This window comes from Amycolatopsis sp. NPDC058986 (assembly GCF_042741125.1).
Taxonomy (GTDB): domain Bacteria; phylum Actinomycetota; class Actinomycetes; order Mycobacteriales; family Pseudonocardiaceae; genus Amycolatopsis.
Window position 1 is genome coordinate 1 of record NZ_JBHYJW010000048.1, and the last position, 56,438, is coordinate 56,438.

Genomic DNA, 56,438 nt, shown 5'->3' on the forward strand with positions numbered 1-56,438 from the left:
TACGAGTACTCCGCGTCATCCCACTGGAAGAAGAACGGCATCGGATACCCGACCGCCTTCACCACCTCATACGGGATCAGACACGACCACCAGCCGTTGTAACCCGCGTCCAGCCGCCGATCCTGCCGGTTCGGCTTCAACGTCTCCTCATCGATCCCCAAAAGATCCGCCGTCTCCAGCGAATGCTCCACCGGCTTACCCGGCTCCAAACTGTTGAGATTCGCGTACTCCGCACCCACATGCAGCTGATTCGGGTGCAGCAGATTCAGCATCTGCCCACCCACGATGATCGGATTCGCCTGCCGGTTCGAAAACGCCGTCATCCGGATCACCAGATCCGGCTCCAGCAACACGTCGTCATCCATGAACAACACATTCGCGTGCTCAGTCACCGTATGCCCGGCCACCTCATACAAGCCCCGCGTGAACCCCCCGGCACCACCCAGGTTCGGCTGCTTGATGTAATGCAGCTTCTCCCCCAGATCCTTCGCGACCTGCGCGAACCCGTCCCGCGACTCCACCAGATCACTGCCCTGATCAGCCACATAGATCGCATCCAGCGTGTCCAGCGACGACACATCCGCCGCCAGCGCCCGCAGGTTCTTCAGACAGTCATCCGCACGGTTCATCGTGCAGATCGTCACCGCGGTCGGCCGGATCTTCTCCGGCGCCTCCACCGTCCAGCGGACCCGCTCCACCCGCAGCGTCTGCCCGCCCTCGGTCTCTATATCCAGCCACAACGCGCCACCGTCGTAGAACTTGTCCAGCTTCGCCGTCAACGTCACCAGCTGCTGCTCGGCGCCCGCGACCTGCTCAGCGGTGATCACCCGCGGCTCACCCTCGACATCCGAGGCACCCATCGACAGCTGACCGTCCCCGGACACAACCGCCTCGACCGACACCTCGGTCACCGTCGTCCACCGCTGCCAGTAACTGGCCGGGAACCGCCCGAAATACGTGTTCCCCGACACTCGCGACGACGGCTCCACCGTCACCCCACCACGATCCCGCACCGCCGAGCCCCACTCCAGCTCCGCATACAAATCCTTGCTCACAATCGGAGCCGGACCCGCATACAACCCACGCTGCGCGGTCAACCTGCCCTGCGGTGCGCGCTCGGTCAGTCGCGGCTCGCCCGCGCTCTCGGTGATGAGGGAAGCGTTGCCACGCATGGTTTTCTGGGCCCTTCGTACGCTGCTCGGTGCGGCTGGTTCGGGAACGTCGACAGGTCGGCCCCCGGCCCGTCCGGCCGGGGGCGAGGTTCTCGTGGCGGCTGCGGCGAAATCGGTCAAGGCCGTCAAACCTCACGAACCAGGGTGAAATGGCCGACGCCCTTGGTCGCCGAGTACACCTGCCAGCTGTCCGGCCCGGAGGCCGGGCCCGACTCGTAACGCAGCCGGTAGTCGACCTTCCGCGGTGTGTGCGAGCGGTCGAACCAGTGGTAGTTCACCCGCAACGCCGTCCGCATGACCGGGCCCGCCGCGGCGATCTGGTCGTTCACCAGCCCGACGACCTGCCCGCGGTCGGAGAACACGTCGAGGATGGCGCAGTCGCAGTAGTAGGCGAGGGTGCCGATCTCCCCGGGACTCGCGACGGTCGCGCCGTTCAGCCGCTTCCCCAGTTCCTGGCCGACCCTCGCGTAGTCCTGGGCGCTCGCCCAGTTCCCGAAGATGACCGGCGACCGCCACGGCACCCCCTGTGCGCCGTCGACCCCGGCCAGCGCCAGCGTCAGCACGCCGACCAGGCCGAGCGCGGCCAGCGGTGGTCCACGCCGCAGCGTCGGACGTTCCCTGGCCCGGCCCTGCCACACCCCGAACGCCGCCACGGCGAACGCGCCCGTCGCGACCACCGGGGTCACGTAATACCAGTGGTAGGGACCGACATCCAGCAGCGAGTACACCACGTAGCTGACGACGCCGCCGGCGCCGAGCGCGGCGACCGGGCCCAGTGGCGGCACCTCCGGCCAGCGCACGGCGAACCGGGCCGCGGCCCACGCGGCGAGCGCGAGCACGCCGAGCACGGCGGGCGCGAAGGCCAGCAGCACCACGATCGGCCGGCCGAGCGCGTACATGACCGGCCCGTTCACATAGCTCCACGGGGCGAACAACGAGGCCTGCGACTGTTTGATGACCAGCGTGTCCGGGACGAACGAACCGAAGGCGAACCAGCTGAACAGGAACCACGGCGCCGCGACGGCGACCGCGGCCACCAAAGCGAGCCAGGCACGCCGCCGGATCGATGCCGCGCTCGCCGCGATGAGCACGACGAACACCACTAGGTCGAGCCGGGTGAGCACAGCGAGACCCGCGGCGGCGCCGTAGAGGATCGGCCTGCCCTCGACGGCGAAGACCGTGAGCAGCATCAGCACGGCCGGGATGAGCAGCACTTCCAGCCCGAAGGCGGACAACAGGAACGGGTTGACCAGCACCAGCACGACGCCGAGCAGCCCGGCCGCGGGCGGGATCCGCAGCGCGCGGACGAGACGCAGCCACGACCAGCCGAGCGCAGCACCGGCGGCGACGGTCAGCGCACCGAGCGCGAGCACCGGATGCGGCGCGCCGGAAACCCTTGTCACCAGCGTCAGCGCGCCGAGCAGCAGCACGTTGAGCGGCGAGGTGGCGGAATTGGCCGGTTCGCCGGGAACCAGCCCCCATGTGCCGTGCATGGCGAGATTCTTGGCGTAGGACAAGGTGATGTACGCGTCGTCGGTCAAACTTCTGCGTACCAGAAGGAAAGTCACGACGCCCAGCAACGCGGCGACCACCGGGAGCCACCGGCCCACGGCTGTCGCGGCATGAGCACCGGCAAGATCTTCCTCGCTGACGTGCGTTTTCCGCTGTGTGGCGCCACCGGCGATCGCCCCGGCCGCCTGCCCTACCGACATGACTAGGGGACCATAGTGGCCATTCGTTACGAGCGCGCTACGGGCCTGTTATTTCACGGTCCACAGTGGTCCGCCTTACCTCGACGTTCCATCATGCGGAATCCGCCGTCAAGCCGAGAGAGCGCTTTCGCCCCATCGAGCGACGCCGGGATCACCAGGGAACCGGGGTACCGCCACGCCCGACTACCGACGCGAAACCCGTTCCCGTATCAAGGAGTGCTACCGTGCGGCATATCGCGACGTTCTGTGGCAAGTGTGACTGCGGCTGCCCCGAGCTGTTCCTCGCCGAGGACGCGCCACCGGAGCGCGCGGTGGTGCTCACCGACGACTTCGGCCAGAAGGTCGAGATGAGCCGCGAGCAGCTCGACGTGTTCGTCGCCGACATCAAGTCCGGCGTGCTCGACGGCGTCCTCACGCCCGCCGCCGCGCAGTGACCGTGAAGCTCCACTGTGGACACTCATGTCCACAGTGGAGCTTCAGGCGGCCAGCGCGTGCGCGAGGTCGGCGATCAGGTCGCCCGCCCCTTCCAGGCCGATCGACAGGCGGATCAGGCCCGGCGTCACCCCGCTCTCGCGCTGCTGCCGTTCGTCCAGCTGCGCGTGCGTGGTGGAGGCCGGATGGATCACCAGGCTGCGCACGTCGCCGATGTTGGCGAGATGACTGAACAACGACAGCCGGTCGACGAACCGGCGTCCGGCCTCGACACCACCGCTCAGCTCGAACGCCACCACCGCACCGGCACCGAGCGGGAGATAGCGCTTCGCCGCGTCGTACCAGGTGTTCCCGGGCAGCCCGGCGTAGTGGACCTGCTCGACCGCGGGGTGCTCCGCCAGCCATCGGGCCACCTCGGCGGCGTTGCGGACATGCCGTTCCATCCGCAGCGAGAGCGTCTCGATCCCTTGCAGCAGCAGGAAACTGTTGAACGGGGACACCGCGGGCCCCAGGTCACGGACGAGCTTGGTGCGCAACCGCAGGCTGTAGGCGAGTTCGCCGAACTCCGAGGCGAAGACCAGGCCGTGGTAGCTCGGGTCCGGCCGGGTGAGCTGCGGCCAGCGGTCCGGTTCGGCGGCGAAATCGAACTTCCCGCCGTCGACGACGATCCCGCCGATGCCGGTTCCGTGTCCGGAAAGGAACTTCGTGGTCGAATGCACCACGATGTCCGCGCCGTGTTCGAGCGGCCGGGCCAGATACGGCGTCGGCACGGTGTTGTCGACCACCAGCGGCACACCCGCCGCGTGCGCGACCTCGGCGACCGCGGCGACGTCGAGCACGTTGCCCAGCGGATTGCCGACGCTCTCGGCGTAGAGCGCTTTGGTGTCCGGCCGGATCGCGGTACGCCAGGCGGCCAGGTCGTCCGGGTCGCGCACGAAGCCGACCTCGATGCCGAGCTCGGCGAACGTGTACGCGAGCAGGTTGTACGTCCCGCCGTAGAGTGCCGAGGCGGCGACCACGTGGTCACCGGCTCGCGCGAGGTTCAGCAACGCCAGCGTCGACGCGGCCTGGCCGCTGGCGACCGCGACCGCCGCGACACCGCCCTCCAGATCGGCCAGCCGCTCCTCGACGACCGCGGTGGTCGGATTGGACAGCCGGGTGTAGGCGTGCGATTCGAGATCACGCAAGGCGAAGGCGTCCGCGGCGTGCTGCGAATCCGCGAAAGTGAACGACGTGCTCTGATACACCGGCGTCGCACGGGCCCCGGTCGTCGGATCGGGCCGGGCACCGGCGTGGATCTGCCGCGTCTCGAACGACCAGTCGTCGCTCATGCGATCGACTCGCTCCGCGAGACAGTGTCTGATTCCTTTTGGCGCATGATAACCATGATTCGCTCGCAAGCGTCGCTCATGCGCGGTCGGCCAAGACATTGCCCCACCAGCGTTCGGCGACCTTCGGATGTGAACGCAGCCAGCCGACCAGCGCGTTCTCCCCGTACGCCGCGAGGAGCGGATTGTCCTTGTCGTCACTGATCCCGCGAGCGCCGGCGGCCAGCTCCGGCGGCAACCGCAACGGTTCGACGACCGCGTCCAGCCGGGGGCCGAGGAAGAACGGCACCGAGAACCGCTCGACACCGGAGGGCGGGCTCACCACCCGATGGCGGGTGGCCGTCAGGTAGCCCCGCGTCGCGATCTCCAGCATTTCGCCGATGTTGACCACGAAGCTGCCCGGGATCGGGGTCGCGTCGATCCAGCTGCCGTCGGCCGCTTGGACCTGCAGGCCGCCGACCTCGTCCTGCTGGAGCAGCGCCAGGTAGCCGTAGTCCTTGTGCGCGCCGACGCCCTGGTCGGCGTCTTCCGAGGGACGGCCGGGGTAGCGGATGATCTTCACGTGGGTCGCGGCTTCCTCGTCGAACCACGCGTCGAAGTAGTTCTCCTCCTGGCCCAGCGCGGCGGCGAGCGCGCGCAGGACCTCACGGCTGACCCGCAGCGCCTCGGCCTGCCAGGCCAGCGTCGTCTCCCGGAGTTCGGGCAACGCTTCCGGCCACTGGTTCGGCCCGATCAGCCCGCGCCACGCCGGTTCGCCCGGCCCCGGCTCGACCGGCGCCCGCTCCGGCCCGATGTCGAGCTGTTCGCGCCAGTCCGGGGAGCCGCCGGTGTACTCGTGCCCGGTGCGCGTGTAACCGCGGAACTGCGGCGAATGGACGTTCTCGATCTCCAGCCGCGCTTCGACCGGCAACGCGAAGAACCGCTTGGCCACGTCGAAAATGCCGGTCGTCAGCGTCTCAGGCACACCGTGCCCGACGACGTAGAAGAACCCGACCTCGCGGGCGGCACGCCTCAGCTCGTCGAGGAAGGCGGCGCGATCCGCGGCGGGATCGCGGAACTTCGAGATGTCGATCAACGGCAGCGCGGTCACGTTGCCGAGCGTAGGCCCCGCCCCGGTGCCTGGACCGGTGATCTCATATCGCGGGCGGTGCCTTACGCCGAAGGTGGTACCCGGACCGCCAGGACCTCGGCCTTGCGGCGCACCGCGAACCCGAGCGACTCGTACAGCCGGATCGCGGTGGTGTTGGCCGCGGTCGTGTGCAACATCGGGGTTTCGCCCCTGCCGCGGATCCCGGCGGCGACGGCGAGGACGAGCCGCGTCGCCAGGCCCTTGCCGCGGTACGCCGGATCGGTGCAGACCGCACTGATCTCGGTCCAGCCCGGTGGGTGCAGCCGCTCACCAGCCATCGCGACCAGCGCCCCGCGATGCCGGATGCCGAGGTACGTCCCGAGTTCGACGGTGCGCGGGAGGAACGGGCCGGGCTGGGTGCGCCCGACCAGGTCCAGCATCTCCGGGACGTCGGCGGGACCGAGCCGGATCGCCTCGGGATCCTCCGCGGGCGTCAGGCCGGCGTCGACGAGCTGCACCCCGTGGATGTGGTCGACCACCTCCCAGCCGTCGGGCGGGATCAGTTCCCCGTCGGGGAAGGCGATGGCGGCGACCTGGCCGGGCCCGGCCAGCCCGGCGAGGTCGTGCCAGATCCGCTCGCCGGGTTCGCCGGGTACCGCGTAGAACGGCACGACGTCGGCCGGGTACCGCAGCGCCTGGCCGTGCCGCTGCGCGAAGCGGGCGTGCGGGCCGGTCAACGACGCCCAGGTCGGATTGTCCAGTGGCGAAGCCGGAGTCATGCTCCGAACATACGCCGGCGAACGTCGGGCACCGCGAGGTTTGCCCTACAAGGACACGAACTCTGTCCCGGTGGTGAACTCCGCCAGCGCGTCCGGTAGCGGCTCGACGCCGATGCCCGGCGCGGCCGGGACCGGCAGATACCCGTCCTGGAGCACGAACGGCGTCGTGATGTCCGTGCGGAAGTACCGATCCGACGCCGACGTGTCGCCCGGCAGGGTACAGCCCGGCAGCGCGGCGACCGCGAGGTTCGCGGCCCGGCCCAGCCCGGTCTCCAGCATCCCGCCGCACCACACCGCGACGCCGTGGGCCGCGCAGACGTCGTGGACGCGCTTCGCCTCCAGGTACCCGCCGACACGGCCGGGCTTGATGTTGACGATCCGGCAGGCGCCCATGCTGATCGCGGCGGCGGCCGCCCGTGCCGAGGTGATCGACTCGTCGAGGCAGAGCGGGGTCTCCAGGTGCCGCGCGAGTTCGGCGTGGCCCAGCACGTCCTCCTCGTCCAGCGGCTGTTCGACGAGCAGCAGCCCGAACGCGTCCAGCTTCGCGAGCTGCCGGGTGTCGGCGAGGGTGTACGCGGTGTTCGCGTCGACCTGCAACAGCACGTCGTCGCCGAAGCGCTCCCGCACCGCCCGCACCGGCTCGACGTCCCAGCCGGGCTGGATCTTCAGCTTGATCCGCTGGTAGCCGGTGTCCAGATAGCCGTCGACCGCCTCCAGAAGTTCGGGGATCGAGTCCATGATCCCGACCGAAACGCCACACGGCACCCGCTCGCGATCCGCGCCGAGGTCCGCGGCGAGCGACACGCCCCGTGCGCGCAGTTCGGCGTCCAGCACGGCCATTTCCAGCGCCGCCTTCGCCATCCGGTGCCCGCGGAACGGCTCGAGCACGGGCGCGACCCCTGCCGCCGTGACGTCCCGGCCCGCCAGCGCGGGCAGGAAGAACCGGCGCAGCACGTCGGCGCAGCCGTCGAGATACTCGGAGGAGTAACGCGGTTCGGCCATCGCGACGCATTCGCCCCAGCCCTCACCCTCGTCGGTGACCACCCGCAGCAGCAGCACCTCCTTGGTGGTCTCCGTCGCGAACGACGTCCGGAACGGCGCCACCAACGGCATCCGGACCCGCCGGAACTCGATCCCGGTGAGTTTCACGCGTCCTCCTGTGTTTCGAGTGTTTCCGCGATAAGCGCGGCGACGAGCGCGGTCCGTTCGGGCAGTGCCGAGACCACGACGTGTTCGTCGTCGGCGTGCGCGCCGCCGCCGACCGCGCCCAGCCCGTCCAGCGTCGGGGTGCCCGCCCCGGCGGTCAGGTTCCCGTCCGAGCCACCGCCGACCGCGACCCCGGTGATCGGCCCGATGCCCAGTTCCCCGCCGAGCCGTACCGCGCGGGCGAACAGCTCCTCCGACGCCGACAGCGGCAGTGGCGGCCGACGCGGCCCGGGGACGATTTCGACCTCCGCACCCGGCAACACCGGTCGCAGCGCGCGGATCGCGGTGTCCACACGGGACTGTTCGGCCGGTTCGCGCACCCGCACGTCCACCATGCAGGCGCCTTCGGCCGGGACGGTGTTGCCGGTGGTGCCCGCGCCGAGCACGGTCGGGGTGACCGTGGTGCCCGCGGCCGGGTCGGCGAGCGCGGCCACGGCGAGGATCTGATGGGCCAGTTCGACGGTCGCGTTGATCCCGCGCTCGGGTTCGAGCCCGGCGTGGGCGGCTCGCCCCCGGACACGGATTTCGTACTGGGACACGCCTTTCCGCGCCGTCTTCAAGGCGCCACCGTCAGCCGCGGCCTCCAGCACCAGCGCGGCGGCGCAGCCGGTGGCCTCGTCCCGGATCAGCTTCTCCGAGGACGGCGAGCCGAGTTCTTCGTCGCCGGTCACCAGCACCGTCACCCCGGACGGGTCAGGCAGCGAAGCGACGGCGTGGAAGCCCATCACCACGCCCGCCTTCATGTCGAAACACCCGGGGCCGCGCAGGATCCCGCCCTCGACGCCGAAGGGATGGGTCCGCAGCGAGCCCAGCGGCCACACGGTGTCGTGATGGCCCAGCACAAGCACCCTGGGCGGTCCGTCGCCGAGCCGCCAGCGCAGGTGCGTTCTCCCTTCGACGACGATGCGTTCGGCCGGGACGCCGAGCAGCCTGTCGCCCAGCTCGGCCACCAGCTCCGCGCTGTGCGCCACGGCGCCGAGGTCGGCGGACGGGGACTCGCGGCACACCAGCCGCTCGAGGTCGGCCAGCATCGCGGGCAGCGCGTGCCGGAACACCTCCGGCGCGACTCGGTCAGTCATCCTTCTCCTCACCGGGTTTTCGTGGCTCAGCGGGGCCCGTTCGTACGGTGTCACACGGTGAGGCCGAACCCTTCGTGGAGCGGCACAAGAATCGCCGGCCACATTCGTGGCGGCGCACGACCCATTCCCCCGGTTCCGCCTCGTAGCGTGCTCAGCACATCGCCGGAGGGAGCAAGGTGTCCACAGTAGACTTCGAGGCCGTGGCATGACCGTGGCGCACCGGGACGCGAAGCAGGTCGCGGCCGACACGGCGGCCGCGGCGGGCATCCGGATCCGGGAACTCGGCGAGCCGGCCGAACTGCGGGAGCTGAACGAGCTGTTCCGGGGCATCTGGCGGCCCGATCCCCGCAACCCGCCCATCACCGAGGAACTGCTGCGGGTGCTCGCGCACACCGGCAACTACGTCGGCGGCGCGTTCCTCGACGGCGGGCTCGTCGGCGCCGCCATCGGCCTGTTCGCCGAACCCGCCGGGTACGCACTGCATTCGCACATCACCGGCGTCGGGGCCCTGGCACGGGGACGTTCGGTCGGCTTCGCGCTCAAACTGCACCAGCGGGCGTGGGCGCTGGAGCGCGGGCTGGCGCGGATCACCTGGACGTTCGACCCGCTGGTCCGCCGCAACGCCCACTTCAACCTCGTCAAGCTCGGCGCCCGCCCGGCGGAGTACCTGCCCGACTTCTACGGCCCGATGGACGACCACATCAACGGCGGCGGCGCCACCGACCGGCTGCTGATGTCGTGGGAGCTGGCCGCCCCGGACGTCGAAGCCGCGGCGACCGGGCACCCGTGCTTCGCGCAGCCGGTCCCCCACGCCGAATGCGCGCTGGCGAACGAGGACGGCAGGCCGGAGCCGAGGGAGACCGGCGCGTCCGTCGTGCTGGTGGACACCCCGGCCGACATCGAAGGGTTGCGCCTCGCAGACCCGGCGTGCGCCGCGCTGTGGCGGGAACGGATGCGCGCGGCGCTGAGCGGCCGGATGGCCGGGGGCGCCGCGATCACCGGCTTCACCAAGGACGGGAAGTACGTACTGGAGACGGAGGACTGACGCCGCTCAGGCACCGCGAACGAAGGGGGGCGCCACACCGAAATCCGGAGGTTCACCGATGAATCCAGCGCCCGTCACCGAGGACTGGACGCGGAGCAGAATCCGCCGCACCGCCAGCCTGACCATGATCATCCTGCTGCTCGCCTGGTCGATCGACTACATCGACCGGTTCGCGATCGGCATGGCCCTGCCCTCGATCGGCGCCGAGTTCGGGCTGAGCAAGACCCTGCAGGGGCTGCTGGTCACCACGTTCGCCGTGGTGTACCTGGCCTGTCAGGTCCCGGCCGGGTTCCTCGCCGACCGCTTCGGGTCCCGCAAGCCGATGCTCGTCACGCTCGTGCTGTGGTCCGGGTTCACCGCGCTGACCGGCCTCGCCGGCACGTTCGGCGTCCTGCTCGCGATGCGGGCGCTGTTCGGGATCTCGCAGGGCTGCTTCCCCGCCGCGTCGTTCAAGGCGGTCGCCGAGCGGACCACCCCGGACCGGCGGGCGACGGTCACCGGCGTCATGCTGGCCGCCAGCGGCGTCGGGCCGGGCATCGCGCCACTCATCGTCGCCCCGCTGATCGCCGCGGTGGGCTGGCGGCACACGTTCCTCTGGCTGGCGCTGGGCGGGGTCCTCATCGGCGTGCTGCTGTGGAGCCTGCTGCCGAAGCCGTTGCCCGCCCGGCTCAACGCCACTGTCGACAACGCGCCGCCGGTCTCCGCGTCGCGGCGGGAAGTGCTGCGGTCGCCGCAACTGTGGAAGTTCGCGGTGCTGTTCTGCTCGATGAACATGCTCGCCTACGGCCTGATCACCTGGGTGCCGAGCTACCTGCTGGAGGCCCGGCACGTGTCGATGGCCCAGACCGGGGTGCTCTCGGCGATCCCGATGCTGGTCACCGTGGTCACCACGATCCTCGGCGGCTGGCTGTTCGACCGGTTCTTCGCCCACCGCACGCGGTGGTTCCTCGCCTCGATCACGCTGGGGACCGCGGTGCTGCTGGGCTTGATGACGGCCGCGGGCACCACGGTGGAGTTCACCGTGTACGAGACCCTCGCGATCGGGCTGTCCGGGCTGAGCACGATGTGCGTTTTCGGCCTGCCGCTGCGGGTGCTGCCGCCCGCGCTCACTGGGACCGGGATGAGCGTGCTGAATTTCGGCGGCCAGGTCGCGGGCGCGAGCGCGCCGCTGCTGATGGGCTGGCTGGCCGACACGTTCTCCTACACCGCGGCGTTCGGCCTGCTGATCTTCACCACGGCGCTCGCAGCGATCTTCGCCTTCTGGGTCCCGCAGCGGCCCGAGCAGTTCCGGCTCGGCCGTGCCGGGCGGCAGGGTGAAGGACTCGGCCAGGGCGCCGCCGTCCCCGCCCCGTGAACGGTCCGCAGGCCTGCCCGGTCCCCATCGGCCGGGCAGGCCCGCGGAGGTCAGCCGGTGATGTTCTTCAGGCGGTGGGCCTTGAACTGACTGCCCGCGTCGAGCCCGTAGGTGAGCTCGCGGTGGTCGGTGCCGTAGCCGCCGCGCTGCTCGTACGCCCAGTACTTGGTGTGCTGCGCGTTGGACCACTTCTCGAAGATCACCACGTGCCGGGTGTTGTGGTCACCGATGGCGTCGATGAACAAGTCGCCCATCTTCATGTCGTTCTTGTTGATCGGGACCGACACCTTGCTCCCGGCCAGTGCGACGGTGTTGGGTCCCGGCTTGGCCAGCCCGGCGGCCATGGACACGTAGCCGGAGCAGTCGGTGCGGTAGCCGTCGTGCGTCTTGTTCTGGTCATAGCGGACGCGCTCGGCGGTGTGCGGGTGCCAGGTGGTGGCCCGCTTGATCATCTCGCCGCGGCTGACGGTGAGCGCGGCGGGGACCGCCGGGGCGGCCTCGGCGGCGACCGCGGCCGACTCTCCCCCGTCGACACCGCCGGGAGCCGCCTGTGCCACGGCCGGGGCGCAGAGAACCAGCCCCGTCGCGGCCATGGCGACCGCGCATCTCGTCCATACGGCCATATCGATCCTCCTCTTGTCTGCGGCGACTCTCGCGCGACGGACCCAGTTCAGCGCACCGCGGGCCGCCGCACCAGGGGATGTCAGCCCGTCGCGCGGACGATCACCTGACCGGGTCGCGCGAATCGGTGTCGCGCAGTATCTTCCGATTGAACATGAAACTGCTTCGGCATTTATCGACGGCCGAGGAGGCTCGCATGAAGCGCGTCCGGACTCCCCTCGTGGCCACCCTCGCGGTGGCCGGGCTGCTCGCCACGCCCGCCACCTCCTCCGCGACCCCGGCGACGGCACAGGCGGGTCTCCCGCCGTACGCGACCTGGATCGCCGACGTCACCGTGATCACCGACCAGGCCGCGAGCTACCTGACCCAGCGGCTCCCCGGCGCCGGCCGTCCCGCGATCGTCCTGGACATCGACAACACGTCGCTGGAATCGACCTACCACCCGTCACTGGCCGACGTTCCCGCGCTGGCCCCGACGCTGCGGGTCACCCGGCTCGCCGGAGAGCGCGGCGCCACGGTGTTCTTCGTGACCGGCAGGCCGAAGCTGGGTGACGCGGTGACCCGGCACAATCTGGACGAGGCGGGCTACCGGTACGCGGGTCTCTACCAAACGGACCTCCCGGACCTGCTCGATCTGCAGAAGTTCAAGACCACCGCCCGCGCCGACATCGAGGCCAAGGGCTACACGATCGTCGCGAACATCGGCAACAGCGCCTCCGACCTCGCCGGCGGCCACGCCGAACGCACCTTCAAACTGCCCGACTACGACGGCAAACTCCCGTGATCCCGGCGAGTCCGTGAATGCCACGTCGAGGGACTCTGAATCCCTCAATGTGGCATTCACGGACTACAGCGGAGGTTCCGGGGTCAGCGCACGCTGAGCGCGGCGTCCGCGCGGAGGTTCGCCAGCGACTCGCGGGCCTGGGCGCGGAACTCCTCGACGCGGGCGAGCTTGATGTCCTCGTAGCCACGGACGACGTCGGACAGTTCGGCGATCGCGGTGACGGCGTCGACGGTGCCCGGCTTCAGGTGCGCGAGCGCGTCCCGCACCAGACGCTGGTACTCGCCGATGAGAGCGCGCTCGACGCGGCGGACCCTGGCATAACCGAAGGCGTCGAACCGCGTGCCGCGCAAGCCTTTCGCGGCCCGCAACGCCTTGAACGTCAGCTCGGCGGAACGCCGCAGCCGCAGTTTGCGCTTCATGCCCATCGCCCGCAGCACCGGCGGGTGCAGCAGTACCGACACCGAGGCGTCCGGCCCGAACTCGTCGTCGCGCCTCGCCTTTTCGACGGTGTCGAGGTGCAGGCGCGCGACCTCGTACTCGTCCTTGTACGCCATGAACTTGTGCAGTCCCTTGGCATACGCGACCGCGACCCGCTCCGCCTCGGCGCCCGCCCGCTCGGTGGCGAGGTCGGCGACGCGCCGGACCTCCTCGGCGTAGCGGCGGGCGTAGTCCTCGTTCTGGAACCCGACGAGGTCCGCGACGCGAGTGGCGAGAACTCGGCCCAGTTCCCCGCTCGGGGCGTGCGCGGCGGCGATCGCGACGGCGACCTCGTCGACCGCCACGGTCGCCCGTTCCGGCGACGACGTCGCGGCCAGCACCGCGTCCCGGTCGAGGACGGCCGCGCGGCCCCAGCGGAACGCGGCCAGCGTCTTCTCGACACCCGCCCCGTTGAGCCGGATCGCCTGCTCGATCGCCTCGGCCGACACCGGGACGCAGCCGTGCTGGAACGCGGCACCGACGAGCAGCATGTTGGCGGGCATGTGATCCCCGAACAACGCCTCCGACAGCGCGAGCGCGTCGAGGTAGAAGTTGTCCGCGCCCCGGGTGACGGATTCGACGCGTTCCAGCGCGTCGTCCGGCGTCCCCGGCACCACCACCCTGTTGGTCACCATCGCGGCCGTCGGGACGACGCTGGTGTTGACCACCGCGACGGTGTGCTCGCGGTGGGCGGCGGCCAGGTTCACGTCGGCGGCGGCACCGAGCAGGTCGAAGCCGAGCAGGACGTCCACAGTGGACTTCGTCGCGCGCAGGGCGCCGTCGATGGGCTGCTTCGAGATCCGGACGTCGCTGATCACCGGGCCGCCCTTCTGCGCGAGACCGGTCTGCTCCAGCCCGGCGGCGTAGAGGCCGTCGAGGTGGGCGGCCATCTGCAGGATCTGCGACACGGTGACGACGCCGGTGCCGCCGATCCCCGGCATGCGCAGCAACGTGCCGTCCCCGGTGAACCTGATCGGCGGCGGGGTCAGCTCGACCGGCAGGGACGGCACCGCGCGCTTGCGCTTCGTACCCGGCTCGACGAGCAGGAACGACGGGCAGTCGCCCTTGAGGCAGCTGAAATCGGAGTTGCACGACGCCTGGTGGATCCGGGTCTTGCGGCCGAACTCGGTTTCGACGGGACGCACCGAAAGGCAGGTCGACACGTCACCGCAGTCGCCGCAGCCTTCGCAGACCCGTTCGTTGATCACGACCTTCTCGGCCGGGGTCGGCAGCTGCCCGCGCTTGCGCAGGCGCCGTTCCTCCGCCGCGCAGCGGTCGTCGTGGATCAGCACCGTGACACCGTCCACAGTGGAGAGTTCACGTTCGACGTCGGCGAAGTCGTCGCGATGCCGGACCGACGCGATCTCGTCGAGCGCGACCCCGCGGTACGTCTCGGGCTCCGCGGTGGTGATGACGATGCGGCGGACGCCTTCCAGCGCGAGCCACCGGGTCAGCGACGGGATACCGAGCCGCCCTTCGGCCTGCTGCCCGCCGGTCATCGCGACGGCGTCGTTGTAGAGCAGCTTGTAGGTCATCGTGACGCCGGCCGCGGCGGCGGCGCGGATCGCCAGCGAACCGGAGTGGTGGAACGTCCCGTCCCCGAGGTTCTGCACGAAGTGCCGGTCGTCGGTGAACGACGCGAGCCCGATCCACTGCGCGCCCTCGCCGCCCATCTGGGTCAGCCCGATCTGGTGCCCGCGCCCGGCGCTGTCGAGCGCGACCATCGCGTGGCAGCCGATGCCGACGCCGACGAGCGTGTCGTCGCCGGTGCGGGTGGAGGTGTTGTGCGGGCAGCCCGAGCAGAAGTACGGCGTCCGGGCGTCCACAGTGGGCAGAGTGATCCGCGAGACCCTGGCCGGGGCAAGCGCTTTCAGATGCGTGGTGGCGGCGCGGGGCAACCGGTCGGCGCCGAGGCGGGCGGCCAGCGCGCGGGCGACCTCGTCCGCGCCGAGCGTGCCGCGCGCGGACAACAGCGGCCTGCCGGTCTCGTCGTGGCGGCCGACCACGTTCGGCGCGCCGGGCCGCCGGTACAACGCGGCCTTGAGCGCGTCCTCCAGGAACGGCGTCTTGTCTTCCACCACAAGGACTTCGTCGAGGTCGCCGGTCATCGCGGCCAGCTCGTCCGCGTCGATCGGGAAGGGCATGGACAGGCGGATGAGCCGCAGGCCGAGCGTGTCCATCGCGGCCTCGTCGATGCCGAGGTCCGCCAGCGCGCGCAGAACGATGGAGTAAGCCATGCCCGAGGCCAGCACGCCGAAGGTGGCCCGCTCGGCGGTGAAGGTGACCCGGTTCAGCCCGGCCTCCCTGGCGTAGGCGCGGGCCAGGTTGAGCCGCCGGGTGAGCACGTCGTGTTCGGCGTCGACCGCGGCCGGCCCGACCAGCGCGCCGGGCGCGGGCCGCGGCGTCTTCGGCGGTTCGGGGATCTCGTGGCCCAGCCCGGCGACGTCGACGGTGGCCGACGCGTCGGCGATGTCGGCGACGATCTTCAGTCCGGTCCACAGCCCGCTGGCCCGCGACATCGCGACCGCGTGCAGGCCGAGGTCGACGATCTCCTGGATCGAGCCGGGCGCGAGCAGCGGCATCGACAGGCTCTGGCACAGCTGCTCGCTCGCGCTGGGTAGCGTCGAGGACTTGCAGTCCGGGTCGTCACCGATGAGCGCGACCGCGCCGCCGAGCGTGGCGGTGCCCGCGACGACGCCGTGCCGGATCGCGTCGGCGGCCCGGTCGAGGCCGGGGTTCTTGCCGTACCAGAACCCGGTGACGCCGTCGTGGCGGCGGCCGGGCGTCTCGCCGAGCAGCTGGGTGCCCGCCACCGCCGTCGCGGCGAGTTCCTCGTTGAGGCCCGGCTGGAAGACGATGCCCGCGGGTTCGGTGAACCGCGCGGCCCTGGCCAGCTCCATGTCCAGCCCGCCGAGTGGCGAACCGGGGTAGCCGCTGACGAACACCCGGGTGTCCAGGCCGCGGGACTCGTCGAGCTTCCGCTGCTGGAGCATCAACCGGACCAGCGCCTGGATGCCGGAGATCAGCACCCTGCCGCGTTCGGCCGTGTAGCGGTCGTCCAGGGAGACGGCGGCAAGGTCGACGCTCACGGGGAGCCTCCATCCAGGGTCGTTCGTGGTGGGCTACGCCACAGCACAGCCGAAGCGCGACCCCTCGCGCAAGCAAGTCCCGCGAAGCGTAGCGCAACACGCAAAGAACTCTTCATGAACGCTGATTCGGCGGCTATTGTTTGCGTGCCGGAGTGAGGAGGCGCGGAGTGGCCGATGTGGACGAGACGGACCTGCGGGTCCTGCAGTTGCTGCGGGAGGACGGCCGCCGGACGTACTCCGAGATGGCCCAGGAGGTCGGGCTGTCGGTCGCCGCGGTCAAGCGGCGCGTAGACCGTCTCCGCGACATCGGGGTGATCACCGGGTTCACCGTCGAAATCGATCACGCCAAGCTCGGCTGGGGCATCGAGGCGTTCACCGAGATCCGGTATGTCGGCACCACCGGGATCGAGGAGATCATGCGCAACGCCGCCGAACTGCCCGAGGTGCAGACGGTGTTCACCATCGCGGGCGACCCCGACGCGCTGATCCACCTGCGTGCCCGCAACATCGACCACCTGCAGCAGGTCATTGACCACCTGCGCCGGTCCGGCGCGGTGACCGGCACGAAAACGCTGATGATCCTCGGCTCGCGCAGCCGCAAGAACTGACCGCCTCAGTTCGGGACCGCGAGGGTGGTGCCTTCGAGACGGCCGCGTAGCGTCACCTCGCCCGCCGGGCGCCATCGGGCGGCCTCACCGTCCGAAGTGGACTCGACGGCGTGCCAGGAGGCGAGCACCTTGCCGGGAACGTCCTTCGCGAGGTCGGTGAGGCGGGCCGCCTCGTTGACCGCGTCGCCGATCACCGTGTACTCGAACCGGCGCCGATCCCCCACGTAGCCCGCGACGGCCTGCCCGGTGGCGACCCCGACACCCGCGGCGCAGCCGGGCACCTCGGCCGCCAACCGGGACCCGATCGCGCGGGCCGCCGCGAGTGCCGCCCCGGCGTGGTCGTCGAGGGCGACGGGCGCGTTGAAGATCGCGAGGACGGCGTCGCCGACGAACTTGTTCACCAGCCCGTGGTTCCGGTCGATCTCGTCGACGACGACGGCGAAGAAGCGGTTGAGCAGGTCGACGACCTCGGTCGGCGGGCGGGTCGCGGCGATGGTGGTGGACCCGACGACGTCCACGAACAGCACCGACACTTCGCGTTCCTCGCCGCCCAGTTCCGCGAACCGGTCCACCGCGGCGCGGGCGACCTCCTGCCCGACGTGCCTGCCGAACAGGTCGCGGATGCGTTCCCGTTCCCGCAGCCCGGCCACCATGTCGTTGAACCCCGCCTGCAGCAGGCCCAGCTCCGTCCCGTCGTAGACCGGGATCTCGACGTCCAGTTCGCCGTGCCGCACCTTGCGCAACGCCGCCTGGACCGAGCGGATCGGCGCCACCGTCGCGCGCGTGGTGAACACCGTGAGCAGCATGCCGAACACGATCGCCACCACGCCGAGCACGACGACGGTGACCGCGAGCTTCGTGGCCGAGACGTCCTGGCGGGCCAGCGCGAACACCGCGACCGTCACCAGCCCGGCGACCGGGACGCCGGTGCCGAGGCACCAGAACAGCAGCATCCGCAGCCCGATCCCCGCGCCGGCGGAGTGCCACGCCGCGCCGGTGAGCGCGCGGGCGGCGATGGGCCGGAGGGCGAACTCGCCGAGCAGGTAGGCGTTCGCGCAGACGACGATCCCCGCGAAGCCGACGGTGAATCCGATCGCCGCGACGAGGTTCGGCTGCAGGATCGCCGCCAGCACGGTGAACAGCACCGTCGCCAGCCCCCACAGCGAAAGCTGGACGAGCGTCAGCCGCAGCGGTACGCGCAGCGCGGCGCGGCGTTCGCCCGCGTCGGGCACCCGCTGCTCGGTGACCCACCGCAGCGCACGGAACGCGTCACGGGTGCCCCAGACGGCGCCGACCGCCACCGCCGCGCAGATGTAGACCGGGGTCGCGATGGCCCACACCGACAGCGTCCGGCTTTCGATCCCCGCGCTCGGCACGACGAGCACCGACAGCACCACGACGACTCCGGCGCCGATCAGGTTCGCGACGATCAGGGTGATGGTGAGCAGCACCTGGATCCGGATCCGCAGCGTTTGCCCATCCTGCCCGGCGGGACCGAGCAACCGCGAACCGAACGGGACGGGCGGAAAGTCGCTCACCGCGAAACCCTAGCACGACCCCTGCCAGGCTCGGAGTCCACTGTGGAGTGACAAAAACAGGAACCCGGAATACGCATCGGCATGACAAAAAGCGGTCCCATGCCGTGAAGGCCTCCTTACCGGCGCTCAAGGCGGGCAAGGAGGCCTTCACAGCTATGGAATCCACAAAGGACACTTCCCGTGGGGGGCGGGCGGAAAGCGTCCGTCGTGTGCTTCCGTCAGCCGACGTCGGTGCTGCCGAGCACCGCGTCCTGGTCCGGCGGGTCGAGGGCGAGGTTCACGTCGAACTTCGCCAGCGACGGGTCCGAAACGTCGGTCGTCACGTGGGTGACGGCCTTCGGGTCGACCGAGATCGTCGCCTTCCCGGTCGGGGTTCCCTGCGGGACGGTGAAATCGACCTTGCCCTGAGAGGTGAACTTGATCGGGCCGCTCGGCGGAACCTGCGTGTCCGGGATGGGCAGGTTCACCTTCAGGGAAATGGACTTCCCGTCGCTGACCTTGATCGCCACCGCGGCGTCGATCGAGCCGCCGATCTTCTTCCCGCCGACGAGACGCAGACCGTCGCCCACGCCGTCCCCGGTGTCCACGTCGAGGGTGAACGGCACCGAAACGGGCTGCCCTGGGGTCGCCTTGGCCGGGATGTCCACGTGGACGACCGTTTTCACCTGCTGGTCACCGATGATCGGGAAGCCACCCTTCCAGGTCAGCGGCTTGTCCGCGGCGCTGGCCGCGCCCGCGCCGCACACCGTGACGACGGCCGCCGCCACCGCGACGATCCCGGCCCTGGCGAGCCGGGTACGCGTTTTGGTCGCTGTCACATTCAGCTCCTTCTTCGTTGAACGAATACTGAACTGGGGGATAATGAATGGCAGGCCGGGCGCCCGGCCGCTCGATGGCAACGGTAGTGGGTAAATAATGGCCCCGACAACCGGGCCGTGTGACTTTAACGGGATATCTTCCTATTCATCACACTGGCACGAAACAATCCGGCATTCATTGTCATGCGGCTGCGGATTTCGACGCTTCCTCCGGTGAATATCGAAATGTGGAACCCGCACGGCCGTGACAGTTTTTCGCGCCGCCGCCCGCTTCAGGCGGCCAGGAACGGAAGCAGACGGCCGAGCAGGGCCTCGGGCCGGTCGAGCGGGATGATGTGCCCGCAGTCCTCGACGAGATGACCTTCGAGGTCGTCGGCGATCGGCCGCAGCTGCCGTTCCAGACTCCGCCCGACCGGGTGCGCGCCGACGGCCATCGTGGGCACGGTGAGCCGCCGGTCGCGGACGGCGTCCCGGATCAGCTCCGCGTTCGCGGGCATCGCGCGGTAGTGGGCGAAAGCGCCGCGCAGTGCATCGGATCCGGTGTACGCGCTGACGAACGCGTCACGAATCGGCTCGGGCACACCACGGCCGTGCGTCCCGGAGTCGAGGAACCAGCCGATGTACTCCGCCTCGTGCCCGGTCAGTACCGTCTCGGCCAGCCCGGGCACGGAGTGGAAGCCGAACCACCACGGTTTCCCGCCCGCCAGGAACTCTTCGGCGCCGGGCAGGACGCCCAGCAGCGACTCCATCAGCACGAGCCGCCGGACTCGCTCCGGGCGACGCAGGCCCAGCAGGAACGCCGGCGGTGTGCCCGCGTCGATGCCGACCACCGCGGCGGACGGCTCCCCCAGCGCGTCGAGGATCCCCTCCGCGTCATCGGCGAGCGTGCCCGCGTCGTAGCCGTCGGCCGGCCTCGTGCCGGCGCCGAGGCCGCGCAAGTCCGGCGCGAGCACGCGAAAATGCCGCGCCAGCACGGGAATGACCGCGCTCCACAGCCGCCAGGTGTGCGGGAAGCCGTGGAGCAGCAGGACGGCGGGGCCGGTGCCGGCGACCGCGACGGACGTCTCGATGCCGTTGGTCGCGACGCGCCGCAGGGTAACCCCTTCGACGGTGGTGGTCATGACTTCTCCCGGATAGTGGTTACCATTGGTGACCAGATCAACGTAGGTAACCGTCAAGGCTTCGCCAAGACGGCACTTTCCCGACAGGTGGTGAGCCCGAGGTGACCTCCCGACCGGCCCCGCGCGGTGACGTGTTCGACCCGGCGTGCCCGGCCCGGCGGCTGCTGGACCGCATCGGCACGAAGTGGACGTCGATGGCCGTCAAGGTCCTCGCCGAGGCCGATCCGCCCGAAGTGCGCTTCGCCGAGCTCAAGCGCCGGATGCCCGGCGTGTCGCAGAAAATGCTGTCCACGACCCTGCACAGCCTGATGCGGGACGGCCTGGCCGCCCGCCGCGTCGAACCGACCGTGCCGCCACGGGTGCACTACCGGCTCACCCCGCTCGGCCGCTCCCTCGACGAGCCGCTCGCCGCCGTCCGCGCGTGGGCCGAGGAGCACATGGCGGAGATCGACGAGGCCAACGCGCGCAGTGACGAGAACGAGAAGAACACGGAAAGCGCTGCCACCCCGGCGCCGTGACCGCGGGCCCGGACCCACCGCCGGTGTCGCCAGGACGGGTCGAAGTCGATCATTCGGAGTATCGGTAACCCCCGTTTGCTGATAGCGTCCCCAGATCCTGAGCTCGCGGAGGCGTCAGTTCTTGCCGGGGAACGCCCGAGCGCGCGGTGTGAGGCAGGTTCAGATGCGTGACGATGTGGTCCAGGCGAGCTCCGTGCTGGCACACCCGCCCGAGCGGGTGTGGGAAGTGGTCGGCTCGCCCGAGCGCTACTCGCGGTTCGTGCCGGAGATCAGCTGGTGCGAGGTGGTCGAACCGGCCTCGTTCGGCCGCGGCCCGCGCTGCCTGATCCGGCTCCGGCCGCGCCGGGGCGAACTCGTCGAGGAACAGATCCACGCCGTGGTGCACCGCTCGGGCGAGCACGTCGTATGGCGTGGCGTGCAGGACGAGCGGAGCTGGGTCTCGGTCGAACTACACCCGCTCCCGGACAGCCGCACCGAACTCGTGGCGCGGCTGATGCTGCCCTCACCCCGCGGCGAGATGTCCTCGGCGGCACTCCGGCGCAGTGTTCAGGAGATCGCGCAGCGCATCGACCTGCACCTGTCCGGCCGCCCCGCCCCGCCGGACCGCGCGCAGGACAACAGAGCCACGACGCTGAGAACCGCGAGCACGCTGGTACGGGCCGGGGTCCTGTCCCCTGGACGGCCCGACAAGGTGGCCCGGCAGCTGACCTCGCTCGCGCAGTGGGGCGCCACGGTGGCGGGCGGGTACCAGGCCGCGGCGGCACGCGGGCCGGACGAGCTCGCCCTGCACGACGAACGCTGCGTCCGCACGTTCAGCCAGACCGAGGAACGCAGCAACCGCCTGGCGAACGCGCTCGCGGACCGCGGGGTCAAGGCCCGCGACCGGGTCGCCCTGATGTGCCGCAACCACGCCGCGATGGTGGAGTCGTTCATCGCCTGCGGCAAGCTCGGCGCCGACGTCGTGCTGCTCAACACCGGGCTGTCGGCGAGCGCGGTGGCGAAGGTGATCGCCTCGCACCAGCCGGTCGCGGTCCTCGCCGACGACGAGTTCGCCCACGTGATCAAGGACGTCCGCGGCGAGTTCCTCCGGGTCAGCACCTGGCCGGAGGCCGAGGCGGGGTACCCGACTGTGGACGAGCTGATCGCGGGCGCGGCGGCCACCCGGCGCAAACCGGTGGACCGGCCCGGCCGGATCGTCGTGCTCACCTCCGGCACCACTGGTGTCCCGAAGGGGGCCCGGCGGCCGACCCCGAAGGGTGTCGGCGCGGCGGCGGCGCTGCTGGACCGCATCCCGCTGCGCGCGAACGACCGGATCGTGGTGGCCGCTCCCCTGTTCCACACCTGGGGGCTGGCCGCGATGCAGATCGGGATGGCGCTGCGGGCGTCGCTGTCGATGGTGCGCCGGTTCGACGCCGAGGAGACCCTGCGGACGATCGCCGAACAGCGGTGCCATGCGCTGTTCGCGGTGCCGATCATGCTGCAGCGGATCCTCGACCTGCCGTCCCGGATCCGCGGCCGCTACGACCTGTCCTCGCTGCGGATCGTGGCGAGCAGCGGCTCGGCGATGTCCGGCTCGTTCGTCCGCGAGTTCACCGAAACCTTCGGCGACGTGCTCTACAACCTCTACGGCTCGACCGAGGTGTCCTGGGCGAGCATCGCCGACCCCGCCGACCTGCGTGCCGCGCCGACGACCGCGGGCCGCTGCCCACCCGGCACGCGGGTCGCGATCCTCGACGAGGACCGCCGTCCCGTCCCGCCCGGCGGCGAGGGCCAGATCTTCGTCGGCAACGAGATGCTGTTCGACGGCTACACCGACGGCGGGAGCCTGCCCAGGGCCCACGACCTGATGGCCACCGGCGACGTCGGCTACGTCGACGCGGACGGCAGGCTGTTCGTCACCGGCCGGGCCGACGAGATGATCGTCTCCGGCGGCGAGAACGTCTTCCCCCGGCCGGTCGAGGAGGCGCTGATGGCGCTGCCCGGGGTCTACGAGGTCGCGGTGGTCGGGGTGCCGGACAACGAGTACGGCCAGCGGCTCGCGGCCTACATCGTGCCCCGGCGCAACGCGCGGCTGCACGCCGAGGACATCCGCGCCTACATCCACCAGCGGCTGGCCCGGTTCGCGGTGCCGCGCGACGTCTACTTCGTCCCGGAGCTACCGCGCAACGCGACGGGCAAGGTGCTCAAGCGGCTCCTCAACGACGACACCTGGCCGATCGACCCGGACGGCGGCATCGCACCCGTGTGGCCGGGGCACTGACTCCGGTCAGCCGCGCGCGAGGGCCCTTCGCTCCCGCATCGACTGGCCGAGCCAGATCAGCCCGAGCGCGGCGCCGACGAGCGTGAGCGTGGCCGCGGCCAGCGGCAGACCGCCGATGCCGAGCACCGCGCTGAGCACGAACAGCAGCGCCGCGGGCACGGCCGCGCTCGCCGTCACCAGCGCGGGCACGACGGCACTGGACCGATTCGCTCCGGACATGTGCTTCCTCGCCTTCCCCCGGGTGCCCTCCCCTGGGCACCGTCCTCCCACCGTATACCCGAGGCCGGACGCGCGGCCCGGGTACCCGGGTGACGACGGCCACCGCGGGGCCCGGACCCACTTGAGTCTACAAAGGACACTACGGCGCGACGGCCTCCACGCGGGCCGGAACGTGCTTGTGCCACGGCGTTCCCGCCAGCCAGTCCCGATGCCCGAGCGAGGTCAGCTCGTTCGGGGCCACACCGGCGATCCCGTGTTCGGGGTGATCGACGCCGAGGCCGTTGGGCAGCGAGACGTGACCGGGCTGCATCATGTCGGTGATCTCGACGACGACCTCGGCCGCGCCGCGTTCGGTCACCACGCGCGCGGGGCCGCCGGAGGTGAGCCCGAGCCGCGCCGCGTCGTCCGGGCTGACGCGGAGCGCGCCCGCCGCGTCCCGGCGCCGCCAGGTCGGATCGCGGTAGATCGTGTTGGCGGTGAAGGAACGCCGCTCCCCCGCCGACAGCACGAACGGGAACTCCTCGCTGACCCAGCCGGGTTCGGCGTCCCGCAGTTCGCCGAGCTTGCCGAGCAGTTCGGGGATCCCGACGGTGAACCGGCGGTCGGGACGGCGCACGTAGGTCCACACGTCCTCCCACTCGTCGACGGTGAACGTCACGCCCGACGGCGTCGACACGATGGCCTCGAACAGTTCGTTGCCGTCGGCGAATCCGGCGCGGCGCACCGCTTCGGGCTGGGTCATCGCGCACAGCTGGGCCAGCCCCCACACCGCGGCGGTCCCCCGTTGCCCGGCGGGAAGGGCCGCGCCCAGCGTCTCGTAGAGCACGTACGGCGCGAGGCCCATGAGCGCGGGGTCGGCACCCGCGGCGGTGAAGAACGTGGCCGCGAACTCGGCGCGTCCCGCATGGGCCGCCGCGGTGAGTTTCGCGATCACCTCGGCATCGACGACGTCGAGATGCCGCAGCACGCGGGCGTAGATCTCCGGCTCCGGCAGGGTGCCGGGCAGCGGATCGAGCGCGGGCGGGCGCAGCTGGAAGGTGTTGTGCGGGAATTCGACGTTGAAGAACGTGGCTTCCCACTTCTCGAACTGGCTGGACGCGGGCAGCACGTAATCGGCGTGCCGGGCCGTTTCGGTGAACGCGACGTCGACGACCACGACCAGGTCGAGTGCGTCCAGCGCCTCGCGGAAAGTCCGGGAATCGGCCAGTGAATGGGCCGGGTTCACGCTGTCGATCCACATCGCGCGGAAGCGGTCGGGATGATCGGTGAGGATCTCCTCCGCGATGGAATTGCACGGCACCAGGCCGGAAATGATGCGCGCCCCGGTCACCGGGGTCCGTTTGCCGCGCACGCTTTTCCCGCTGCCGCCCGTCCCGGCGCCCGCGATCGCCGCGAAGCTCGAGTGCAGGAACATCGTGCCGGGCCTGCCGAAGTTGCCGGTGAGGATCCAGATCAGCTTGTTCAGATAGGACACCAAGGTGCTGTTCGGTGCCTGCTGCACGCCGAGATCCTCGTAGGTGGTGGCGCTCGACGCGGTCCCGATGCGCCGCGCCGCCGTCCTGAGCAGATCTTCGGGGACACCGCACCGCCGCGCGTACACCGCGACCGGGATCTCGGCCAGCGCGGCCACCACGGACTCGGTGCCGGTGGTGTGCTCGGCCAGGAAGTCGTTGTCCAGCAAGCCTTCCTGGACGAGCACGCCGAGCAGCGCGGCGAGGCACCACGCGTCGGTGCCGGGTTTGACCTGGAGGTGGATGTCGGCCATCGCCGCGGTCTCGCTGCGCCGCGGGTCGAGCACGATCATCGTCCGGCCGGGGTCCTTCGCGATCTCGCGCAACGTGGGCCGCGCCCGCGGGAAACTGTGCGACTGCCAGGGATTCTTGCCGACGAACACCACGACCTCGGCGTGCTCGAAGTCGCCCTTGGTGTGCCCGCCGTAGAGCTTGCCGTCGACCCACATCTCGCCGGTCTTCTCCTGCGCCAAGGCGTTCGAGAAGTACTTGGCGCCCAGCGCGGCCTGCAGCGCCCGGTTGTAGACGCCGCCGAGGTGGTTGCCCTGGCCGCCCCCGCCGTAGAAGAAGATCTTGTCGCCGCCGTGGGCGTCACGCACGGCCGAAAGCCGTTCCGCGATCTCGCGGAGCGCGGTGTCCCAGTCGATTTCCTCGTACGTTCCGTCTTCACGACGTCGAAGCGGGGAGGTCAGCCGGTGCCTGCCGTTCTGGTAGTGGTCGAGCCGCAACGCCTTTTCGCAGGTGTACCCCGCGGACGCCGGATGCTCCTTGTCGCCGCGGATCCGGTCGAAGCGGCGGCCGTCGAGCTTGATTTCGATGCCGCAGTTGCACTCGCAGAGGATGCACGCGGACTTGCGCCACTGGTCGGTCATGACTCCCGCTCCCGGTTCAGGACGCCGCGGTGCGCTCGCGCTCGGCCGCGGCCGACTTCTTCAGATCGGCGAAGCGGATCGTCTGTCCCGCCGCGCCCCAGTTCCCTTCCGGGACTTCGCGGATCAACGTCCACACGTGCAGCGCCTGGGCGGGGTCGAGCCCGGCGGCCGCGGCGACGGCGGCGTGGACGTCGGCGACGAGACCGTCCTTGCGCCGCTGCGACAACGCGCCTTCCGGCACGGTGATGTCGACGCGGTAGCGCGGCGCACCACCGGGACGTCCGCCGACGGCGAGCCCGCCCTCGGGGATCTCGTGCAGGTAGACCCAGGTGATCTCGCGGAAGAACTCGGTGTCCGGGGCGCCTTCCCAGCGCAGCAGGATCGTCGCGAGCTCGTCCGGCAGGGACTTGGCCGCGGCGTCGCCGAGGGCGCCGGCGGGAACGGTGATGTCGATCAGCGGCATGACGGCCTCCAGGGGGTGACATAGGGCTACTGTCGAGTAACTATGGACTCTGTCATAATGCTGAGTCAAGCGGGTCCGACCGAAGAGGAGGATGCGGAGTTGGGGCGAAGGCCAGGACAGAGCCGTCAGCGCATGCTCGACAGCGCGATCGCGTTGCTGCGAGAACGGGGTGCCTCGGGGGTGAGCATCGACGCCGTCCTCGCACGCAGTGGCGCGCCCCGCGGCTCGGTGTACCACCACTTCCCCGGCGGCCGGAACGAGCTGATCACCAGCGCGGTCGGCCAGGCGGGCGAGTTCATCGGCGGGCTGATCGACCAGGCGGTGGCCGACGGCGATCCCCGCGCGGTGCTCGACGGGTTCGTGGCGTTCTGGAAGCGGTCTCTGCTGGACAGCGGCTACCGGGCGGGCTGCCCGATCGTCGCGCTCGCCGTCGACAACCGCGAAGACCTGCCCGAGGCGGCCGAGCTGGTCCGGGAGATTTTCGCGCGCTGGCACGAAAAACTCCGCGACCTGCTCGTCGGCGAAGGCGTACCCACCGACCGGGCGCGGCGGCTCGCCACCCTCGCGGTCGCCGCGATCGAGGGCGCGGTGATCCTGTGCCGGGCGGAACGCAGCAGCGTCCCGCTCGACGACGTCGTCACCGAGATCGCCCCGCTGTTCGGCTGAAACCGGTTACGAGGCGACCCCGGCGAGGAAGCGTTCGACGAGCAGGGCGATGTCGTCGGCGGTGCGGTCCGGGCTCGCGCTGGGCTGCATGATGTGGCTCAGCACGGTCCGCACGACGGTGTCGATGGCGACGTCCAGCTCGCGGGCGGGCAGCGCGGGCGCCGTCGCCTCGACATGCTCGCGCAGCACGGTTTTCGCGGTTTCGATCAGGGTCCGCGACTGGGTGGTCAGCAGCGGCAGGAGATCGTGGCCCGCGCCGTGCGACGCGCTGACGATCGCGTGCAGCAACGGGGTTTTCGTGGCCAGGACGAGCACGTTGTGACAGGCACGCCGCACCGCGTTCACCAGATCACCGGGATAGGCCTCGAACGCGGCGTCCACCGCCGTCAGGAAGTTCTGCAGCTCCGCCAGCACGATCGCCTCGGCGAGCTGCTGTTTCCCGCCGATCTCGTTGTAGACGGTCTGCCTGCTGACCCCGACCAGGTCGGCGAGTTTGCCCATCGTCACCGAGGACCAGCCGGTCTCGACGGTGGCTCTGGCCGCGGCACCGACGATCCGGCTTCGCAGCGTCAGCTCCTTCTCCCGCGAGGACGGCGGCGCGACAGTCATATCCGTGATGCTAGCCAATCTTCCGCCCCAGAGCGGCGAAGGTGAGAGCCTCCTCCCACTCGCCGCGCTCGGCGACGCGCCGCCGGTACTTCATGATCTCGCGGGGCCGGTCCACGGTCAGCGCGCCCACCAGCCGGTCGCCCCGCCGGTACAGCGCGGTGAATCCCTTGACGGCGCGGGAAGTCACGCGGACCTCGTCGGCACGCGGGGTGCCGACGAACTGGAGACGATGCCCGTACCAGTCCGACCAGAAGTAGGGCACCGGCTCCAGCGGCACGGCCGACGCCGGGTCGAGCGCGTGGCGCGCCGCCGCCGCTCCCTGCTCGGCGGCGTTCGTCCAGTGCTCGAGCCGCATCAGGTCGCCGTCGAAGAGCGGGCTGGCCGCATGGGCGACGTCGCCCGCCGCGTAGACACCCGGCACGTTCGTGGACAGCGTCGAGCCGCAGACCACTCCGCCGTCCACGGCGTGCAGCACCAGACCGCTCCCCCGCAGCCAGCCCGTCGCGGGCGCCACGCCGATGCCCACGACGACCAGGTCGGCGGCGATCTCGTCACCGTCGTCCAGCACGACGCCGATGACCCGGCCCGCGTGCGAAGCGACGCCCGTGACCCGCGTGCCGAGCCGCAGATCGGTCCCGTTCTCGCGGTGGAGTTCGGCGCAGATCGCGCCGGCGTCGCGTCCGACGGACCGGATGAGCGGCAGTTCCAGCGCCTCCACGACGGTGACCGGCAGCCCGCGCTTACGTGCCGCCGACGCCACCTCCGACCCGATGAACCCGGCGCCGATCACCACGGTGCGGGCACCGGCGTCGAGCGCGGCCCGGATCGCCAGCGCGTCCTCGACGGTGCGCAGCTGGTGGACACCCGCGATCCCTTGTCCTGCCGGGAAAGCGTGCGGGGTGGCGCCGGTCGCGATCACCGCCGCGTCGTACGGCACCGGGCGGCCGTCGACGACCACCTCGCGCTCGGCGGTGTCGAGCGCCTGCGCCGGAGCGCCAAGGCACAGCCGGACGTCCCAGTCGTCCCGGAGCTCGTCCGCGGACCGGAACGGCGTCACGACGCCGTCGTGTCCCTCGCCAAGGAAGGCCTTCGACAGCGGAGGCCGGTCGTACGGCAGGTGTTCCTCGGCGCCGATCAGGGTGATCGAGCCGGTGTATCCGCCGCGCCGCGCGCTCTCGACCGCGCGAAGTCCCGCGAGCGAGGCGCCGACGACCACGAGGCGCTCCACGGCTTCAGCCCTTCAACGTCAACGCGAGCACCGGGCACGCGTCCACGGCGGCGGCCAGCTCCCGGCGATGTTCCTCGCCCGGGTTCTCGTCGAGGACGACCATGGTGCCGTCGTCCTGCACCTCGAAGAACTCGTGCGCCATCGCCTCGCACATGCCCAGGCCCTCGCACCTGGTCCGATCCACCACGATGTTCATGTCAGTGACTCCTTGTCGGCTGCTGCGAAATCGACCTTTTCCCGCACCCCGCAGTCCGGGCAGCACCAGTCGTCGGGGACCTCGTCCCACGCGGTGCCGGGCGGGAAGCCCTCACGCGGATCGCCGGCGGCTTCGTCGTAGACGTACTCGCAGCCGGGGCAGACGAACCGGCTCATGCGATCGCCTCGCTCCGCGAGACAGTGTTGAATCCCTTTTGGCGCATGATGTCTTCGATTCGCTCGCAAGCTTCGCTCATGACGCCACCGCCGGATACCTCGCCAGCACCTTGCCGCGCTTGGCGGGCTGGATGTTCGCCCGGGAGATGTCGCCGTCGAAATGCGTGAGCACGCGGCGGTCCATCACCCGGCGCCACACCGGCGGCACCAGGGCGAGCACGATCATCCCGGCGTACCCGGTGGGCAGCACCGGGGACTCCTCGAAGTCGCGCAGGGTCTGGTAGCGGCGGGTGGGGTTCGCGTGGTGGTCGCTGTGCCGCTGCAGGTGGTACAGCAGCACGTTGGTCGCGATGTTGTTGGAGTTCCAGCTGTGGCTGGGATCGACGCGCTCGTAGCGGCCCTTGCCGTCCGGGCCGGTGCGCTGCCGCAGCATCCCGTAGTGCTCCATGTAGTTCACGACTTCCAGCAGCGAGAAGCCGACCACGGCCTGGATGATCAGGAACGGCAGGATGCCGGCGCCGAAGGCGATGATCATCCCCGCCCACAGCACCGCGGACATCAGCCAGGCGTTGAGCACGTCGTTGCCGAGCCGGAACGGGTGCTGGTTCCGGCGCGCGTAACGCTTCTTCTCGAGGTTCCACGCGCTCTTGAGCGAACCCCACACGGTGCGCGGCCAGAACCGGTAGAAGCTCTCGCCGACGCGGCTGCTCGCCGGGTCCTCCGGCGTGGCGACACGGACGTGGTGGCCGCGGTTGTGCTCGATGTAGAAGTGGCCGTAGAAGCTCTGCGCGAGGGCCACTTTGGACAGCCAGCGCTCGTGGCTTTCCTTCTTGTGTCCCAGTTCGTGCGCGGTGTTGATGCCGATGCCGCCGACGCATCCGATCGAGACGGCGAGCCCGATCTTGTCCACAAGGGACAGATCACCCTTCGCGATGAGCCAGCACGCGCCGATGAAGCCGATGTACTGGATCGGCAGGTAGAGATAGGTGATCCAGCGGTAGTACCTGTCGTTCTCCAGCGCCTCGATGACGTCGTCCGGCGGGTTGGACCGGTCGAGGCCCGCGATGAGGTCGATGGCCGGGACGATCACCAGGATCACCACCGGGCCGATCCAGAACCACGCGCCCCAGCCGGTGAGTTCCCGCATCCCCACCGCGATGAACGCGAGCGAGGGCACTACCAGGCCGATGAGCCAGAGGTAGCGCTTCCTGTCCTTCCACTGCCCGGTCGATCCCTCGGGGATCGTGCCGGTGTCCTCGGCTGCGACGGCCACAGCGTCCTCCTCGACGAGCGTGCTTTTACAACACCATAGGATTTGTACAGTGGATTTGACAAGTGGAAGATGCTTGTAAAGTCCTGACGGCGTGTCAGGTCATCCGGCGATGTCCAAAATGCTCCGTTCGGGCCTACGGACCAGCACACTCCGAAGCAGCACCGGCACAATGGGGCCCCGCCGAACCGAGCCGAGGAGTGCCGTGCCCGAGAAGCTGACCGTCGACCTCCACCCGTTCTTCCGCAACGACCGGGACCTCGACGCCACGGTCCGCCGCACGATCTTCCGCGCGGCGAAGGAGCGGGTGCCGGTCGTCGAGTTCATCCCCGGCAAGGGGTCGGGCAAGCTCAAGAAACGCGTGCTGGCCATGCTCAACCAGCCGCACCTCAAGAAGCTCTACCGCAGCGTGGAAGCCGACGCGACCAACGAGGGCCGTGTCCTGGTGAGGTTCTGAGCAGCGGTCAGGCGGTGAGCCGCCGCTTCTCCTGACGCAGCCAGCCGTCGATCCACCAGCCGAGTTCGACCAGCACGATCCCCACCGCGGCGCAGGCCAGCCCGGACAGCGTGTACCCGACGTTGCCCGGATCCAGCAGGAAGATCTTCCGGCTCAGCGGCAACAGGAACATCAGCGCCGAGATCCCGACCATCGCGACGATCAGGCCGAGCCGCCACCAGGTGTAGGGGCGGGCGATGATCGCCAGCACCCACAGCGCGATGGCCATCAACGTGATCAGCGCGGTGGTGCTGGCCTGGACCTGCGCGGTCTCCCCCGCGTTCGCTCCGGGGTGGACGAGGAGGTAGGACACGAACGAGGCCGCCGCGATCACGACACCGGCGGGTACGGCCATCCGCATCACCCGGCCGACGAACCCGCCGCGGGCCCGGTCGTTGTTGGGTGCCAGCGACAGCACGAACGCGGGCAGGCCGATGGTGAACCAGCCGACGATGGTGACGTGCCGGGGCAGGAACGGGTACGGCAGCGCGTCGAAGCCGATCAGGCCGGGGATCCCGACCATCAGGGCGAGCAGCACCGAGTAGACGGTCTTGGTGAGGAACAGGTTGGCGACGCGCTCGATGTTGCCGATCACCCGCCTGCCCTCCCCCACGACGTGCGGGAGCGTGGCGAAGGCGTTGTCCAGCAAGACGATCTGGCCCACCGACCGGGTGGCCGGGCTGCCCGCGCCCATCGCCACGCCGATGTCGGAGTCCTTGAGCGCGAGGACGTCGTTCACGCCGTCGCCGGTCATCGCGACGGTGTGCCCGCGCGACTGCAGCGCCTTGACCATGGCCCGTTTCTGGGCCGGGGTGACACGGCCGAAGACCGCGCCCTGCTCGACGACGTCGGCCAGTTTTCCGGGATCCTCCGGCAGCGTGCGAGCGTCGACCGGGGCGTCGGCGCCGGGCAGGTCCAGCGAGCGGGCCACCGCGCCGACCGAGACGGCGTTGTCACCGGAGATCACCTTCACCGCAACACCCTGTGCGGCGAAGTAGTCCAACGTCGCCCTGGCGTCGCCGCGGATCTTCTGCTCCAGCACCACCAGCGCGACGGGCGTGACCGAACCGGGCGCGCCCTCGGCGTCGACCGGCTGCTCGACACGCGCGAGCAGCAGGACACGCAGGCCCTGTGCGCCGGTCTCCTCGGCCTCGGCCCGCTCGGCCGCGTCCGCGGGCAGGAGCACGTCGGGCGCGCCGAGCACCCAGTTGCCGTGCTCGCCGAAGCTCGCCCCGCTCCACTTCCGCGCCGAGGAGAACGGCGCGACGGCGGTGTGCTGCCAGCCGGGGTTGTCCGGGTAGGCCTCCGCGATGGCCTGCAGGCTCGCGTTGGGACGGGTGTCAGCCGCCGCGAGCGCGGCGAGCACGACGCCGGGCTCGGTGCCGCCGTTACCCAGCGGCCGCACCTCGGTCAGCCGCATGGCGTTCTCGGTCAGTGTGCCGGTCTTGTCCGCGCACACGACGTCGACCCTGGCCAGGCCCTCGATCGCGGGCAGCTCGTTGACCAGGCACTGCCGCCTGCCCAGCCGGACGACGCCGACCGCGAAGGCGATCGAGGTCAGCAGGATCAGCCCCTCGGGCACCATCGGGACGAGCGCCGCGACCATGCCGCGCAACGCGTCCGGCAGCGCCTGGTCGCCGGAGAGCTGGTTGTAGATCGACAACGCGCCCGCCGGGACCAGCAGGTAGGTGATGACCTTCAGGATCGTGTTGATGCCGTTGCGCAGCTCGGAGTTCACCAGCGTGAAGCGCCCGGCCTCTTCGGCCAGCTTCGCCGCGTACGCCTCCTTACCGACCTTCGTGGCGCGGTACGCCCCGCTGCCGGCCACCACGAAACTGCCCGACATCACCGGGTCGCCGGGGTTCTTGACGATCGGGTCGGATTCGCCGGTGAGCAGCGATTCGTCGACCTCCAGCGCCTCGGCCGCGAGGGCCTCGCCGTCCACCACGATCTGGTCGCCGGGACCGATCTCGATGACGTCGTCGGCGACGACCTCGTTCGGCGCCACCTCGGCGGTCTTCCCGTCGCGGCGCACCCGCGGCCGGACCTGGCCGACGATGGCGAGCTTGTCCAAGGTGCGCTTCGCGCGGAGTTCCTGGATGATGCCGATGACGCTGTTGGCCACGATCAGCCCGGCGAACAGGCCGTCCAGCAGGTACCCGGTCGAGAAGATGATCACCGCGAGCACCGCGAAGATCGCGTTGATCCGGGTGAACACGTTGGACCGCACCACGTCCCACGTGCTGCGGCTGGCCCGTGCCGGAACGTCGTTGGTCCGCCCGTTGGCGACTCGCTCGGCCACCTCGGCCGCGGTCAGTCCCCGCTCGACGTCCTGGATCAGCAGCCGTTCATCCCCTGACATGATCCCGACTTTACGCACATTCCGGGCAACACCGCCCCCCGAGGTCGGCTCCGGGCTCACCCGGCCACGTAAGCGGGCGACAGCTGGGCCAGATGGTCGGCCAGCATCCGCCGGGAAAGCCGCGCGACCTGGCCGAGCAGGGCGGGTGATCCGCCGGTGAGCAGGCCGAGCCCGCCGAGCAGCACCAGCATCCGGTCGGTCTCGTGCCGCGGGTCCACAGTGGACGGCAGTTCACCGGCGGCGACGGCGTCGGCGAAGACCTGGGTCAGCCACCCGGTCAACGCGCCGTACCCCGCCCCGCCGCCCTCTTTGGCGGTCAGCTCGTGCGCGGCGCGGTCGCCCCAGAAGGCGAGCCAGACCGTCCACGTCCGGAGCCGGGCCTCGTCGAGCGGGAGCAGTGCCTCGACGCCGCGGCGCACCGCCTCCAGCCCGGTCGCGTCGCTCACCGCGGCCAGCACCTGCTCGGTGGCCAGCCTGTTGTTGTAGCGCAGGACCGAGGACATCAGCTCGGCCTTGTCCTCGAAGTAGTGGGTGACCGAGCCGGTCGAAACACCGGCCTCGGCCGCGATCGCGCGCACGGTCGTCGCTTCGACGCCGTGCCGGGCGACCAGCCGCCACGCCCCGGCGGTGAGCCGGCGGCGGCATTCGGGGTCTCGGGTCCTGCGTGCCACCCCCGCAGTCTACTTACGTAACGAATGTTGCGTAACCAGCGTTGCGTAACGCTCGTTCTTACTGCACAGTAGGTAGCTGACCGAAGGCAAGGGGGCCTCATGACGGCAGCCGGACGCGGGCGATCGGGATCGGTGGCCGAGGTCGGGGTGCTGTTCGGATTCGCCGCCGACACCGCGGTCGCGGGCTGGCGGACCCTGTCCCGGCGCCGGTTCGCCTGGCGCGAGGCGCTGGAGCAGATGTGGTTCCTGGCCGGGGTCACCGCGGTCCCGGCGATCCTGGTGATGATCCCGTTCGGCGTGGTGGTGGCCGCGCAGGTCGGCGCGCTGACCGGGCAGATCGGCGCGCAGAGCTACAGCGGCGCGGTCGTCGGCCTGCTCGTCGTCGGCCAGGCCGCTCCCCTGGTCTGCGCCCTGATGATCGCCGGGGTCGGCGGTTCGGCGATGTGCGCGGACCTCGGCGCCCGCACGATCCGCGAGGAGACCGACGCGCTGGAGGTCATGGGCCTGTCGGTGCTGGAGCGGCTGGTGCTGCCGCGGATCGTCGCGGCGGTGGTCGTCACGATGCTGATGGACAGCCTCGTGATGGCCGTCGGGATCACCGCGAGCTTCCTGTTCCAGGTCGTGGCGCAGGGGGTGCCCGCCGGGAGTTTCCTCGGCACCCTCACCGATTTCGCCCATCTGTCGGACTTCCTGGTCTCGCAGCTCAAGTCGGCGGTGTTCGCGTTGCTCGCCGCGTCCGTCGCCTGTTTCAAGGGCATCACCGCGAAGGGCGGCCCCGACGGCGTCGGCAACGCGGTCAACGAAGCCGTCGTGCTGGCGTTCCTGCTCGTGTTCTTCGCGAACGTCGGGATCGGCGAGTTGTACGCGCTCACCGTGCCGCCGGACGGAGGTTTCTGATGGCCGTCCCCGTCATCGGCTCGCTCACCCAGCGCCTCCGTCCCCGGCTGCGCCGGAGCCTGCGCGGCTTCGCCGAAGCCGGGACGCAGTTCACTTTCTACCTCCGGGTCATCACCGACATCCCGTACGCGCTGGTGAAGCACTGGCGGCACATCCTGCGGCTGATCGCGCAGATCAGTTTCGGCTCGGCCACGCTGCTCGCCGGGGGCGGGAGCATCGGCGTGGTCTTCGCGATGAGCTTCGTGACCGGGTCCCAGATCGGGCTGGAGGGCTTCCGCGGCCTGGATCTCGTCGGGCTTTCACCACTGTCCGGGGCGATGTCGGGACTGGTGAACACCCGCGAACTGGCTCCCGTGGTGGCCGGGATCGCGCTGGCCGCCAAGGTCGGCACCGGGTTCACCGCGCAGCTCGGCGCGATGCGGATCGCCGAGGAGATCGACGCGCTCGACGCGATGTCCATCCGCTCGCTGCGGTTCCTGGTGACCACGCGGATGATCGCCGCGTTCTTCGCCGTCATCCCGCTCTACCTGGTCGGACTGTTCGGCTCGTACGTGGCGACCCGGCTCATCGTGGTGACCGCGAACGGCCAGTCCGGCGGGACCTACGACTACTACTTCCACCTCGTCCTGCCGCCGCAGGACATCGTGCTCTCGCTGGTCAAAGCCCTCGTCCTGGCGATGATCGTGACGATGGTCCACTGCTACTACGGCTACACCGCCACCGGCGGACCGGAAGGCGTCGGCAAGGCGGCGGGGCGGGCGCTGCGCACCAGCATCGTGCTGATCATGATCGCGGACATCCTGGTGACGTTCGCGCTCTGGGGTGTCTATCCGGAGCTGCCCGGGATGGGGGTGGCTCGATGAGCCGCCACACCACGTTGGTACTGCGCGGAATCCTGGCGTTCGCCGCGAGTGTCGCGCTGATCGTCACGGTCGTCGCGTACGGCAGCGGCGCGCTGAGCGGCGACCCGGAGCTGACCTCCGACATCCCGCCGCAGAGCGTCGGCGTCGCCGAACGGTCCACTGTGGAGTATCGCGGGGTCGTGGTCGGCACCGTCGAATCCGTGCACAGCGACGCGCGGCGCACGCGGCTCGGCCTGCGCATGGCACCGGAGCAGCTGACGAACATCCCCGCCGGGGTGCGCAGCCGGGTGCTGCCGCGGACGCTGTTCGGCGACCAGTACGTCGACCTCGTCCCGCCCGCACAATCGACCGGCGCGCGCCTGGACGTGTCCACGCCGATCCCCGCGGACACCTCCGGCGAGACCATCGAGCTGTACACGGCGTACAAACGCCTTTTCGACGTCCTGACCAAGGTCCGGCCCGCCAAGATCGACGCCGCGCTGTCCGCGGTGAGCAAGGCGCTTTCCGGACACGGCGAGCGGCTCGGCCGGATGATCGACCAGGTCCACGACCTCACCGACAGCGCACCGGCGCTACTGACCACGTTCGGCGACACGCTCGGCTTCCTCGCCGACCTCTCGGGCCAGCTCACCGCCGTCGCACCGCAGGGCGTGCAAGCGCTCAAGGACGCCACCGCGCTGAGCCAGGATCTGGTGAACCGGCGCGGTCAGCTCGAAGCCCTGCTCAGCGGCGGGCTGACGCTGTCCGACCAGGCCAGGCAAATCCTCGGCGACAACAAGGACCGGCTCATCCACCTCGTCGGCAACGGCGGCCGGATCCTCGATGTCACGGCGGACAACGCGAACGGGCTCAGCGGCCTCTACGACAGCTTCGGCACGCTCCTCAATGGACTGCAGGGGACACTGCGCACCGGGCGGCTGCCGGTGAACCTCGACGTCACCCTCGACCGGAACACCCCCTACACCGGCGCCGACTGCCCGCGCTACGGCTCGATCACCGGCCCGAACTGTGTTGCCGCACCGAAACCCGCTCCCCCGCCCGAGCCGCCGACGTTCGGCGGCTCGTCCGGGCCGGTCGGCAGCGCGCAGGAAGCCGCCGCGCTGGAGAAGTTCGCGAGCCGCCTCCCCGGCGCGCCCGAGCTGCCCGATCTGCGCCAGAGCATCCGCCAGGGCGTGCTTTCCCTGCTGGCGGGCCCGATCCTGCGAGGCAGCGAGGTGAAGCTGCCGTGAGGACGTTCCGTGCGGTGTTCCCGCCCCTGGTCAAGTTCGGTGTGTTCGCCGCGCTCTGCCTGCTGTGCACCGCGCTCGTGGCCAACACGCTGCACCGGCCGTTCGGCAGGCCGACGACCGGGTTCACCGCGGTGTTCGCCGACGCGCTCGGCGTCAAGCCTGGCAGCGAAGTGCGTGTCGCCGGTGTCCGTGTCGGCAAGGTGAACGCCGTCAGCCTGCGCGACGGCACGGCTTCGGTGTCGTTCGAAGTGACCGACGACCAGAAACTCCCCGCGGACACCACCGCCGTGATCCGGTACGCCGACCTTCTCGGCGCACGTTACGTCGCCCTCTCGCCGGGCGGCGGTGCCGTCGGCCCGCTCGCGCCGGGAGCGACGATCCCGTTGTCCCGCACCAAACCCGCCCTCGATCTCACCGTGCTGTTCAACGGGTTCAAGCCGATCTTCGACGTGCTGCGACCGGACGACGTCAACCAGCTGGCGAAGGAGATCGTCGCGGTGTTCCAGGGCGAGGGCCCGACGATCAACGCGCTGCTGTCCAAAGTGGTCTCACTGACCACCACGTTTTCCGGGCAGGACAAGCTGATCGGCGAGGTGCTGGCGAATCTCCGGCCGGTGCTGGACAGCGTGATCGGGCACGCGCAGGACTTCAAGGACCTCATCGCCGGGCTCGGCGTGCTGGCCGACGGGCTCGCCGGGAACCGGCAGCTCATCATGGACGCGCTCGAGGGCGGAACCCGGCTCGCGGGGACCGTCGCCGATCTGGTGCGGCAGGTCCAGCCGTCGGTGAACCACGATCTCGCGTCACTGACCGAGGTCGCACACGGCTTGGTGCGGAACGAAAAACCGATCACCGAAGCGTTGAAGGACCTGCCGGACCTGCTCGGCAAGGTCGACGCCATGCACAGCTACGGCAGCTGGACGAACGTCTACTTCTGCACCCTCGGCATCAAGATCGGCGGGCTCACGGTCGACCTCGGCGCCGGACCGCATTCGGAGGTGTGCCGATGAGGCGGCCGTTCCGCGAACGCGACCCGCTCAAGCTCGCGCCGGCCGGGACGCTCGTGCTCGCGCTGCTGGCCGCGCTCGCGATCGGCCTGCCGCAGGTCGTGTTCTACACCCGCACCACCGATTACACCGCCGAACTCGCCAACGCCGCCGGGCTCCGGCCGGACGACCAGGTCTTCGTCGCCGGCGTCCCGGCCGGGCGGGTCCGCGCGATCACCCTCGCCGGTGACCGGGTGCGCGTGGCCTTCCGGCTCGACGGCGGGCAGCCGCTCGGCGAGGCCACCACCGCCGGGGTCAAGATCCAGACCATCCTCGGAAAGCGGTATCTCGACGTCCATCCCGGCGGCACCGGGCGGCTCGCGGGTGGCGGCACGATCCCGCTCGCCAGGACGTCGGTGCCGTATTCGCTCGACGATCTCGGCCGCAACGCGGCGAGCACCACCCAGCAGCTCGACCTCGCCGGGCTGCACCGGATGATCACCACGTTGCAGGACAACGCCCCCGACGCGAAGCTGGCGGCCCAGGCACTGCAAGGCGTCGGGACCGCGACCGCCGTGTTCGACAAGTACCGCGAACAACTGCAGGCGCTGCTCAAGGGGGCCCAGCAGGTGACCGGGAGCCTGGTGAGCCAGCAGGACAGCCTCGTCAAGCTGCTCGGCGACACCGATCTGGTCACCAGCGCGCTCGTGCAGCGCAAGAACACCCTGAACACGCTCATCGCCGAGGTGGCGGACATCGCCGCCCGCATCAGGTCCATTGTGGACACCAACCGGCCGCTGATCGGCCCGATGCTGCAACGGCTCGACACCGTCGTGAGTGGACTGACCGCGCACCGGGCCGAACTCGACCGTGTGGTCACGATGCTCGCCCCCACCGGGCGCTACCTCGCCAACGCGAGCGGCAACGGTCCCTGGCTCGACGTCACCGGCCCGGCGGGCCCGCTCCCCGACAACCTGCTGTGCCTGGCCGGACTCGTGAAGGGATGCCGATGACCACTCGTCTCGTGGCCCTGCTGTGCGTCGCCGGTCTGCTGGTGGCCGGGGCGATCCTGTACCTGCGGCCCGAGCCGAAGACCACGGTGGTCGCCGAATTCGCGCAGGCCGAGGGCATCCATCCCGGCAGCAAGACCGCCATCCTCGGCGTGCCGATCGGCGAGGTGACCGCCGTCGACCCGCACGGCACCGGGGTGCGCGTCACCCTCTCCCTGCCCGCCGGGACGAAGGTTCCCGCCGCGGCGCAGGCGTGGGTCTTCTCGCCGGCGGTGATCAGCGACCAGTACGTCGAGCTGACCCCGGCCTACACCGGCGGCGAAACGCTCCCCGACGGCGGCGTCATCCCGCTCGGGCGCAGTCACGCACCGGTGAAATGGGACGACCTGATGAACTCGCTGAACCGGCTGCTCGCCACGTTCGCGCCGGGGGACGGGAAGTCCGGCGCCCCGATCGGCGAGCTGCTGGACTCGGCGGCGAAGCTGCTGAGCGGGCACGGCAAGGACTTCCGCGGCGCCGTCACCGGCGTGAGCCAGGCCAGCGGGTTCCTCGCCGGGCAGCTTCCCGACGTCGAGGCCCTGCTGACCACGCTCGGCACCCTTGTCTCCACTTTGGACAAGAACAAGGCCACAGTGGACCGGGTGACCGGCTCGGTCCGCGTCGCCGCCGACGAGTTCGGCAAGCAGCAGGGAACCATCACCGGCATGATCCAGAACCTGTCGGTGGTGCTCGACGACGTCGCGAAACTGCTGAAGGAGCACGGAACCACGCTCACCAAGGACGTCTCCCAGCTCGGGACCGTCGCCGGGGACATCGCGAAACGGCAGGGAGAACTGGCGGAAATCCTTGACACGCTGCCGTTGGCGGGCCAGAACCTGAGCAAGGCGATCTCGCCCGACGACCGGCTGCGCGTCCGGCTGGACGTGTCCACCAACCTCAGCCAGTTCGCGGCGGGACGGCAGCTGTGCGAGAAGTTCCCGATCCCGCTGTGCTCGGGCGCCGGGCTGATCAACCCGATCGCCTTCCCGCCCTCCGTGCCCGATCCGCTCGGCCTGCCCGCGCCCGCGCCGGGAGGTAAGTGATGCGCCGTCTCCAGGCCGGGCTCGGCTTCGCGCTGACCGCGACGCTCCTGGCGGGCTGCGGGGTCAGCCTGCAGAACCTCGACGTCGGCCGGGACGTCGACGGGCCGTCGTACGAGCTGACCGCCGTGTTCGGCGACGTGTCCGGGCTGCCGATCGGCGGGCAGGTGAAGCTCGGGCCGACGGCGGTCGGCCGGGTCGTGTCCGCGAGGTCGGAGAACTTCCAGGCCCACGTGGTGCTGCGGCTCCGCGACGACGTCCGGTTGCCGAAAGGCACCCGTGCCGAGCTGAAGCTGAGCACCGCGCTGGGCGATCAGTACGTCGACCTTCAGCCGCCGCCGAAACCCGGGCCGGACATCCTGGCCGCGGGCGCAGTCATCCCCGTCGCCGACACCGCGCGCGGCCCGGACATCGAGAACACCCTCGCGGTGCTCGGCACTGTGCTGAACAACAGCGGACTCGACCAGGCACGCACGATCATCACCGAGCTGAACACGATCCTCGGCGGGCGCGAGGACAAGATCCGCGACCTGCTGGCCAGGTCCACCACGATCCTGACCACTTTGGACAATCGCACCGCGGACTTCAAGCGCACGCTGGACTCGCTGAACCGGCTCAGCAAGGTGGCTTCGGACAACAAGGAACTCCTGGACACCGCGTTCGCCCGCATCACACCCGCGGTGAACCTGCTGCGCAGCCAGCAGGACTCGCTGACCGCGATGCTGGCGAGCCTGCCGCCGCTCGCGAAGTCCGCCGACGAAACCCTCGGGCGGACCAAGGACACGCTCGGCGGCATCGCGCGCGACCTCGGACCGGTCCTCGACCGGCTCAGCGGGTTCAGCGGCAGTCTCGGTGCCACGCTGGGCACGCTCAAATCCGTGACCGCCTTGGCGGGCAAGGCGATCCCCGGCGACTACCTCGACCTGAACCTCACCCTCGACGTGCCCAAATCGCTGATCTCGCTGTTCAGCCCGATCGTCAGCGCGCCTCCGCCGGACGGCGCCCCGGCCATCCCGCTGCCCGGTGGTCTCGGACAGCTGCTGCTGGGAGGAACGCGATGAGGACGCGTTTCAGCCGTCGCCTTCCCCTGGTGCAGTTGCTGGTGTTCGTGGCGATCGGCGCCTTCTGCACGATCTACCTCGCCGTCACCGCGGTCGGCCCTGCCGAGTTCCGCGCCGCCACCCACGTCACCGTCGAACTCCCCGACGCGGGCGGCATCTCCCCTGGCGCACCGGTCACCTATCACGGTGTACGTGCCGGGTCCGTCGATGCGGTGCGGCTGCGAGCCGACGGGCAGGGCGTCGACGCGGTCCTCAGCGTGGACGGGGCGTTGAAGATCCCGGCGAGCGCCGAAGTCGTCATCGCGCAGGACACCGCCGTCGCACTCAAGCACCTCGATCTGCGGCCCGGCACCGATTCCCCGCCCTACCTCACCGACGGCTCGACCATCCATTCCGGACAGACATCCGCGCCGGTGCCGCTGCAGACGGTGCTGGTGAACCTCATGAAGGTGACCGACAGCGTCAACCTCGACGACGTGTCCACGATCGCCGACGAACTGTCCGCCGGGCTCGACGGCACCGCGCCGCAGCTGGAGAACCTAACCGGCAAGGGCAGCGAGATCATCGAGGCACTGAACCGCATGCGGCCGTCCGTCACGACGTTGCTGGGCGACGCCAAGGACTTCCTCGGCGAGGGCACCTCGGCGCGGCTGCCGAAACTGGTCGACTCACTGAGCCGGATGACACGGGAGCTGCGCGATCTCGAACCCCAGGCCGCTCCGCTGCTCGACAAGGCACCCGGACTCGTCGAGCAGGTCATCCCGCTGGTGCAGGCCAACGCGCCGGGACTGCCGGTCCTGCTGGCGAATCTGGTGTCCGCTTCGGACGTGATCGCGGTCCGCACCCCCGCGCTGGCAGGCATGCTCACCGACGTCCCGAAGGGACTCGGCGATCTCGCCAAGGCGGGCCGGGGCGACCACGCCGCGATGACGCTCGTGCTGGCACAGGGCGGAATCTGCTACTACCCCGCCGAACGACGCCCCCCGACCGACACCACACCACGCGATCCCGCGCTCGACTTCCACTGCACCGGCGGGCAGACCGGCGGCCTCGGCGTCCGTGGCGCCGCGAACGCTCCCCGTCCGCCCGGCACACCCGCGCCGGTGGCCGCTCCCGGGAGTCCGCCGCGGGAACCACCGCCCGGCACGGCTTCCTGGCCCTCGCTGTATCTGCAAGGAGCACGCTGATGAAGAGTTCGACGAAGACGATCAAACGCCGCGTGACCGTGGCGGGTACGAAGACGCCGCCCCGCCCTGTTCCGTCACCGAAGCCACGCGAACCTGCCGACGTCGTGTCCGACGAAGCGAAGCCGGAGGACGCCGTACCCGAAGAAGCAGAGCCGGATGCTCCTGTGGTGCAAGAGGAATCCGACCACAAACCGTCCCGGCGCAAGCGGCTACACACGGCATTGAGTCCGAAAAGGATAGTGCTCGGCGTGGTCATCGTCCTGCTCGTGGCGGCCGCCGCGTTCACCGGCTGGCAGTGGTACCGGCACGGGGAACTGGAGACGGCGCGAGCCGACGCGACCACGGCCGCCGGGAAGTTCGCGCTGGATTTGACGACCTACGACTACACGAAGATCGACCAGAACTTCAAGACCGTCGCCGCGAACTCGACCCCCGGGTTTTCCCAGCAGTACCAGACGATCACGAGCAACCTGACCGGGGTGCTGACCCAGTACAAGGCGGTGTCGCAGAGCAAGCTCGTGCAGTCCGGCGTCGTCGACGCGAGCACCGGCCGCGCGGTGCTGCTGCTCGCCGTCGATCAGACGATCACCAACACCAACAGCCCCCAGCCCCGCGTCGAACGCAACCGGATGCAGCTGACGGTGCTCAAGCAGGACGGGCAGTGGCGCCTCGACGACATCAGGATGGTCTGACCCGGGTCGTCAGGCGGGCCGGGGCTTGAGCAGGTTCTCGACCAGGGTGCTCACCAGACCACGCGGAATGCCCGACCCGGTCAGTGCACAGTAGACGATCGGGCCGACCAGCGCGTCGAGCGCGGCGTCGAGGCCGAGTTCGGGCGAGATCTCGCCGTCGTCGGCCGCGCGCGCGAGCAGGTCGCGTTCCCGGTCACGGCGTGGACCGAGATAACGCTCGTGGAAGCTTTTGGCGGTCACGGGATTGTGCTGCGCCTCGGCGATGAGCGCGAGCAGGACCTTGCCCGCGGGGTCGCGGGTGAGGAATCGCGCGTAGCTCCGCAGGTAGCCGCGAATGCTTTCCGCGGTGGGCTTGTCCACCGGGACGGGGAACCGCTTTTCGCTGTCCTCGATGAGCGTGTCGAGGAGGATCTCGACCTTCGAGGGCCACCAGCGATAGATCGTCTGCTTGGCGACGCCGGCGCGACGTGCGATCGATTCGACGGTCAGCCCGCCGAAGCCGTTCTCGACGAGCAGATCGTCCGCGGCGTGCAGCACAGCCTGACGCGCGGCCTCGTCGCGCCGGTTGCCGGAACGCGTCCGGCGCGGCTGGGAGTTCACCTCGGGCATGCGGATCACCATACCCGGCGGCGGAGTCGTGACCCGGCGTGGCGGCGTGCTACTGTCTAGACGCAACGTCTCGTCTAAACAGAGTTTCCGCACGAAGGAGCACCTGTGTCCACCACGTCCCCCCGTCAAGCTCTCGTCATCGGCGCCTCGCGAGGCCTGGGGCTCGTCCTCGTCAACGAACTCGCCCAGCGCGGCTGGCAGGTCACCGCCACCACGCGCACCAGCGGCGGCGAGCTGCAAGCGGACGCCGACGCGTCGAACGGCAGGCTGACGGTCGAATCGCTGGAGATGACCAGCGCCGGGCAGCTGGCCGCGCTGCGCGAGCGGCTGTCCGGCCACCGGTTCGACCTGCTCTTCGTCAACGGCGCGATCGACCGGGGCGACCTCCCGATCAGCGAGGTCCCGACCGACATGTTCACCGAGGTGATGATCACCAACGCGCTGAGCCCGCTGCGTGTGCTCGAGGCCCTTCGCGACCTCGTCGTGCCCAGCGGAACCGTCGCGGTCATGTCCTCGGAGCAGGGCAGCATCTCGCAGAACGCCGAGGACGGCTACGAGCTGTACAAGGCCAGCAAGGCCGCGCTCAACCAGCTGATGCGCAGCTACGCCACCCGCTACGCCGGCGACGGGCAGACCAAGCTGCTCATCGACCCCGGCCACAACAAGACGCGACTCGGCGGGCCCGACGCGCCGCTGACCCCCGAGGAGAGCATCCCGGCCGTCGCCGACGTCCTCGAAGCGCAGGCAGGCGCACTCGGCCTGCAGTTCCTGGACCGCCACGGCGAGTCCGTCCCGTGGTGAGGCACCCGAGCGGGCTCACGCGTCCCAGGCGAGCGTGACCAGCTCACGTCCGGACGACCCGAGATCGGGCGGGACGTCCGGGCGGTGGCCGAGGTCGAGCAGCACCTGCCGGACCTCGTCCGAGGCCGAGAGCGGCAGGCAGAGCCGTCGCCGGGTCACCTCGACGAGTTCGGGGAACTTCGCGTGTTCCGGCTCGGGCGGGCGGCGCCAGCGGCTCACCTCGGGCTCGACGCCGAGTTCGCGCAAGGCCGCGACGCAGTCTTCGGCGGCGGGGCCTTCGGGGCGGGCGATCCCGTGGAAGTGTGTCCACAGTGGATTCAGTTCGGTGAGCGGATGCCGGGCCGCCAGCTCGGCGACCACCCGGCGGCGCGCGTGACCGGCCAACGCGGTCACGAACGGTTCGAGGTCGGGCACGTTGTAGAGGACGTTGCCGCAGACGACGACGTCGGCGATCCCGGTACGCGGCGCGACCTCGGGCCAGTGACCGGGCACCACCGTGACGGGCACCCCGAGGTCGCCGGCGTTGCGCGTGAACTCCTCCAGCAGGGCGGCATCACCGTCCACGGCGGTGATCGCGGAGACCTGGCCCGTCGCGGCCAGCGGCAGGCTCGTCGCTCCCGCGGCGGCGCCGACGTCCAGTACCGTCCCCGGTTCCGCCAGTGCCGCGAGGGCTTCCCGGTACGTCGCGCCGATCGGTGCGGCGAGCTGTTCGCGCGCACGGCGGCGGAACACCTCGCGAGGCAGTACCCAGGGCGTCTCGGCGGCCCTGGCCAGGATTTCCGGCGGGATCGCCCACTCCGCCAGTGCCGACGCCCATGCCTCGATCGCGCTCATCGCCGTCCATTTTGACCTCATCGGCGCGTAACCCACCAGATGGCGACTGTCCGTGTGCGCGTGGATTCCGCTGGTAGTATTCGATCACGATGAGGATGCGACCGGCAGCCCCGACGCGAAGCCGTGGTCTCGTGATCACGGCGGCGTTCCTGGTGCTGCTCGGCTACCTCGGGCTCCACGTCTCCCTGTGCTGCTTGAGCGAATCGGGCCCGGCGTCCGCCGTAGCCGCCGTGGCCGGTACCGAGCATCCGGGTGACTGCCACGACGAGCACGACCGGCACGCCCACGACCACACCGACGTCCTGTGCGCGCCCCCACGCGCCGACGACGGCGGCGCGCTGGCCGCCGTTCCCGCCGTGCTGCCGGCGGAAGCCGTGTTGCGCCCACCCCTTTCCCGGGTTTCCACCCGGCGGCGATGTCCATTCCGGAGCCGCCCCGGCCGGTCCCTGCTGCTCGACCTCTGTATCGCGCGGACCTGAGCGAGCCGCACCCGTTTCCCGCCCGCCCTTCCCCCACGTCCGCCGTGGGGTGGGCCGAGTCATGCCGGAAACGGGCTCCGCGACTCCCTGCCCTTCGTGCTCCGGCACGCGATACCGAGAAAGCCAACGCCATGAACAGCGTCATTTCCGCGCCCGTCGCGGCGCCGTCCTCCCCCGCGCGGCTGCTCACCAGCGCCGTCAGCTGCCACTCCCCCGCCACCGCCGTCGGCAACACCCCGGTGCTGTGGATCGGCGAACCCCTCGCCCCCGGCGGCCGCGGTTTCTGGGCGAAACTCGAAGGCCACAACCCCGGCGGCATGAAGGACCGTCCCGCACTGCACATGGTCCGGAAGGCCAGGGAGCGCGGCGATCTCGCTCCCGGCGCGCGTATCGTCGAATCCACCAGTGGCACGCTCGGGCTCGGCCTCGCGCTGGCGGGCATCGTGTACCGGCATCCGGTCACGCTGATCACCGACCCCGGGATGGAGCCGATCGTGCGGCGCTTGCTGGTCGCGCACGGCACCGAGGTCGACGTCGTCGCCGAACCCCACCAGACCGGTGGCTGGCAGCAGGCCCGCCGCGACCGGGTGCGGGAGGCGCTGGCCGCGCATCCCGGCTCGTGGAGCCCGGACCAGTACCACAATCCCGACAACGTCGAGGCCTACGCGTCGCTGGCGATGGAACTGCTGGCGCAGCTCGGCCGCGTCGACGTCCTCGTCTGCTCGGTCGGGACCGGCGGCCATTCCGCCGGAATCGTGCGGGTGCTCAAGGAGTTCAACCCGCACCTGCGGCTGGTCGGCGTCGACACGATCGGCTCGACGATCTTCGGCCAGCCCGCCCGCACACGCCTGATGCGGGGCCTGGGTTCGAGCATCTTCCCGCGCAACGTCGACTACTCCGCCTTCGACGAGGTCCACTGGGTCGCACCCGGCGAAGCCGTCGCGACGTGCCGCAGGCTCGCGGCCACGCATCACGCCACCGGCGGCTGGAGTGTCGGCTCCGTCGCGCTGGTCGCGGGCTGGCTGGCCCGGACCGAGGACCAGCACGTCCGGATCGCCGCCGTGTTCCCTGACGGCCCGCACCGCTACTTCGACACCGTCTACAACGACGCGTACTGCGCGACGCACGGCCTTCTCGACGTCGAACCCGCCGAGCATCCCGAAACGATCGAGCACTGCGACGAACGCGAAGTCACCCGGTGGACGCGCTGCGCCGACGTCACCGACCCGGCCGGGGCGGCCCGATGAAGCTGCTCACCGAATTCCGCTCGTTCGACCGCCCGAGCAGGCTGCTGATGGTCAACCAGTTCACCATCAACGTCGGCTTCTACATGCTCATGCCCTACCTCGCCGGGTATCTCGCGGGCCCCCTCGGCCTCGCGGGCTGGGCGATCGGGCTGGTGCTGGGGGTCCGCAACTTCTCACAGCAGGGCATGTTCCTGGTCGGCGGCACGCTGGCCGACCGGTTCGGCTACAAACCGCTGATCGTCGCGGGCTGTGTGCTGCGCACTGGCGGGTTCGCCCTGCTGGGCTTGGTGGACACGCTCCCGGCGCTGATCGTCGCGTCGGCCGCCACCGGGTTCGCCGGTGCGTTGTTCAACCCGGCCGTCCGCGCGTATCTCGCCGCCGACGCGGGTTCGCGCCGTGTCGAGGCCTTCGCGTTGTTCAACGTGTTCTACCAGGGCGGGATCCTGCTCGGCCCGCTCGTCGGCCTGGCGCTGACCGCGTTCGACTTCCGGCTGACCTGCCTCGCCGCGGCCGCCGTGTTCGCCGCACTGACCGTCCTCCAGCTCCGCGCGCTACCCGCCCGCGCCACCCGTGACCCGGCCGAGGAACGCCGCTCGGTCCTGCACGACTGGCGGACCGTGCTGGCCAACCGCCCCTTCGTGGTCTTCGCGCTGGTGATGGTCGGCTCGAATGTCCTGACGTTCCAGGTCTACCTCGCGCTTCCCTTGCAGGCCAAGGCGATCGCGGGTTCGGGCACGGCTCTCGTGACCGCGCTGTTCGTGGTGTCCGGCGCGGTCGCGATCGCCGGGCAGCTGCGCGTCACCGCGTGGTTCCGGCGGCGCTGGGCACCCGGCCGCTGCCTGGTCATCGGCATGGCGCTGCTCGCGATCGCGTTCCTGCCCCCGCTGGTGGCCACCGACCGCACCGGCCCCGGTGGGCAGGCGGGCGCGGCGGCCGCGTTGCTGCTGACCGCCGCGCTGCTCGCGCTCGGCACGGCGGCGATCTTCCCGTTCGAGATGGACACCATCGTCGGCCTCGCGGGAGAACGCCTGGTGGCCACGCACTACGGCTTCTACAACACGATCGTCGGCGTCGGCATCCTGCTCGGGAACCTGTTCACCGGCAGCGTTTTCGACCTCGCCCGCGCGGCAGGGTACCCATGGCTGCCGTGGGCCGGGCTCGTGTCACTCGGCGTGGTCTGCGGCGCGGGACTGTACACATTGGACCGTCGGCGCGTCCTGGCACCTGTTTCGTAGCCGGGGCCGGTCGCCTTCAGTGCCGTGAAGGACTCCTTACCGGCGCCCAGTGCCGGTAAGGAGTCCTTCACGGCCGGAATCTGGTTCTACCTCGTAGCTTACGTTGTATGCTAGCGTGACGCGGCACACAGCGAAGTGCCGATCGGGAGGAGCGCGGTGGCCGGGCAGCGCACCCCTCGGGGGACCCTCAGCCGGGACAAGATCGTCGCGGCGGCCGTCGAGGTGCTCGGCCGGGACGGGCTCGACGGCGTCACCATGCGGTCGGTCGCGAACGTCCTCGACGTCAACGCGATGTCGTTGTACCGGCACTTCCACGCCAAGGAGGATCTGCTCCTCGCGCTCGTCGACGAGCTGATGGCCGGGCTGCCGCTGCCGCCCCCCGGCACGCCACCGGTCGAGGCGGTCAGGGAGATCGTGCGGGCGCATTTCGCGCTGCTGCTGCGGTATCCCGGGCTGCATCTGGTCGACACCGGCAACATGCCGGCGCGCGGCCAGCTCCGGGTGAGCGAACGGCTCTACGCCGCCCTGCTCGAGTCCGGAATGGACATTCCCGGCGCGGTCGGCCTGCTGGCGGTGATCCAGCGTTTCGTCGTCGGCTGCGCGTTCCGCTATCCCGCCCGGCACGACTGGGACCACAACCTCGTGTACTGGAACGAGGTCCGTGCCTCGCTCGCGAAGCTCCCCGCGGACGACTACCCGACGCTCCGGAAGCTCGGCGCCGGTCTCGACGACGCGATGCGCACCCAGGAAGAGATCTTCGAGGAAGGCCTCGACGCCCTCCTCGCCCCGCTGAGCGTCCGGACGAGGAGGCGATGACCTGTGACCGAAGGGCACCGACCGAGCCTGGGCCGGGTCGTCGACGACCTCGGGAGCACGCTGTTGAAGGTGGTCGCCGGCCCGCCCGAACCCGATCTGCGGGTCAGCTCGGTGTCGATCTACGACCCGGCGGACGGCGTCACCGTCGCGCCGGGCGGGATCCTGCTCGGCGTCGGGGTCACCGACATCGCGACGGTCGCCTCGCTGCTGGCCCAGCTCGAGCGGTGCGCGGGCGCGGCGTTGCTGCTCAAGACCCCGGCGCCGCTGGACGACGGCATCCGCGAAACCGCGCTGCGAAGCGGTGTCTGCGTCCTGGAAGTGAGCCGGGCCGCGTCCTGGGAGCAGCTCGTCGTCCTGCTGCGTACCCTGCTGGATCCCCCCGAGTTCGGCGACCCGGACGAGGAGATCGCGGGCTATCCGACCGGGGACCTGTTCCAGCTGGCCAACGCGGTGGGCGCGCTGCTGGACGCGGCGGTCACCATCGAGGACCGCTCCTCCCGGGTGCTCGCGTTCTCCAGCGGGCAGGAGAACACCGACGAGGGCCGTGTCGAGACCGTGCTGGGCCGCCAGGTTCCCGAACGGCACACCCGCACGCTGACCGAGATGGGGATCTTCCATCAGCTCTACCGCAGCAAGGAACCGGTGTACGTCCCGGCGATCACCGACAGCGCGCTCCCGCGGACGGCGATCGCGGTCCGCGCCGGTGACGAGGTGCTCGGCTTCCTGTGGGCGGTCGTGTCCGAACCGCTGACCGAACACCGCAAACAGGCCTTCGTCGACGCCACCAAGATCGTCGCCCTGCACCTGCTCCGCGAGCGCGCGGGCTCGTCGGTCGACGCCCGGCTGCGCGCCGAACTCGTGGCCCGGTTGTTCGACAGGAGCGGCGATCCCGCCGAGGCCGCCCGGCGGCTCGGAGTGCGCGACAAGCCGGTGTGCGTCCTCGGCCTCGAACTCGCCGACACCACGGACGACGACGTCAAGCGGGCGGCGGAGATCCGGCGCGTCGCCGACGCGCTGGCGCTGCACCTGAGCGCGCTGCACCGCTCCGCCGCCGCGACGACACTGGGCGACGTCGTCTACGGCCTGCTCCCGGTGTCCGGGAAGTCCGACGGCGAAGTCATGGCGCTGCGTGTCGCGGAGGACTTCCTGGAGCGCATGGGAACCCGGGTCGCGCTCCGTGTCGGCATCGGCCGGGTGGCCTGCGCGCCGGAGGGCATCGTCCGCTCGCGCGCCGACGCCGACGTCGTGCTCCGGGTCCTGCGCGAGACCGGCCGGGCCGAACGCTGCGCCACGGTCCGGTCGGTGCGTCTCGACCTGTTGTTGTTGCGCCTGGCCGAAATCTCGGACCGCGACGACGAAGGCGAGCACGACGACTCCGGTGCGGTCACGAGCCTGCTGGCCTACGACGCCGAGCACCGCTCGGACTTCACCGGCACCCTCGCCGCCTACCTCGAAGCCTTCGGCGACATCGCGAAGGCGTCCGCCGCGGTGCACATCCACCCCAACACCTTCCGGTACCGGCTCAACCGGCTGTGCGAGATCAGCGGACTCGACCTCACCGATCCCGACGCCCGCTTCGAGGCGCTCATCGATCTGCGGCTGCACCGGCTGCGGCAGGTGCCCGCCGCCGGGTGAACGCCACCTGACCACCGCCCGGTCCGTGGGTTGTCCACTCGGTGAAGTCCACGACCGGAGCGGACCGCTTTCGTGCGTTCTCACGAAGTGGCGTGGGTCACCGCCTGCCTACTCTGCTCCCGATCACCTCATGAGGCTGGCCCCGTAGGCGAAGGCGGTACCGCTCCATGCTGACGAGATTTCCCTTGCTGGGCGCCATCGTCATGGCCGCCGCGCTCCTGACCGGCTGTACCGGAGGATCGACCGGAGCCACGGGACCGCGTGCCGCGACCGACGCCGACGTCCCGCTCATCACGTGGGCGGCGAGCGGCCCGCCGCGCTCGCTCGACATCGCACACGCCCTCGACACGCGGTCGGAGTTGCCCATCGTCGCGGCGTTCGACGCCTTGCTGACCCTCGACACCGAAGGCCGGCTTCAGCCGGGCCTGGCCAAGTCGTGGTCTTCCCCCGATCCACTGACCTACGTCTACCAGCTGCGCACCGACGTCAAGTTCTGGAACGGCACGCCCATGACCGCCGAGGACGTCGCGTACTCGCTCGCGCGGCAGGCCGATCCGGCGAGTGGCGCCGAAAGCGCGTTGTACCTGCCCGCGGTGAAGAGCGTGGACGTCACCGGGCCGGCGGAGGTCACCGTCAAGCTCTCCCGCCCGGACGCGTTGTTCCAGTACGTGCCCGCCATCGTGTGGTTCGTCCAGCAGAAGGCGTACGTCCAGACGGCGGGCAAGGATCTCGGCACCGGGCAGAAACCCGGCATGGGCACCGGCGCCTACCAGGTCACGTCGTTCTCCACCGACGGTGTCCTCTTGCGACGGAACGACGGCTACTGGGGCAAGCGGCCGAAGGTGGCCGAAGTGGACATCAAGGTCATCCCGGACCCGGACGCGCTGCGGCTGGCGATGCAGTCCGGCGCGGTGGACGGCACCTTCGACTTCCCGGTGCAGCGGGCCCGGCAGTGGGAACAGACCCGCGGTGTGGCGACGGTGTTCCCGCAGTCACCCGGCTCGATGTACCTGTCGTTCGACATCACCAAGCCGCCCTTCGACGATGTCCATGTGCGGCGCGCGATCGCCGCGGCCGTCGACCGCCAGGGCCTGCTCCAGCCCGCCTTCGGCGGAAAGGCCACGCTCGCGGCGAGCATGTTCTCCGGTGTCCAGCTCACTTCCACCCTGGGACGGGAGAAGGCCGATCAGCTCACGAAGTCGGTTCCCTGGCAGGTGTTCGACCTCGCCAAGGCCCGTGCCGAGCTCGCCCAGTCGGCCCACCCGCAGGGATTCACGGCCGAGGTACCGTTCACCACCAGCCAGCCGTGGGCCCAGCTGACGCTGGAAAACCTGGCGACCAACCTGGCACCGCTCGGGATCAAGCTGAATCTCAAGGCGCTGCCGGACCAGCAGTGGGTCGCGCAGCTCTACGCGCATCAGAACCTGGGCATGCAGATTCTCCGTGCGAGCGGTGGGACGCCGTACGCGGGTGAGATGGCGGGCGTCCTGTACGGCAGGAAGTCGGCCGGTCCCAACGGGTTGAACACCGCGAACTTCTTCCCCGACGACGTCCAGCGGGTCCTCACCCAGCTGACCGAACCCGCGAGCACCGACCAGCGCGCCGAACAGCTCGGGACTCTCATGCGCGCCACCGCCGAGCAGCTGCCCTACGTCCCGCTGTTCGAAGCGAAGACGGGGATCGCCATCGCGGACCGGCTCACCTTCGACCCGCCCATCAGCACCGACATTTCCTTGACGGGTAACTGGGTTTCGCTGATCAGGGCGGCCGCGAAATGACCGGGGGCCGCTCGTGGACGCGCTGACCTTCCTCGTCCGCAGGCTCGGCGCGACCGTCCTGCTGCTGGTGATCGTGTCGTTCCTCATCTACAGTCTGCTCGCGCTCAGCCCCGGTGACCCGGTGCGGATGCTGCTCGGCACCCGCCCGGCGTCGCCGGAGCTGCTGGCGAGCATCCGCGCCGAATACCACCTGGACGCGCCGTTCCTGACCCGGTACGGGGACTGGCTCGGCGCGGTGGTGCGGGGCGATCTCGGCCGGTCGATCCAGTCGCACGAGGCCGTCACGGCGCTCATGGGCCAGCGGCTCGGCGTGACTGTCCAATTGGGACTGGTCAGCTTCGTGCTGGTGCTGCTGATCGGGCTGCCCGCCGGCATGCTCGCCGGGACCCGGCCCGGTTCGGCCACCGACCGCGCGGTGACGCTGGCCGCGCTGGCAGGCATGAGGGCGCCGGTGTTCGTGGTCGGCCTGGTGCTGCTGTACGTGCTGGGCCTGGCGACCGGCCTGTTCCCGATCTTCGGAGCGGGCGGCGCGGGCCTGGACCGGCTGTGGCATCTGACGCTACCCGCGGTCACCCTCGCAGTCGCGCAGATCGCGGTGGTGACCCGGCAGACCCGCGCCGCCGCGATGGGTGTGATGGCCAAGGACTTCGTGAGCTTCGCCCGCTCACGCGGCCTGCCGGGCAGCCGGATCTGGCGGACCTACGCGCTGCGGAATTCGGCGCTTCCGGTGGTGACCTCGGCGGGGATGGTCCTGGCCTACTCCCTGTCCGGCACGGTGCTCGTGGAGAACATCTTCGGCCTGCCCGGGCTCGGCTCACTGCTGGTCACCTCCGTCGGCACCAAGGACATTCCGGTCGTACAGGGCCTGACGCTGGTCACCGCGACCGTCGTGATCGTGGTCAACCTGCTCGTGGACCTGTGTTACCTCGCCCTCGATCCCCGCGTCCGGCACGCCGGAGGTGTCCGATGAACGCGGGGGCGAACACGATGGTGGGTGCCCACCGGATCCCGGCGTCGACCTTGACCAGCGCGATGATCCTGGGGCTGCTGCTGATCGCGGCCGTACTGGGGCCGTGGCTGGCACCGCAGGATCCCGGGGCGCAGCACCTGGCCGACGCCGCGCTCGGCCCCGGCGCGGACCACTGGCTCGGCACCGACGGCCTCGGCCGGGACGTCTTCTCGCGGCTCCTCGACGGCACCCGGCACGCGCTGACGGGCCCGTTGATCGTCGCCGCCTGCACCGTGGTGCTCGCGACGGCGGTCGGCCTGCTCGCCGGGTTCGCCGGCGGCTGGGTCGACGCGCTCGTCATGCGCGCGATCGACCTGATCTACGCGGTCCCGCCGCTGCTCGTGGCGATCGTGGTGGTGGGCGTGCTCGGCGGTTCGTACCCGGTCACGGTCGGCGTCCTCGTCGTACTGACCGCGCCCGCCGACATCCGGATGGTCCGCAGCGCGGTCCTCGCCCAGCGAGGACTGCCCTACGTGGAAGCCGCCGTGACACTCGGCGTCGGCCGAAGCCGTGTAATGGGCCGTCATCTGCTGCCGAACGTGCTGCCGACGGTGCTGACCAACGGACTCCTCGACTTCGTCACCGCGCTCGTCGCCCTGTCGGCGCTGGCGTTCCTCGGGCTCGGCGTCCAGCCCGGCACCCCGGACTGGGGCCTGATGCTGGCGGAGAACAAGGACATCCTCGACCTCAACCCCGCCGCGACGATCGTGCCCGCCGCGCTGATCACCCTGGCCGCGGCGTCGGTCACGGTGCTCGGCGACGGGCTCTACGACCGTCTCGCCCACAGGGAGGCCCGATGACCGGCGGCAAAACGCTGCTGCGCGTGCGGAATCTGACGGTCACGCACGATTCCGGCGGCGGACCGCGCACCCTGGTGCGGGAGGTCGGCTTCGACGTCGCGCCGGGTGAAGCCGTGTGCCTCGTCGGCGAATCCGGCTCCGGCAAGTCGATGACGGCGAAGGCGCTCATCTCGCTGCTGCCGCCGTCGGTCCGCGCGGACGGCTCGGCAGTGTTGTCGGGAAACGAATTGTCGGGAACCGAGTTGTCAGGAAACGAACTGTCGGGAACCGAGCTGATCGGGGCGGACGAGAGCACTCTTCGCGGCCTGCGCGGCCGCGAGCTCGCCCTGCTCATGCAGGACCCGTTCACCATGCTCAACCCGGTGCTCACGATCGGCACCCATCTCGCGGAAAGCCTTGCCGTGCACGGAAACCAGCGTACGTTGCGGGCCGAGATCCAGCGCAGGCTGGACGAGGTCGGGATCACCGACCCCGCGGTGGCCGCGAAGTACCCGTTCCAGCTCTCCGGCGGGATGCTGCAACGGGTCGCGCTCGCCGCCGCGCTGGCGAAGGATCCTGCGCTGCTGATCGCCGACGAGCCGACGACCGCGCTCGACGTCACCACCCAGAGCGAGATCCTGGCGCTGCTGAAGGGAATCCAGCGCACCCGGCGGATGGGGCTGGTGTTCATCACGCATGATCTCCGCGTTGCGATGTCGGTCAGCGAGCGCGTCCTCGTGATGTACGCGGGCTCGCTGGTGGAACGCTCGCCCGCCACGACGATCACTGCGGCGCCCGCCCACCCGTACACCGCCGGGCTGCTGCGCTCGGTGCCCTCGGCCCACGTCCGGACCCGTGAACTGGCCGGTATCCCCGGTTCCGTTCCGCACGCCGACGACGTCGCCGATCGCTGCCCGTTCGCCGACCGCTGTTCCTGGGCCGAACCGGACTGCACGGCCGACGCGCCCGCGCTGACCGAGCGCGCGCCCGGCCGGTTCACCGCCTGTATCGCCTTTCCGCGCATCGCCGACGAACTGGCGGCGACCGTCGCTGAGTCCGAAGTGGACGGACCGGACCGGCAACCGGACGGCGCGACCGTCCTGCAGGTGACGGGACTGCGGAAATCGTTCTACAGCGGACGATCCAAACGGCACGGAATCGAGGTGCTGCACGGGGTCGACCTCACGCTGCGCGCCGGCTCCAGTCTCGGCGTACTCGGCGAATCGGGTTCCGGCAAGACCACCTTGGCTCGCTGCCTGCTCGGGCTGATCGAACCGACCGAGGGGATCATCGAACTCGGGGGCGTCGACGTCACGTCCTATCGGCGGTTGGGCCGCCGCGACCGGGTCGCCGCGCGACGCGCCGTCCAATGTGTCTTCCAGGACCCGTACTCCTCGCTCAACCCGGCCCTGTCCGTCGGTTCGACGCTCGCCGAAGCCGTCCGGCGACGGGAAGAGGTCCCGGCCGACGTGCCCGCCGAGGTCCGGGAGCTGCTGCGCGCGGTCGGGCTTCCCGAGGAGTTCGCCGCACGCAAGCCTGCCGCGCTTTCGGGCGGGCAGCGGCAGCGGGTCGCCATCGCCCGGGCGCTGGCGGTGCGGCCCAAGCTCATCGTCTGCGACGAACCGGTGGCCGCGCTCGACGTGTCGGTGCAGGCGCAGATCCTCGGCCTGCTGCGGGAACTGACGAGGCAGACCGGGACCAGCCTGTTGTTCATCACCCACGACCTCGCGGTGGCCCGGCAGATCACCGACGACGTCCTCGTGCTCTACCGCGGCGACGTCGTCGAGCACGGACCGACCGCGCGGGTACTCGACACGCCGGTCCACGCCTACACCCGCGAGCTGATCGGCTCGCTTCCGAAGTCGTTCCCAGGCCCGAAAAAACCAGCCGGAGTTCGTAGTTCGGCACAGTCGAGCCCCGGGGAACACGCCGTAGGCTGCGAAGACGACCAGTGCTCTCGCGCAGTGAAGGAGGCTCACGGATGACCATCGACACCGCGGCATTGACGCTGGTGGCCGAGACCGCGGCGAACGAGCTGGGCATCGTCGGGGACGACGGGAAGGCCTCCCACTTCCTCAACGGTGCTTTCGCCACGCCCCGTGTCGGGGCGGCCGCGTGAGCGCCGCCGCGAACGGCGGCCAGCCGTGCGACGTCGTTTTCACCGGCGCCAGGGTGATCGACCCCGAGACCGGCCTCGACGGCGTCCGCGACGTCGGCGTCACCGGCGGGACGATCACCGCGGTTTCGGACACCCCAATGGCCGGGCGCCGGACGATCGACGTCTCCGGGATGGTGCTCGCTCCCGGGTTCATCGACCTGCACAGCCACGCGCAGTCGAGGACCGGGCTGCTGCTGCAGGCCATGGACGGGGTGACCACCGCACTCGAACTGGAGGCGGGCGCCGCTTCGGTATCGGCCGCGCTCGCCGACGCCGAACAGGACGGGCGGCCGGTCAACTACGGC

At 70.4% G+C, this 56,438-nt stretch carries 52 protein-coding genes and 1 pseudogene (1 of these 53 running past the window's edge); 30 read left to right on the plus strand and 23 right to left on the minus strand.

The window, feature by feature from the left end; translation table 11 throughout:
* Both ACFW0G_RS32960 and ACFW0G_RS32965 read right to left on the minus strand, forming a co-directional pair.
* Positions 1-1,172, minus strand: a 1,172-nt coding sequence (locus ACFW0G_RS32960) for a glycosyltransferase (RefSeq protein WP_378329364.1), incomplete at its 3' end; no start/stop codon positions are given.
* A gap of 125 nt (positions 1,173-1,297) precedes the next feature.
* Positions 1,298-2,884, minus strand: coding sequence for a hypothetical protein (locus ACFW0G_RS32965; protein ID WP_378329365.1), 1,587 nt, complete (start codon positions 2,882-2,884; stop codon positions 1,298-1,300).
* Between the two features lie 224 nt (positions 2,885-3,108).
* On the opposite strand from ACFW0G_RS32965, the gene ACFW0G_RS32970 reads away from it, so the two are divergent.
* Positions 3,109-3,318, plus strand: coding sequence for a hypothetical protein (locus ACFW0G_RS32970; RefSeq protein ID WP_378329366.1), 210 nt, complete (start codon positions 3,109-3,111; stop codon positions 3,316-3,318).
* Positions 3,319-3,360: 42 nt separating this feature from the next.
* Here the strand turns inward: ACFW0G_RS32970 and ACFW0G_RS32975 are convergent, their stop codons facing one another.
* From ACFW0G_RS32975 to ACFW0G_RS32995, 5 genes are all read right to left on the minus strand, one after another.
* Positions 3,361-4,647, minus strand: a complete 1,287-nt coding sequence (locus tag ACFW0G_RS32975) for a bifunctional o-acetylhomoserine/o-acetylserine sulfhydrylase (RefSeq protein ID WP_378329367.1) — start codon at positions 4,645-4,647, stop codon at positions 3,361-3,363.
* 76 nt (positions 4,648-4,723) lie between these two features.
* Complete coding sequence (locus ACFW0G_RS32980) at positions 4,724-5,734, minus strand: isopenicillin N synthase family dioxygenase (protein WP_378329368.1); 1,011 nt, start codon at positions 5,732-5,734, stop codon at positions 4,724-4,726.
* A gap of 62 nt (positions 5,735-5,796) precedes the next feature.
* On the minus strand, positions 5,797-6,492 hold the full coding sequence (locus tag ACFW0G_RS32985; protein WP_378329369.1) for a GNAT family N-acetyltransferase: 696 nt from the start codon (positions 6,490-6,492) through the stop codon (positions 5,797-5,799).
* Positions 6,493-6,537: 45 nt separating this feature from the next.
* Positions 6,538-7,641 (minus strand): o-succinylbenzoate synthase, encoded by a 1,104-nt coding sequence (gene menC / locus ACFW0G_RS32990; RefSeq protein ID WP_378329370.1) that lies wholly within the window; start codon positions 7,639-7,641, stop codon positions 6,538-6,540.
* Positions 7,638-8,729 (minus strand): M20/M25/M40 family metallo-hydrolase, encoded by a 1,092-nt coding sequence (locus tag ACFW0G_RS32995; protein WP_378329429.1) that lies wholly within the window; start codon positions 8,727-8,729, stop codon positions 7,638-7,640. Before ACFW0G_RS32995 ends, menC begins: the two co-directional genes overlap by 4 nt.
* A gap of 253 nt (positions 8,730-8,982) precedes the next feature.
* Here ACFW0G_RS32995 and ACFW0G_RS33000 point away from each other — a divergent pair, with 253 nt between their 5' ends.
* Together ACFW0G_RS33000 and ACFW0G_RS33005 are read left to right on the plus strand one after the other, a co-directional pair.
* Positions 8,983-9,822 carry a GNAT family N-acetyltransferase gene (locus ACFW0G_RS33000; protein ID WP_378329371.1) on the plus strand — a complete coding sequence of 280 codons (840 nt, stop codon included), beginning with the start codon at positions 8,983-8,985 and terminating at the stop codon, positions 9,820-9,822.
* 58 nt (positions 9,823-9,880) lie between these two features.
* Entirely contained in the window at positions 9,881-11,176 is a 1,296-nt protein-coding gene (locus ACFW0G_RS33005) for an MFS transporter (RefSeq protein WP_378329372.1), read from the plus strand.
* Between the two features lie 50 nt (positions 11,177-11,226).
* On the opposite strand, the gene ACFW0G_RS33010 is transcribed toward ACFW0G_RS33005, so the two are convergent.
* Positions 11,227-11,799 carry a hypothetical protein gene (locus ACFW0G_RS33010; protein ID WP_378329373.1) on the minus strand — a complete coding sequence of 191 codons (573 nt, stop codon included), beginning with the start codon at positions 11,797-11,799 and terminating at the stop codon, positions 11,227-11,229.
* A gap of 194 nt (positions 11,800-11,993) precedes the next feature.
* Here ACFW0G_RS33010 and ACFW0G_RS33015 point away from each other — a divergent pair, with 194 nt between their 5' ends.
* Positions 11,994-12,581: an HAD family acid phosphatase gene (locus tag ACFW0G_RS33015; protein ID WP_378329374.1), complete on the plus strand. Its 588-nt coding sequence runs from the start codon at positions 11,994-11,996 to the stop codon at positions 12,579-12,581.
* An 83-nt stretch (positions 12,582-12,664) separates the two neighbouring features.
* Here ACFW0G_RS33015 and ACFW0G_RS33020 read toward each other — a convergent pair whose 3' ends face one another.
* On the minus strand, positions 12,665-16,147 hold the full coding sequence (locus ACFW0G_RS33020; protein WP_378329375.1) for an indolepyruvate ferredoxin oxidoreductase family protein: 3,483 nt from the start codon (positions 16,145-16,147) through the stop codon (positions 12,665-12,667).
* 167 nt (positions 16,148-16,314) lie between these two features.
* Between ACFW0G_RS33020 and ACFW0G_RS33025 the strand changes: the two genes are divergently transcribed.
* The gene (locus tag ACFW0G_RS33025) at positions 16,315-16,755 is read left to right on the plus strand and encodes an Lrp/AsnC family transcriptional regulator (RefSeq protein WP_378329376.1); all 441 of its coding nucleotides are present in this window, start codon (positions 16,315-16,317) and stop codon (positions 16,753-16,755) included.
* 5 nt (positions 16,756-16,760) lie between these two features.
* Here the strand turns inward: ACFW0G_RS33025 and ACFW0G_RS33030 are convergent, their stop codons facing one another.
* From ACFW0G_RS33030 to ACFW0G_RS33040, 3 genes are all read right to left on the minus strand, one after another.
* Positions 16,761-18,293: an adenylate/guanylate cyclase domain-containing protein gene (locus ACFW0G_RS33030; RefSeq protein ID WP_378329377.1), complete on the minus strand. Its 1,533-nt coding sequence runs from the start codon at positions 18,291-18,293 to the stop codon at positions 16,761-16,763.
* Positions 18,294-18,511: 218 nt separating this feature from the next.
* Positions 18,512-19,111, minus strand: a complete 600-nt coding sequence (locus tag ACFW0G_RS33035; RefSeq protein ID WP_378329378.1) for a DUF6801 domain-containing protein — start codon at positions 19,109-19,111, stop codon at positions 18,512-18,514.
* A gap of 272 nt (positions 19,112-19,383) precedes the next feature.
* On the minus strand, positions 19,384-20,232 hold the full coding sequence (locus ACFW0G_RS33040) for an alpha/beta fold hydrolase (protein WP_378329379.1): 849 nt from the start codon (positions 20,230-20,232) through the stop codon (positions 19,384-19,386).
* 101 nt (positions 20,233-20,333) lie between these two features.
* Between ACFW0G_RS33040 and ACFW0G_RS33045 the strand changes: the two genes are divergently transcribed.
* Positions 20,334-20,750 (plus strand): winged helix-turn-helix transcriptional regulator, encoded by a 417-nt coding sequence (locus ACFW0G_RS33045; protein ID WP_378329380.1) that lies wholly within the window; start codon positions 20,334-20,336, stop codon positions 20,748-20,750.
* Between the two features lie 163 nt (positions 20,751-20,913).
* Complete coding sequence (locus ACFW0G_RS33050) at positions 20,914-23,010, plus strand: AMP-binding protein (protein ID WP_378329381.1); 2,097 nt, start codon at positions 20,914-20,916, stop codon at positions 23,008-23,010.
* A 6-nt stretch (positions 23,011-23,016) separates the two neighbouring features.
* On the opposite strand, the gene ACFW0G_RS33055 is transcribed toward ACFW0G_RS33050, so the two are convergent.
* The 3 genes from ACFW0G_RS33055 to ACFW0G_RS33065 form a co-directional block, all read right to left on the minus strand.
* Positions 23,017-23,229: a hypothetical protein gene (locus tag ACFW0G_RS33055; protein WP_378329382.1), complete on the minus strand. Its 213-nt coding sequence runs from the start codon at positions 23,227-23,229 to the stop codon at positions 23,017-23,019.
* 139 nt (positions 23,230-23,368) lie between these two features.
* Positions 23,369-25,612: a molybdopterin-dependent oxidoreductase gene (locus ACFW0G_RS33060; protein WP_378329383.1), complete on the minus strand. Its 2,244-nt coding sequence runs from the start codon at positions 25,610-25,612 to the stop codon at positions 23,369-23,371.
* A gap of 16 nt (positions 25,613-25,628) precedes the next feature.
* Complete coding sequence (locus tag ACFW0G_RS33065; protein WP_378329384.1) at positions 25,629-26,075, minus strand: 4-oxalocrotonate tautomerase family protein; 447 nt, start codon at positions 26,073-26,075, stop codon at positions 25,629-25,631.
* 99 nt (positions 26,076-26,174) lie between these two features.
* On the opposite strand from ACFW0G_RS33065, the gene ACFW0G_RS33070 reads away from it, so the two are divergent.
* Positions 26,175-26,741, plus strand: coding sequence for a TetR/AcrR family transcriptional regulator (locus tag ACFW0G_RS33070; protein ID WP_378329385.1), 567 nt, complete (start codon positions 26,175-26,177; stop codon positions 26,739-26,741).
* Between the two features lie 6 nt (positions 26,742-26,747).
* Here ACFW0G_RS33070 and ACFW0G_RS33075 read toward each other — a convergent pair whose 3' ends face one another.
* From ACFW0G_RS33075 to ACFW0G_RS33090, 4 genes and pseudogenes are all read right to left on the minus strand, one after another.
* Positions 26,748-27,350: a TetR family transcriptional regulator gene (locus ACFW0G_RS33075; RefSeq protein ID WP_378329386.1), complete on the minus strand. Its 603-nt coding sequence runs from the start codon at positions 27,348-27,350 to the stop codon at positions 26,748-26,750.
* Between the two features lie 10 nt (positions 27,351-27,360).
* Positions 27,361-28,578, minus strand: a complete 1,218-nt coding sequence (locus ACFW0G_RS33080) for an NAD(P)/FAD-dependent oxidoreductase (RefSeq protein ID WP_378329387.1) — start codon at positions 28,576-28,578, stop codon at positions 27,361-27,363.
* Positions 28,579-28,582: 4 nt separating this feature from the next.
* On the minus strand, positions 28,583-28,774 hold the full coding sequence (locus tag ACFW0G_RS33085) for a ferredoxin (protein WP_378329388.1): 192 nt from the start codon (positions 28,772-28,774) through the stop codon (positions 28,583-28,585).
* Positions 28,771-30,223: pseudogene (locus tag ACFW0G_RS33090) on the minus strand (fatty acid desaturase). The gene ACFW0G_RS33085 and the pseudogene ACFW0G_RS33090 overlap by 4 nt, the downstream one beginning before the upstream one ends.
* Positions 30,224-30,425: 202 nt before the next feature.
* Here ACFW0G_RS33090 and ACFW0G_RS33095 point away from each other — a divergent pair.
* A complete protein-coding gene (locus tag ACFW0G_RS33095) occupies positions 30,426-30,677 on the plus strand; it encodes a Smr/MutS family protein (protein ID WP_378329389.1) in 252 nt (83 codons plus the stop codon).
* A gap of 7 nt (positions 30,678-30,684) precedes the next feature.
* Here the strand turns inward: ACFW0G_RS33095 and ACFW0G_RS33100 are convergent, their stop codons facing one another.
* Positions 30,685-33,078, minus strand: coding sequence for an HAD-IC family P-type ATPase (locus ACFW0G_RS33100; protein ID WP_378329390.1), 2,394 nt, complete (start codon positions 33,076-33,078; stop codon positions 30,685-30,687).
* Positions 33,079-33,134: 56 nt separating this feature from the next.
* On the minus strand, positions 33,135-33,749 hold the full coding sequence (locus ACFW0G_RS33105) for a TetR/AcrR family transcriptional regulator (protein WP_378329391.1): 615 nt from the start codon (positions 33,747-33,749) through the stop codon (positions 33,135-33,137).
* A 99-nt stretch (positions 33,750-33,848) separates the two neighbouring features.
* Here ACFW0G_RS33105 and ACFW0G_RS33110 point away from each other — a divergent pair, with 99 nt between their 5' ends.
* The 9 genes from ACFW0G_RS33110 to ACFW0G_RS33150 are packed head-to-tail and all read left to right on the plus strand — an operon-like array spanning position 33,849 to position 42,753.
* On the plus strand, positions 33,849-34,646 hold the full coding sequence (locus tag ACFW0G_RS33110; protein WP_378329392.1) for an MlaE family ABC transporter permease: 798 nt from the start codon (positions 33,849-33,851) through the stop codon (positions 34,644-34,646).
* Positions 34,646-35,509: an MlaE family ABC transporter permease gene (locus ACFW0G_RS33115; protein WP_378329393.1), complete on the plus strand. Its 864-nt coding sequence runs from the start codon at positions 34,646-34,648 to the stop codon at positions 35,507-35,509. The genes ACFW0G_RS33110 and ACFW0G_RS33115 overlap by 1 nt, the downstream gene beginning before the upstream one ends.
* Positions 35,506-36,738 carry an MCE family protein gene (locus ACFW0G_RS33120; protein WP_378329394.1) on the plus strand — a complete coding sequence of 411 codons (1,233 nt, stop codon included), beginning with the start codon at positions 35,506-35,508 and terminating at the stop codon, positions 36,736-36,738. Before ACFW0G_RS33115 ends, ACFW0G_RS33120 begins: the two co-directional genes overlap by 4 nt.
* Positions 36,735-37,748, plus strand: a complete 1,014-nt coding sequence (locus tag ACFW0G_RS33125; RefSeq protein ID WP_378329395.1) for an MCE family protein — start codon at positions 36,735-36,737, stop codon at positions 37,746-37,748. The genes ACFW0G_RS33120 and ACFW0G_RS33125 overlap by 4 nt, the downstream gene beginning before the upstream one ends.
* Entirely contained in the window at positions 37,745-38,737 is a 993-nt protein-coding gene (locus tag ACFW0G_RS33130; RefSeq protein WP_378329396.1) for an MCE family protein, read from the plus strand. The genes ACFW0G_RS33125 and ACFW0G_RS33130 overlap by 4 nt, the downstream gene beginning before the upstream one ends.
* Entirely contained in the window at positions 38,734-39,816 is a 1,083-nt protein-coding gene (locus tag ACFW0G_RS33135) for an MCE family protein (RefSeq protein ID WP_378329397.1), read from the plus strand. The genes ACFW0G_RS33130 and ACFW0G_RS33135 overlap by 4 nt, the downstream gene beginning before the upstream one ends.
* On the plus strand, positions 39,816-40,874 hold the full coding sequence (locus ACFW0G_RS33140) for an MCE family protein (protein ID WP_378329398.1): 1,059 nt from the start codon (positions 39,816-39,818) through the stop codon (positions 40,872-40,874). The genes ACFW0G_RS33135 and ACFW0G_RS33140 overlap by 1 nt, the downstream gene beginning before the upstream one ends.
* A complete protein-coding gene (locus tag ACFW0G_RS33145) occupies positions 40,871-42,061 on the plus strand; it encodes an MlaD family protein (protein ID WP_378329399.1) in 1,191 nt (396 codons plus the stop codon). The genes ACFW0G_RS33140 and ACFW0G_RS33145 overlap by 4 nt, the downstream gene beginning before the upstream one ends.
* Entirely contained in the window at positions 42,061-42,753 is a 693-nt protein-coding gene (locus ACFW0G_RS33150) for a hypothetical protein (protein ID WP_378329400.1), read from the plus strand. The genes ACFW0G_RS33145 and ACFW0G_RS33150 overlap by 1 nt, the downstream gene beginning before the upstream one ends.
* A gap of 9 nt (positions 42,754-42,762) precedes the next feature.
* On the opposite strand, the gene ACFW0G_RS33155 is transcribed toward ACFW0G_RS33150, so the two are convergent.
* Positions 42,763-43,362 carry a TetR/AcrR family transcriptional regulator gene (locus ACFW0G_RS33155; protein WP_378329401.1) on the minus strand — a complete coding sequence of 200 codons (600 nt, stop codon included), beginning with the start codon at positions 43,360-43,362 and terminating at the stop codon, positions 42,763-42,765.
* Between the two features lie 105 nt (positions 43,363-43,467).
* Between ACFW0G_RS33155 and ACFW0G_RS33160 the strand changes: the two genes are divergently transcribed.
* Complete coding sequence (locus ACFW0G_RS33160) at positions 43,468-44,163, plus strand: SDR family NAD(P)-dependent oxidoreductase (RefSeq protein WP_378329402.1); 696 nt, start codon at positions 43,468-43,470, stop codon at positions 44,161-44,163.
* A 15-nt stretch (positions 44,164-44,178) separates the two neighbouring features.
* Here ACFW0G_RS33160 and ACFW0G_RS33165 read toward each other — a convergent pair whose 3' ends face one another.
* Positions 44,179-44,997, minus strand: a complete 819-nt coding sequence (locus ACFW0G_RS33165) for a class I SAM-dependent methyltransferase (protein ID WP_378329403.1) — start codon at positions 44,995-44,997, stop codon at positions 44,179-44,181.
* Between the two features lie 89 nt (positions 44,998-45,086).
* On the opposite strand from ACFW0G_RS33165, the gene ACFW0G_RS33170 reads away from it, so the two are divergent.
* From ACFW0G_RS33170 to ACFW0G_RS33220, 11 genes are all read left to right on the plus strand, one after another.
* Positions 45,087-45,476 (plus strand): hypothetical protein, encoded by a 390-nt coding sequence (locus ACFW0G_RS33170; RefSeq protein ID WP_378329404.1) that lies wholly within the window; start codon positions 45,087-45,089, stop codon positions 45,474-45,476.
* A 131-nt stretch (positions 45,477-45,607) separates the two neighbouring features.
* The gene (locus ACFW0G_RS33175; RefSeq protein ID WP_378329405.1) at positions 45,608-46,723 is read left to right on the plus strand and encodes a PLP-dependent cysteine synthase family protein; all 1,116 of its coding nucleotides are present in this window, start codon (positions 45,608-45,610) and stop codon (positions 46,721-46,723) included.
* Positions 46,720-47,958 (plus strand): MFS transporter, encoded by a 1,239-nt coding sequence (locus tag ACFW0G_RS33180; RefSeq protein ID WP_378329406.1) that lies wholly within the window; start codon positions 46,720-46,722, stop codon positions 47,956-47,958. Before ACFW0G_RS33175 ends, ACFW0G_RS33180 begins: the two co-directional genes overlap by 4 nt.
* A gap of 156 nt (positions 47,959-48,114) precedes the next feature.
* Entirely contained in the window at positions 48,115-48,774 is a 660-nt protein-coding gene (locus ACFW0G_RS33185; protein ID WP_378329407.1) for a TetR/AcrR family transcriptional regulator, read from the plus strand.
* 3 nt (positions 48,775-48,777) lie between these two features.
* The gene (locus tag ACFW0G_RS33190) at positions 48,778-50,409 is read left to right on the plus strand and encodes a PucR family transcriptional regulator (protein WP_378329408.1); all 1,632 of its coding nucleotides are present in this window, start codon (positions 48,778-48,780) and stop codon (positions 50,407-50,409) included.
* Positions 50,410-50,576: 167 nt separating this feature from the next.
* Positions 50,577-52,187 (plus strand): ABC transporter substrate-binding protein, encoded by a 1,611-nt coding sequence (locus ACFW0G_RS33195; protein WP_378329409.1) that lies wholly within the window; start codon positions 50,577-50,579, stop codon positions 52,185-52,187.
* Positions 52,188-52,200: 13 nt separating this feature from the next.
* Positions 52,201-53,157, plus strand: coding sequence for an ABC transporter permease (locus ACFW0G_RS33200; RefSeq protein WP_378329410.1), 957 nt, complete (start codon positions 52,201-52,203; stop codon positions 53,155-53,157).
* On the plus strand, positions 53,154-53,996 hold the full coding sequence (locus ACFW0G_RS33205; RefSeq protein WP_378329411.1) for an ABC transporter permease: 843 nt from the start codon (positions 53,154-53,156) through the stop codon (positions 53,994-53,996). Before ACFW0G_RS33200 ends, ACFW0G_RS33205 begins: the two co-directional genes overlap by 4 nt.
* Positions 53,993-55,960 carry a dipeptide ABC transporter ATP-binding protein gene (locus tag ACFW0G_RS33210; RefSeq protein ID WP_378329412.1) on the plus strand — a complete coding sequence of 656 codons (1,968 nt, stop codon included), beginning with the start codon at positions 53,993-53,995 and terminating at the stop codon, positions 55,958-55,960. Before ACFW0G_RS33205 ends, ACFW0G_RS33210 begins: the two co-directional genes overlap by 4 nt.
* Positions 55,957-56,094 (plus strand): hypothetical protein, encoded by a 138-nt coding sequence (locus ACFW0G_RS33215; RefSeq protein ID WP_378329413.1) that lies wholly within the window; start codon positions 55,957-55,959, stop codon positions 56,092-56,094. Before ACFW0G_RS33210 ends, ACFW0G_RS33215 begins: the two co-directional genes overlap by 4 nt.
* Positions 56,091-56,438 carry the 5' end (the start) of an amidohydrolase family protein gene (locus ACFW0G_RS33220; protein WP_378329414.1) on the plus strand. The gene runs 1,149 nt beyond the window's last position, so only the first 348 of its 1,497 coding nucleotides appear in the window; the start codon lies at positions 56,091-56,093; the stop codon falls past the right edge of the window. The genes ACFW0G_RS33215 and ACFW0G_RS33220 overlap by 4 nt, the downstream gene beginning before the upstream one ends.

What these genes read in the sequence shown, in the direction of transcription:
- ACFW0G_RS32965 (WP_378329365.1), bottom strand. Translation starts at nt 2,884, where the DNA reads ATGTCGGTAGGGCAGGCGGCCGGGGCGATCGCCGGTGGCGCCACACAG.
- ACFW0G_RS32975 (WP_378329367.1), bottom strand. Translation starts at nt 4,647, where the DNA reads ATGAGCGACGACTGGTCGTTCGAGACGCGGCAGATCCACGCCGGTGCC.
- ACFW0G_RS32985 (WP_378329369.1), bottom strand. Translation starts at nt 6,492, where the DNA reads ATGACTCCGGCTTCGCCACTGGACAATCCGACCTGGGCGTCGTTGACC.
- ACFW0G_RS32995 (WP_378329429.1), bottom strand. Translation starts at nt 8,729, where the DNA reads ATGCTGGCCGACCTCGAGCGGCTGGTGTGCCGCGAGTCCCCGTCCGCC.
- ACFW0G_RS33000 (WP_378329371.1), top strand. Translation starts at nt 8,983, where the DNA reads ATGACCGTGGCGCACCGGGACGCGAAGCAGGTCGCGGCCGACACGGCG.
- ACFW0G_RS33005 (WP_378329372.1), top strand. Translation starts at nt 9,881, where the DNA reads ATGAATCCAGCGCCCGTCACCGAGGACTGGACGCGGAGCAGAATCCGC.
- ACFW0G_RS33010 (WP_378329373.1), bottom strand. Translation starts at nt 11,799, where the DNA reads ATGGCCGTATGGACGAGATGCGCGGTCGCCATGGCCGCGACGGGGCTG.
- ACFW0G_RS33015 (WP_378329374.1), top strand. Translation starts at nt 11,994, where the DNA reads ATGAAGCGCGTCCGGACTCCCCTCGTGGCCACCCTCGCGGTGGCCGGG.
- ACFW0G_RS33040 (WP_378329379.1), bottom strand. Translation starts at nt 20,232, where the DNA reads ATGACCACCACCGTCGAAGGGGTTACCCTGCGGCGCGTCGCGACCAAC.
- ACFW0G_RS33050 (WP_378329381.1), top strand. Translation starts at nt 20,914, where the DNA reads ATGCGTGACGATGTGGTCCAGGCGAGCTCCGTGCTGGCACACCCGCCC.
- ACFW0G_RS33055 (WP_378329382.1), bottom strand. Translation starts at nt 23,229, where the DNA reads ATGTCCGGAGCGAATCGGTCCAGTGCCGTCGTGCCCGCGCTGGTGACG.
- ACFW0G_RS33060 (WP_378329383.1), bottom strand. Translation starts at nt 25,612, where the DNA reads ATGACCGACCAGTGGCGCAAGTCCGCGTGCATCCTCTGCGAGTGCAAC.
- ACFW0G_RS33065 (WP_378329384.1), bottom strand. Translation starts at nt 26,075, where the DNA reads ATGCCGCTGATCGACATCACCGTTCCCGCCGGCGCCCTCGGCGACGCC.
- ACFW0G_RS33075 (WP_378329386.1), bottom strand. Translation starts at nt 27,350, where the DNA reads ATGACTGTCGCGCCGCCGTCCTCGCGGGAGAAGGAGCTGACGCTGCGA.
- ACFW0G_RS33085 (WP_378329388.1), bottom strand. Translation starts at nt 28,774, where the DNA reads ATGAACATCGTGGTGGATCGGACCAGGTGCGAGGGCCTGGGCATGTGC.
- ACFW0G_RS33100 (WP_378329390.1), bottom strand. Translation starts at nt 33,078, where the DNA reads ATGTCAGGGGATGAACGGCTGCTGATCCAGGACGTCGAGCGGGGACTG.
- ACFW0G_RS33110 (WP_378329392.1), top strand. Translation starts at nt 33,849, where the DNA reads ATGACGGCAGCCGGACGCGGGCGATCGGGATCGGTGGCCGAGGTCGGG.
- ACFW0G_RS33115 (WP_378329393.1), top strand. Translation starts at nt 34,646, where the DNA reads ATGGCCGTCCCCGTCATCGGCTCGCTCACCCAGCGCCTCCGTCCCCGG.
- ACFW0G_RS33120 (WP_378329394.1), top strand. Translation starts at nt 35,506, where the DNA reads ATGAGCCGCCACACCACGTTGGTACTGCGCGGAATCCTGGCGTTCGCC.
- ACFW0G_RS33130 (WP_378329396.1), top strand. Translation starts at nt 37,745, where the DNA reads ATGAGGCGGCCGTTCCGCGAACGCGACCCGCTCAAGCTCGCGCCGGCC.
- ACFW0G_RS33135 (WP_378329397.1), top strand. Translation starts at nt 38,734, where the DNA reads ATGACCACTCGTCTCGTGGCCCTGCTGTGCGTCGCCGGTCTGCTGGTG.
- ACFW0G_RS33140 (WP_378329398.1), top strand. Translation starts at nt 39,816, where the DNA reads ATGCGCCGTCTCCAGGCCGGGCTCGGCTTCGCGCTGACCGCGACGCTC.
- ACFW0G_RS33145 (WP_378329399.1), top strand. Translation starts at nt 40,871, where the DNA reads ATGAGGACGCGTTTCAGCCGTCGCCTTCCCCTGGTGCAGTTGCTGGTG.
- ACFW0G_RS33150 (WP_378329400.1), top strand. Translation starts at nt 42,061, where the DNA reads ATGAAGAGTTCGACGAAGACGATCAAACGCCGCGTGACCGTGGCGGGT.
- ACFW0G_RS33155 (WP_378329401.1), bottom strand. Translation starts at nt 43,362, where the DNA reads ATGCCCGAGGTGAACTCCCAGCCGCGCCGGACGCGTTCCGGCAACCGG.
- ACFW0G_RS33165 (WP_378329403.1), bottom strand. Translation starts at nt 44,997, where the DNA reads ATGAGCGCGATCGAGGCATGGGCGTCGGCACTGGCGGAGTGGGCGATC.
- ACFW0G_RS33170 (WP_378329404.1), top strand. Translation starts at nt 45,087, where the DNA reads ATGAGGATGCGACCGGCAGCCCCGACGCGAAGCCGTGGTCTCGTGATC.
- ACFW0G_RS33175 (WP_378329405.1), top strand. Translation starts at nt 45,608, where the DNA reads ATGAACAGCGTCATTTCCGCGCCCGTCGCGGCGCCGTCCTCCCCCGCG.
- ACFW0G_RS33180 (WP_378329406.1), top strand. Translation starts at nt 46,720, where the DNA reads ATGAAGCTGCTCACCGAATTCCGCTCGTTCGACCGCCCGAGCAGGCTG.
- ACFW0G_RS33195 (WP_378329409.1), top strand. Translation starts at nt 50,577, where the DNA reads ATGCTGACGAGATTTCCCTTGCTGGGCGCCATCGTCATGGCCGCCGCG.
- ACFW0G_RS33205 (WP_378329411.1), top strand. Translation starts at nt 53,154, where the DNA reads ATGAACGCGGGGGCGAACACGATGGTGGGTGCCCACCGGATCCCGGCG.
- ACFW0G_RS33210 (WP_378329412.1), top strand. Translation starts at nt 53,993, where the DNA reads ATGACCGGCGGCAAAACGCTGCTGCGCGTGCGGAATCTGACGGTCACG.
- ACFW0G_RS33215 (WP_378329413.1), top strand. Translation starts at nt 55,957, where the DNA reads ATGACCATCGACACCGCGGCATTGACGCTGGTGGCCGAGACCGCGGCG.